Origin of the sequence: uncultured Victivallis sp. (genome assembly GCF_944391105.1) — a bacterium.
GTDB lineage: Bacteria > Verrucomicrobiota > Lentisphaeria > Victivallales > Victivallaceae > Victivallis.
In genome coordinates, this window is sequence record NZ_CALXSK010000027.1 from 1 (window position 1) to 50,221 (window position 50,221).

The following is a 50,221-nucleotide window of genomic DNA, read 5'->3' on the forward strand; positions in this document are numbered from 1 at the left end:
GCAATCCCCATACACCGCGTCCCAGTTCAAGAAAGCTGATTACGCGGCAAGCACGTAATCAATCCTGATTCCTTTGAGAAATATGAGTTTTAGGTACTTGCCAACACAAAGAAAAAGAAGTTCCCCCAAAAGTATCTCGGAGCCAGTACTTTTGATATAGTCGTTCGTTAAATGCAAAAAATTTATAAAAGGGACCAGAGAGAATATATTCTTTTGCACTGTCAGCAGTATATTCTCCTAGCTCCAAAATTTGATTGCATAAATACTGATATTTCATTTCGGAGCATTCAGGCTCTGTTTCTTTCAGGTAACGTGTAACACGCCTACTTGCATTCAAATGGTTACGAGCTACAACAAAGAAAAAAGTATCTCGTCCATCACATTTATCCTCTTCATAAGGATTTCCCCAGCGAACCACAATATAAACTTTCATTTTTCACCCATAATTTTAGTTAAATGGAAAGGCATGTAAGCCTTTACCATCCTTATTGATATGAAGTTTTATTTTTCGTGTAGGCTTTCCTTTTGAGGCTCCTATTACAACTCCACAGTCAAAAATGAAACCATCAATTATCGATTGCGAGATCCGCAGCGGAGAAGCCTCCAAGGCCAAGACTCATGACCGGATGGTTGCGTATTTCAAAACGCATGGAGTGGATTTTTCCGCCTGCTTCGCCTCAAGTGATTATTCAGCATTGGGCGTTATGAGTGCCTGCCGGGAATGCGGTCTGGAAGTGCCTGATGACATCAGCATCATTGGATCAGGCAACATCTCCAGCGTATCTCATTCTCAGCCTCCACTTACCTCCATTGCCGATGACCTGCCGGGTATCGCCCGCACTTTTTGCGAAGGACTCGTTGAGCTTTTCAACGGAGGTCATTTCGGCATTCGGACGGTTTCCCCCTACCTGGTTGAGCGCCAGTCTGTCCGTGTTTTGCAGGAAGAGGCGGGAAAAAACCGTCAGAGCAGGTCGACTTTCCGGTCTTTGTAGTAGAATTCCCGGTCACGGTCGCTGATCGGGCGCAGTACGCGGCACGGGTTGCCGACCGCCACGACTCCGGCCGGGATGTCCTTCGTCACGATGCTGCCCGCGCCGATCACGCTGTCGTCGCCGATCGTGATGCCCGGCAGAATGACCGCGCCCGCGCCGATCCAGACGTTGTTCCCGATCCGCACGGGGATGTTGAACTGTGCGACCTTGCGCCGCAGTTCCGGATCCACCGGGTGTCCCGCGGTCGCGATGGTCACGTTCGGCCCGATCATCACGCTGTCGCCGATGTAGATGTCCGTATCGTCCACGAGCGTCAGATTGAAGTTCGCGTAGACGTTGCTGCCCAGATGGGTGTTCCGCCCCCAGTTTGCGTGGAGCGGCGGCTCGATGTAGCAGTTTTCTCCGACTTCCGCGAGCAGAACTTTCAGGAGTTCACGCCGCTTCGGTTGCTCGGTCGGCCGGGTCTGGTTGTAGTCGTAGAGCAGATCAAGACATTTGAGCTGCTCATTGGCGATCTCTTCGTCGGTGCAGAAGTAAAGTCTGCCGTCCTTCATCCGTTCTCTCGTGTCCATCATGAATCCATTCTCCATTTCTGTTGGTTTCAAACGATTTCGCTGTCGTAGGGAATCGACTCCAGAAAGAGTTTTCCGTAATGCTTCGAGATGACCCGCCGGTCGAGCACCACGACGATTCCGCGGTCGTCGCGGCTGCGGATCAGCCGCCCGACCCCCTGCCGGAATTTCAGAACCGCCTCCGGCAGCGTGTAATTTGCAAAAGAGTTGCAACCTGCACGCTCAAGTTTCTCCATGCGCGCGGCGATGAGCGGGTGGCTCGGGACCGCGAACGGCAGCTTCGTCACGATCACGTTCGAGAGCGATTCGCCCGGTACGTCGACTCCCGTCCAGAAGCTGTCCGTGCCGAAGAGCACCGAGTCGATGTCCTCCCGGAACTCGCGCAGCAGCCCTGAACGGGTCATGTTCTCTCCCTGAACCAGCAGCCGCCACCCTTTCGAACGGAAATATTCGCGCAGATCATCCGCCGTCCGCCGCATCGAAGAGTAGCTGGTAAAGAGCACAAATGCTTTTCCCTGCGTGAGTTCGACGAATCGCGGAATCTCTTTTTCCAGAGCGCTCTGATACTCCTCGTCCTTCGGGTCCGGCATGGCGCGCGGAATGTAGACCCTCGCCTGATCCGAACCGAACGGCGAATCGAGCAGCAGCGTCTGCCCGTTGCAGAACCCCGTACGGCTGATATAGTAGTTGAACGAGTTCCGTACCGTCAGCGTCGCACTGCACAGAATAACCGGAAAATCCTGGTTGAAAAGAAGATCCGAAAGCAGTTCCGCAACGTTCAGCGGCGTCGCATGCAGTGTCGTACTGCCGCCTCGCTCGCTCTCGGCATAGTAGACTGCGTCCGGCAGAAGTTTCCGCGTGAACTGGTCGATCCCGTTGATGAATTCCCGACAGCGGGTCAGCTGCGCCTCAACTTCCGTTCGGAAATTCGCATCTTCCTGATCTTCAAGGAACAATGCCAGAAGACGATGCAACTCCTCGAGTTTGGGACTGAGCCGGTTCGGAAAGCGGCCCGGTTCGTGGATCGCCAGAGCCGTCTCGTTCCGGTCGCGCAGAAGATTTTCGTATGGCGTGAAAAATCCGTAGGCTTCGTCGCGGCTCTCCGCTACGATTCCGCGCAGTGTCGGATCGGTTCCTTTGCGCATGAGCAGTCCACGCGCACTCTCCTGGTTGTAAAGCCGGTTCAGCGTCGAAACGATTCCGACGCGGGAGAGATGCAGCCCGAGATGATCGGCCGCGTTGTCCTCAAGTGTGTGTGCCTCGTCGAGCAGCACGACGCCGTAATTCGGCAGCAGCGAACCCGCGGCTCCGGCCGCGAGCCGCATCGCCAGATCCGTGAAGAAGAGCGCGTGGTTCGCCACTACGATGTCGGCCGTCTCCCACGCCTGGCGCGCGCGGTAGTAAAAGCAGTTCCGGTAGAATTCGCACTTCGGCCCGAGGCAGCTCATCCCGTCGCAGCAGGCGAGCGCCCAGGTCTCAGGCTCGATCCGGAAGTCGAGCGAGTCGCGTTCACCGTCGGTTGTTCGCTCCATCCAGCGGCCGAGCCGCTCCACATCGAGTGCGAGCGCGGGCGCGGGCAGCAGCGCATCGCGCTGTTCCCCGGAGAGAAGAGCGAATCTTCTGCGGCATAGATAGTTGTGACGTCCTTTCGCGAGCGCCGCCCGGAAGTCGATCCCGGTCAGTTTCTTCAGCAGCGGAATATCCTTGTCGATGAGCTGCTCCTGAAGATGGATCGTCTCGGTCGAAACGATCGCCGGCAGTCCCGAAAGTCGCGAACGGTAGATCAGCGGCACGAGATAGGCGAAACTTTTGCCGACACCGGTCGGCGCTTCGATGCAGAGATTCTCCCCCTTGCGTAACGCCTCGGCGATCGCTCCGGCCATTTCAAGCTGCTGCGGCCGGAATTCGTAGGGGCGTCCGCCGTGTTCGGCGGCGGCTTTGAGCGGACCTCCCGGCGCGAAGAACGCCTCGCATTCCGGACGGATGTCAAGCTCCTCCGGTTCGGGGTCCGGTTCGTATTCGACGGCGAACTCTTCCGGGTCGAAGTCTGGAACGTTTTCATCCGGAAAAGGTTCCGGATCCTCCCGCGGCGGGAGGTCAAAGTCGATCGGCATAATCATCGTCGCTACCGCTGCTCCAGATAGTCATCGATCATCTCGGGCAGGTTCTGCAGATATTGATCGGAGATGTTGAACCGTTCCGCGATTTCAGCCGTCATACGGGCCGCATGAGCGGCTTCCCCGCTCGCGAGGTCGGCGGCGCTGCGGGACATCTCGATCGCGATTTTCGGAATCCGGCAGAGGAACTTCGCGCGCGGCTTGTGCGGCAGCAGCAGCCGGACATTCTCGGTGTTCTCGAGCGTGAAGGAGATCGAAAGCAGCTCCTCGGCGTATCCGAGCTCCGCGTAGAGCCGCCCGAGGAAGCGATATGCCTCGGCGATCTTGCGCACGAGCAGCGTGAAATCCAGCTCATGCTCCGGCACGGGCAGATAGGCGATGTAGTGGAACATGCCGCTCTTGAACAGCTGCCACATGCGCCTTCCACGCCGGGAGAGTGCCCGCAGCGAGGTGTTCGTGACATACGCCTTCCGGATCTCGTCCGAATCGAGAAACTCCGGCGTCGGAAGCGACGGCAGCGCCGCGTCGACCGCCCGGCGCAACGCGCTTAAACTGAACGCCTCGGAGTGATAGCGCGGTGGAGTCACCGTCAGATTCACGAGCAGCGACGGCACATTCCGCGGCGGGTTCTGCCGCCGTTTGAAGAAGACTGTGGCGTTTGCAAGCGCGGCTTTGAATTCGCTGGCGTTGTCCGTTTCGGTTGCGAGGCGGCTTTCGTAGAGGATGCCGCGCAGCATGCGGCCGAGCTCCTCACGCTGATTCCGGAGCGCTCGCTGGATCAGCATCTGCATCTCGATTGCGCGGTAGGCCGGCCGGCTCGAAGCATCCGGCGTGCGGATGTAGAATACGCCGGTCTGAAGTTCTCCCTCGATTCCGCTTGTGCAGACGTGCGGCAGACTCCGGAACGGGCGCACCACAAAAATCGCATAGCGCTTCCCGTCGACGACGGGCCGCTCGATCGTGAATTCGATCGGCGGCTCGACATAACGGTTCACGAACTGCCCGACCGTGGTCGGATCGAACGAATGCACCTGTTCGCGCGAGAGTCCCGTGTAGAGCGAAGGATGCCCGGAAGAGTCCTCGCCGACGCCGATGACGATGCAGCCGCCTTTCGTATTCGCGAGAGCGAGGCAGTGGCGCACGATCTTCCCTTTCGCCTGGCGGGTCATCTTCGTCCAGCAGAGGGCGGCCTTGTAGTCGAGCACATCGGATTCGACGCCGCGGTGAACCAGTTCGGCGAAATCGTTCGGGAGTTTTCCGGGCAGCTTCTCCATGATGCGGAAACTACTCCGCGTCGTCGAGATAGATGAAGTGCATGCAGTTTTCGCAGCTCGTGACGGCGCCTTTCTGCATGTTGGTCATCGCCTGGCGCGTCACGCGCAGGTGGCAGCTTCCGCAGATCTCGTTTTCAACCTTCACGAGCGGGGGGACTCCATCCTTGCCGGCGAGCAGCCGATTGTAGCGTGCGAGCGTCTCGTTGTCGACGCCGCAGACGTCCGCCGGGCGTTCCGCCTTCAGCTGTGCGATCTCCTTCTTGAGGTCGCCCGCGAAGGCGACGAGTTCGTCGAATTCAGCGCGGATCGCATTGACTGCCGCCTCATTGTTCTGCTTGAGTTTGCGGTACGCCTTTTTCGCCTCTTCAAATTCATCCATGAGTTCGAGAACCCGGCTTTCGAGATCTCCGATCTTCTTTTCGTTGAGCGCGATCGTTCCGAGCATGGCCTGGTATTCTGTGTTCTTTTTGACCATGGAGGACTGCTGCTGAAGTTTCTTGTTTTCGGCGTTGAGTTTCTCGATCTCGGATTCGACGTGCCTGCGGTCGAGTTCGATCTTCTTCGCGGCATTTGCGGCGGCGGCGACTTCGGCCACGGCCGCATCGCGCTTGTCCTTGAGAGTTCCCATCTCCTTCGGGAGCAGCGCGAGACGCGTTTCAAGTTCCCGGATACGCAGATCGACCGTCTGCAGTTTCAAAAGAGCTTCCGCCCATCTTGCCGCCATCGGCTGCCTCCTTTTCTTCGTTTCTTCCGTATCGGTTGTCCGTTAAAACAGTGTTTGCTGATCGCCTCCGCCGCGGAGCGGTGAAAGGCCGAGCTTCTTCCAGGCCTTCGGCGTCGCGACGCGTCCCTTCGGCGTGCGCACGAGGAATCCGCGCTGGATGAGGAACGGTTCGTACACCTCCTCGATCGAATCCTCCTCCTCGCCGACCGAAACCGCGATGTTCTTGAGCCCGACCGGTCCGCCGCGGAAATTTCCGATGATCGTTTCGAGAATCCGGATATCCATTTCATCGAGTCCGTCGTTGTCGATCTGCAACAGCCCGAGCGCATCCGCCGCGACCTTGCCGGTGATGACCGAGTCGGCCCGGATCTGCGCGTAGTCGCGTGCGCGGCGCAGAAGATTGTTCGCAATGCGCGGTGTGCCGCGGCAGCGCCCGGCGATTTCGCGCGCGCCCTCTTCGTCGATCTCGATTCCGAGGATCCCTGCGGAGCGCTTCAGAATTTTCGTCAAACTGTCGGCGTCGTAGTAGTCGAGCCGGATGTTCAGCCCGAAACGCGACCGCAGCGGCGAGGAGATCATCCCCTGGCGGGTCGTTGCGCCGACCAGCGTGAAATGCGGCACCGAGAGCCGCACCGACCGGGCGCCGGCCCCCTGTTCGAGCATGATGTCGATGAAGAAGTCCTCCATCGCACTGTACAGATACTCCTCGACCGTGGTGTTCAGTCGATGGATCTCGTCGATGAAGAGGATGTCGCCGGGTTCGAGCGCGGTCAGGAGTCCCGCGAGGTCGCCGGGTTTTTCGATCGCGGGACCGCTGGAGCTTTTGAGGTTTGTTCCGCGTTCGTTCGCGATGATGTAGGCCAGCGTGGTTTTGCCGAGTCCGGGCGGTCCGCAGAGCAGGATGTGGTCGAGCGCCTCGTTCCGTGCCTTCGCGGCCGCGACGAAAAGTTCGAGCTGGTCCTTGACTTTCTCCTGCCCGGGGAAATCCGCGAATTTCGGCGGGCGCAGCGTGACCTCCTTCGCCGGATCGCGCCGGTTCAGAGTCGATGTGATGAATCGTTCCGTCATAATCTCATAAAATTGTATCGCCGCATGACTTGTTTTCCGGCGGAAGAGGTGTTAAATTTAATATCGTATCGTCATATAGAAAAAATAGCGCAACAACAGGAAAATTTCCAGTTCCGCAAACGAAAAAGAAAGGAATTCCAGCAGATGTACGATCTCAAGAAGGCGCTCCTCGCCGCCAATACCGTCCGGATGCTTTCGGCGGAGGCGATCCAGAAGGCAAAGTCGGGTCACCCCGGCATGCCGCTCGGCTGTGCGGATTACGCGATGACGCTCTGGTACAAGTACATGCGCCACAATCCGAAGAATCCTGCGTGGATCGGACGCGACCGTTTCGTGCTCTCGGCCGGGCACGGCTCGATGCTGGAGTATTCGCTGCTTCACCTCTTCGGGTACGGTCTTTCGATGGAGGAGGTGAAGAACTTCCGCCAGTGGGGGAGCAAAACGCCGGGCCATCCTGAGTTCGGCCACACTGCGGGCGTCGACATCACGACCGGGCCGCTCGGCACCGGATTCGCTTCGGCGGTCGGCATGGCGATCGCAAAGCGCTATTTCGCGGCGAAGACCGGACTCGACCGCGCCGGCCTGGCCGACAATAAGATTTACGTCATTGCGGGCGACGGCTGCATGATGGAGGGCGTCGCAAGCGAAGCCGCCTCGCTCGCCGGGCATCTGAAGCTCGATGAACTCGTCGTTTTCTACGATGCCAACAACATCACGATCGAGGGGCAGACTTCTCTCGCGTTCTCTGAAAACGTCGCGGCGCGGTTCATGGCCTACAACTGGCGGGTCATCACACTTGAGAACGCGAACGACCTCGCGCTCTGCGACGCGGCTCTCGGCGAGGCGCAGAAATCCGACGGCCGTCCGACGCTCATCGTCGGCCACACGCAGATCGGTTACGGCGCGCCGAACAAACAGGGCAAATCCAGCGCTCACGGCGAACCGCTCGGCGTCGACGAGGTCGAAGCCTTGCGGCGCAATCTCGGCATGCCCGAAGGTGAATTCACGGTTCTTCCGGAGGTGAAGGAGTTTCTCGGCAGCCGGGTGGAGGAGCTTGTTGCCGAGGCGGCCGAGTGGGACAAGAAGTTCCAGGCATTCCTCGAAGCCGATCCGGAGCGGGCGAAACGGATCGACGCCTACTTGAACCGCACGGTTCCGGCTGACCTCAAAGAACAGCTTATGGCGGCGGCTCCGGTCGACAAGCCGGTCGCCACCCGCGCCTCGTCCGGCATCGTGCTCCAGAAGGCGGCGGAACTTGTTCCGGCGCTCTTCGGAGGCGCGGCCGACCTCGCGCCCTCGACCAAGACGAACATCAAGGACGGCGGCGATTTCACGGCGGAGAATCCGGCGGGACGCAACCTCCACTTCGGCGTGCGTGAGTTCGCGATGGGGTGCGCCGGAAACGGCATGGCGCTCTACGGAACGGCGATTCCGTACACCTCGACCTTCTTCGTGTTCAGCGACTTCATGAAGCCGGCGATTCGTCTGGCCGCGCTGATGAAGCTGCATGAGATCTATGTCTTCACGCACGACAGCTTCTATGTCGGCGAGGACGGGCCGACGCACGAACCGATCGAGCAGATCGCGATGCTGCGGACGATCCCCGGCTTGACCGTCATCCGTCCTGCCGAGGCGCATGAAGTCGCGCAGGCGTGGGCGGCGGCGCTCGAGGCGGACGGACCGGTTGCACTGCTGCTGACCCGCCAGGATCTCCGTCCCTACGACGCGGAGATGGCGAAGAAGGTGGATGTCTCGAAGGGGGCGTTCGTGCTGGAGGATGACGAGGATTTCGACATCATCCTCGTGGCGACCGGTTCCGAGGTCAATCTTGCGCTTGACTCCGCGAAACTGCTTCGCGCGAAGGGGGTCGGCGTCCGGGTGGTGTCGATGCCGAGCCAGGAACTTTTCCTGAAACAGGATATCGACTATCAGGAGGAGGTTCTTCCGTCGTGGTGCATGTGCTGCGTCTCGATCGAGGCGGGTTCGACGTTCGGCTGGGAGCGGTTCATCGGCCGCGACGGGCTTGCAATCGGACTCGATCACTTCGGCGCCTCCGCCCCGTACAAGGTGCTGGCGGAGAAGTTCGGCTTCACGCCGGAAGGAGTTCTCGACCGGATCGGAGAGCACTTCGTCTGCGCCGAGGAGGACGATGACGATTGTGGCTGCGGCTGCGGTTGCGGCGACGAATGCGGTTGCGGAGATGATTGCGACTGCGGCAAATAAGTGCCGCCCGGAATCCATTCATGACGCAAAAGAGGGGGCGCCAGTGTTCGGAGCTCCCTCTTTTTTGTCGTTTCCGAACTTCGGCCCGCGCGCAGGCGGGAACGGGCGGAGCCCGGATGGGTTCGCGGGATGGCGCCGGGCGTCAGGAGCTTCCGGTCCGCTTTGATGTTCGCGGGGCGTTTTCCTTGTCCGGGGGAATTGACAAAAGCGGGAACGCAATTATATTATAAGGATTGAAACTATCCGTTGCAACAACCGGGGGACGCTGTGGCCGAAACCGTTCAGAATCGTTTGCTCCGGGCCCGCTGGGCGCTGGAGTTTCTGTTTGCCGAACCGGGACGGGATGGAGGCGGCCCGGAATTTGCCGCCGACTCTCTGCCAGGGTTTCTTCATGCCCTTTTCTCTCCCGGGCAGCGGGTTGCTTACGCGAATCTGATTTATCGGAAATTCGGAGATTTTCCGCTGGAGTCACGGCTCGCTTCGCTGCTTTTCGACTTCTTCATCGAGAACCGGATTCTGCCGAAGGAGCTCGAGGCGGGCAGCTGGAGCGACGGTTGCCGTTTCCTGCTTGATGCGGCGCGTGACCTGTGGCGCGGCATTGCGATCGTGGCGCGCGAACTCGCGAAACAGCCGGGAAAGGTGTTCCCGAACGCACGCGACTATTTCGCCGCGCTCCGGGCTCCGGAAGGGGAGGCCGATTCGCAGCGGGCGGCGCTGGCGAAAGCGATTCTCGCGGCGGATCGTTTCCGGCAGTCGCGGATGTTCCGCTACTGGAACGGAAACTTCTACGAAACGAAATTCGACTCGATCAAGCCGCTCGACCGTTTTTTCGGTTTCCCGAGTGTTCGATCGCAGTTTCTCGATCATTTTCACAAGTTTGCCGAGGGGAAGAGCAACCTGCCGCTGCTTGTGAACAGCCTGCCCGGTCACGGCAAGACCAGCATGATTCTCTCCTACGCCTATGCGGAGCCGGAACTGGTCATCATCCTGCCGGATCCGGTGACGCTCGAGTGCGGCTGGAACGAATTGGTTGCGCCGCTGGCGGCGCGGCCGGACCACCGTTTCGTACTTTTCTTCGACGACATCGATCCGCGGGAGACGAACTGGTTTCACTTCCGCACGAACGTCGGCGGGGCGTTTTCGCTGCCGGAGAACGTTATGCCGGTGCTCTCGGCGAACTACGAGTTCCCGGCGAACATCCTCTCGCGCGGGCGGCGGATCTCTTTCCCGCTCTTCGACGAGCTTCGCTGCTGTGAGATGGTGGAGGATTTTCTGGCGACGTTCGGGGTGAAGCACTATCACCGCAATCTGATTTCGCAGATCGCGGCGGACTACACCGAGGAGTTCGGGCAGAAGAAGTTCACGGAGCTTTCGCCGCGCAGCCTGGTCCGCTATCTCTCCATTTACGAGCACGATCGCAACAAGCGGCGCACGATTGTCGAACTCGCCTCCGGGCCGATGGTCACGCGGCCGGATGCACAGCTTTTCTACGAATTCAACATCGAACTGATGCGCTCCCTCTACGGGGAGGAGCATATCAAACGGCTGCTCAAGGAGCGGCTGGACGATCTGGGTCGTGGATGATTTTCCAACCAACCAACATGAGGTTTTGAACATGAACGAATGGATTGAACGCAACATCGAATACACGCTCGTGGACGCCCCGAGCCAATTCTCCATCGACTTCGCCGGGATGAAGTTCCAGAAATCCGATCTGGAAGCGCTCCGGCCGAAATTCGAACGCGCCGCCCGCGAAATGGGCCGCATCGAAGCCGGCGAGATCAAGAACCCCGATGAACACCGCAAAGTGACCCACTTCACGGATCGTAAGAAATATCCCGCCAGCGAACTCTTCGCTTCGGTCGAGGCGTTCGCCGAGGAGGTTCGTTCCGGCAGAATCAAAGGGGAAACCGGCAGAAAATTCGAGGCTGTCGTGGTCAACGGCATCGGCGGTTCGGCGCTCGGTCCGCAGCTCATGCAGTTCGCGATCAACGGCCCCTACTGGAATGAGAAAAGCGACGCGAAACGGAACGGTTATCTGAAGATCTACTTCCTCGACAATACGGATTCGGCCGAGTTCGCCGATCTCGTCGAGGTGATGGATCCGGAAGTGACGCTGCACCTCGTCATCAGCAAGTCCGGCGGCACGCAGGAGACGAAGAACAACATGATCGCGATGGAGGCGCTCTACGCCGCGAAGAAGCTCTCCTTCCCGAAGCACGCCGCGGCGATCACGATGAAGGACAGCGAACTTGACCGCCATGCGCGCGGAAACAACTGGCTCGCGGTCTTCGAGATGGCCGAGTCGATCGGCGGACGCACGAGCGAGACGAGCATCGTCGGGCACGTTCCGGCGGCGCTGACCGGCGTGAAGTTCAGCCGGTTCCTTGAGGGCGCCTGCCGCATGGACGAGTGGACCCGCACCGCTGATCCGGAGAAGAATCCAGCGATGATGCTCGCGGCGATGTGGTATATCGCGGGCAAGGGCAGGGGGGATCGGAACATGGTGATCGTTCCCTACTCCGACCGGCTGATCCTGCTGTCCCGTTACATGCAGCAGCTCGTGATGGAGAGCCTCGGCAAGGAGCTCGATCTCGACGGCAAGGTGGTGCACCAGGGGCTCAACGTCTTCGGCAACAAGGGCGGCACGGATGCGCATGCGTTCATCCAGCAGCTCAACAACGGCCGCGACGACTTCTTCGCGACTTTTATCGAGGTGCTCAAGGACGCTGAAAAACTCCCGATCACCGAGTCGACCGACATGGGGACCTATCTGCACGGCTTCCTCGAAGGGCTTTCGGCCGCCCTGCGCGGGAAGGGGCGGCAGGTCATCACGATCCGCGTCCCGCAGGTGACCGAGTACGAGCTCGGCATGCTGATCGCGCTTTACGAGCGTGCGGTTGCAATCTACGCGGAATTCATCAACATCAACGCGTTCCATCAGCCCGGCGTGCAGAACTACAAGCTCGCGGCGAAGGGGGTGCTCGCTCTGCGCGAAAAACTCCATGCGAAACTCGCCGAGCTCGGCGGCGTGACCGGCAGTGCGGTCGAAATCGCCGAAAAGGCCGGCTGCCCGGATGAAGCGGTCGAGATCGGCGGACTGCTCGACAAGGCCGCGGTGAATTGCCCGAAGGTTTCGCGCGAATTCTGCGCGAAGTCGAACCAGTGGATCTACACCGTCAAGTAATCCGGCGGCAACTTATGCGAAACGCGACGGGGGGGACTCCGCCGCGTTTCTTGTGTTACCGCATTTCCCGGCGGCAGCGGCAGTGGACAAGGTGATCGTTCACAAAGCCGACCGCCTGCAGATGCGCGTAGCAGATCGTCGTCCCGAAGAAGCGGAAGCCTCGTCGCTTCATATCTTTGCTGATCGCATCCGAGAGCGGCGTCGAGGCGGGAACCTCCGCCAGCGATTCCCAGTGATTCACGACCGGTCTGCCGTCCGGCAGGAACCGCTTCAAATAGGCGCAGAATGAACCGAATTCGCGCTGCACTTCGAGAAAGCATCCGGCGTTGGAGATCGCCGCCCGGATCTTTGCGCGGTTGCGGATGATTCCGGGATCCTGAAGCAGCCGGTCGACGTCGTCTTCGGTGAATGCGGCAACCTTTTCCGGATCGAATCCGGCGAACGCTTTCCGATAGTTCTCCCGGCGGCGCAGGATCGTAATCCAGCTCAGTCCCGCCTGGGCGGATTCGAGGGTCAGGAATTCGAACATCGTCCGGTCGTCGGTCACTTCGCGCCCCCACTCCTCATCGTGATACCGTTCGTAAAGCGGGTCGCCGACGCACCAGCCGCACCGATCCGCATCCTCTTTCCACTTCATGATTTCTCCTCCGTTTTCCGGTTCCGGAGGAAAGATAGCCCGGAAAGCGACGGAAGTCAAAGATTCCCCTGTTTTTTCAGGAAAATTCTTTTTGGTGCTGTGGCAATCCTCCCGGAGAACGGGTATAGTAGAACCGCAACAGAAATTCCAATCGAAGAGGGACTCCGCATGAAGAAGGAACCGGAAGTTTTCAAGGGCCGCTGGATCACCACTGCGCAATTCAGCGACCTCGCTCCGCAGAATGTTTTCCATCGCCAGCTCGACCGTTCGTCGCTGCCTGTGATCGAGCCGGAGCTGCAGAACCGGCACATTCTGTTCCGGAAGAAGTTCAAACTCAAAGAGTTCAGCTCCGCCGTAATCCATATCTCCGCCGATGACTATTATAAACTCTATGTGAACGGTGCATTCGTCACGCAGGGGCCGGCGGCGGGGTACTCGTTTCACTACTTCTACAACCGGATCGACCTCTCCCGTTTTCTGCAGCCCGGCGAGAACACGATTGCCGTGCACACCTACTATCAGGGGCTCATCAACCGGGTCTGGGTCAGCGGCGACCGGCAGCACGGGCTGCTGCTCGATCTCATGGTCGACGGGGAGACGGTGCTCGCATCGGATGAAAGTTTCCGCTGCCGCGTGCATTCGGGCTTTTCCGGAGTCGGGACGGTCGGATATGAGACGCAGTTCATGGAGCGCTACGATGCCGCTTCGCCGGAGGTCGGGTTCGAACGGCCGGAGTTCGACGATTCGTCATGGGAATTCGCGAAAACGCGGAAGCACGCCGATTACCAACTCTATCTTCAGCCGTCGCAGCAGCTTGAATTCGAGGAGATCACTCCGGTGGAGGTGAAGAATACCCAGGGCGGGTATCTCGTGGACTTCGGCGGAATGTTCGTCGGGAACCTGACCTTCCGCGCAGCCGGAAAGCGGGGAGACGAGATCGAAATGCGTTTTGCCCAGGAGCTCAATGAGGACGGCTCCGCCCGGTACGAACTGCGTGCCAACTGCCGCTACGTGGAGTATTTCAAACTCTCCGGCGGGAAGGATACGCTCAATCAGTTCGACTACAAGAGCTTCCGCTACGTGGAACTGCTTCCTCCGCCCGGCTGCGAGATCGAATTGGATTCATTCCGGCTCGTGGCGCGGCACTATCCATTCTCGCTGCGGGCCGTCTGCAACCGCAGCGATGAAAAATCGCTCGCGGTCTGGAAACTGTGCGTCGATTCGCTGCACTACGGCGTTCAGGAGGTGATTCAGGACTGCATGGAGCGGGAGAAGGGATACTATCTCGGCGACGGCTGTTACAGTCTGCTCGCGTATTGCCTGCTCACGCGCGATTACACGCTTATGGAGAAGTTTTTCGACGATTTTCTCCGCACCTCGTTCGTGAACCGCGGATTGATGACCTGCGCGGCGTGTTCCTTCATGCAGGAGATCGCCGAATATCCGTTCATCATGCTCACATTGCTGCAGGAATACTGCTGTCTGACCGGAAACCGGGAATATGTGCGCGAACGGTACGCGGCTTTCGCGGACATTCTCGACTTCTACCGCGAGGAGTACGCCGATGCGGACGGATTGTTGAATCATCTCGACAAGTGGTGCGTGGTCGAGTGGCCCGCAAACGTGCGCGACGGCTACGATGTCGATCTGACCGAGGGGCGGCCGTGCGACACCCGTCATAATGTGATCAACGCCTACTACATCGGGGCGATCAAGAGCCTGAACCGGGTCGCGGAGTGGATCGGCGAGAAACCTTACGCCGACCCCGCGCCTCTGGAGGCGGCGTTTGTCAAGGCGTTCTACGATCCGGAGAAACAGCTGTTCCGCGACAGCGATGTTTCGACGCATATCAGCTTGCCGGGCAACGTGTTCGCGGCGTTCTACGAGTTGTTCCCGGACCGGGCGGGCGTCGAGAAAACCATTGCGATGATCCGGGAGAAGCGGCTTTCGCAGAGTCTCTTCTTTGAGACTTTCCCGCTCCTGGCGTTTCTGACCCGGGAGGGGGAGGAGGAACTCGTCCACGAGCTTCTGACCGACGAAAACGCCTGGCTGCGCATCATCAGCGAGGGAGGCACGCGCACTTTCGAGGGGTGGTACAAGGATTTGAAATGGAATACCTCGCTGTTCCACCTGACGCTGACGCTCGGAGCGCTGTTCCTGACCGACTGGGACATCCGCGGAATCCTGCGTTTTTCCGGCAGAGGGGCTGCGCCGGCCCGGGCACTCGCCTAATCGAGGTCGAAGATGGAGAAATCCTTTTTCGTCTCCAGCTTCAGCCGGAGGGTGCATTCGAACATGTAGTACATGTTCTCGGGGATTCTTGCGCCGACAAAAAGCAGTTGTGTCATCTGTCTGCCGCCGGAGGGACGGCAGCGGAGCGACAGCGCGTTCCAGGAGGGGACCTGCCGCCAGGCGTCCCACAGCCTCTGCTTTCCGTTGTGGACTTTGTTTGCTGCGTTGATTTTGACGGAATCCACGTTCCGGAGCTCGATCTGCCAGGTATCTTCCGGCGTCTGGACGAAGGGCAGGCCGGAGCGGTTCCGTATTTTCAGAATCCCCTTGTCCAGATCGACGACTGCGATGGGGAAGCGGGGGAGAAGATCGATCGTCTCGACCGCTCCCCGATAGTAGCGGTACACGAACAGACAGGTCAGGCCATCGGCGACGCAGCCGAAAAGCACTGCTCCCAGCCACCCCTGTTCGCGGTAAAACCAGATGCCGAACAGAATCGACAAGGCCAGAGTTCCCGCGATTCCCCCCGCCAGCCGGATTATTTTTTCCTGCTTTTTCAGCGGGAGCAGATAGTGGCGGTTGTTTCGACGGGATTTTTTACCCAGGTGTAGTAACCGAGTCCATATTTCAGCATCCGGAACTTCCCCGGAGAGACAACATGGTTCAGTTGAATGTTTTCTTTCATGCCGGATTCCTTTGGTTCATTGCTCGTCGTGCGGGGAAATCGACGATTTCGCGGATGATTTTTTCGACAAGTTTTCCGTGTCGCCGGCTCGGATTTCCGGTTGGAAGATCACTCGGTCATTTCGAAGAAATCGAAGTCGGCATAATTGTTGTGACAGAGTCCGTCCACGCATGCGATCCCCGCGAACGTGCCGGTGATTTTCTTCTGTTCGGGGGAATACTCCACACGGCAGCCCGATCAGCTGAAACTGGCTTTCTTCCGTGAGGACATGCGTGTAAAGCTCCCAGTTCTTCAGATCCTTGGAGTGATAGACCGGGATGCCGGGATACCATTCGAATGAGGATACGGCAAGAAAATAATCTCCGTCGCGACGGCAGATGCAGGGATCGGCGTGGAAGCCGGTGAGAGTCGGATTTTGCATCATGAAAACACCCCTGAGCATAAGGTTTTCTGGTTCTCCTCTTTAATATGGCGTAGCCGTCACGTGTTTTCAAATCCGAAAGAATCATTTTACGGTTTCCCGCATCTTGCCGGCAGGTCGCAGCCTGTATGCGGTACGGAATTTTCGAATCGAGATCATGGAAGAGCGCGAAAAGATTTTCGTCAGGCGTGTCCCTCCGCAGCCGCTTTCAATGGCCGGTTTGACGAATCCGGCGATTACATCATCGCCGTCGGCGTTTTGCGGGAATGTTGATTCCCTGTCGGGCGATCTTCAGCGGCGGCTTGTCGGAGAAGAACCTGCTGTTCTCCAGCTTCGGGGAGATCTTCCGAAAAATTTCCGGAATTCCGTGGAGAAGTTCAAGGCGTTTCCGTAGCCGACCAGTCCGGCGATTTCCTTCACGGAAAATGAGTTTTGTTCCAGCAGACGTGCCGCCTGACGCATCCGCAGTCCGATCAGATACTGGTGCGGAGTTTTCCCGAGATGTTGTTTGAACAGGCGGGTCAGCGTGGAAACACTGATTCCGGAAGAATCAGCGAGAGATTTCATCTCCATGGATTTTCCGTAATCCTGTCTGAGTTTTTCCAAAACATTTTGCAGGATGGCGGGCAGGGCCGGTTTCTGAGCCGGACAACTCAGATATTGGAGCAGTTCGAAACAGAGACCCGAAATTTCCCGGCAGACCGGAAGCCGAAATGATTCCGGAAGAAGAACATTCATTCGCTCAAACCACCGTTCCGCGACCGCTGCATCCCCGGCTGAAAAAACCGGGCTTCGAGTTCCTTCCCCCTCCCGCAGAATCGACTCCAGAACCGGTCCGGAAATCAGAAGCGCAGATCGCTCGCAGCTGCGGGGGGTCAACAGTTCATATTTCGTTTCCGGAGCAAGAAAAAAAAGATCTCCGGGTTTGGCCAGGTAACATCGGCCTCCGCTCCGGATGGCTGTTTCTCCGGAATGAATCAGACCGATGTTCAAAAAGGGCGGATACTCTCTGCGGTGATAATCCCCGACCCATGAGCGTGTTCTGCAATACAGCGTACAGCGGAGCAGCATCTTCTCCATCTCCTCCGAAGATTGCCGCCAGCGTAAAATGTCGTGGCGTTCTCTCTGGTAATAACGTGTCCGCCCGCTGCTGTAATAACACTTCGGATTCAGATCTGAAAAAAGCGTCTGAAGGGAATCGAATTTCAACATGATGATTTACCAAATGTCATTCCGCATTTTCAAATATAATATACCGTGATTTCACTTTTTTTCAAATATTTCAGTGATATAGTATTCGGAAGTCACAGGTTTGATTTTTCTGAAACAAGTTGGGAGGAATCTATGTTCGACGAAAAAAAATCACGCGATCTTGCCAGACAACTGCTGCGCAAATTTGAACATCCGAAAGCCGGAACATGGGAACGCGTGGAGCTGGATATCAAGCGCAATCGCATGGGATGGGGAACGATCCTTCTGAAAGATCGCGCCGGAAGGCCGCTGAAAAATTGCGAAATCAGGATCCGCCAGACGGGACACGATTTTAAATTCGGATGCAATGCCTTCAAACTGAAAGACTTTTCCGACAACGAGAAGAATGCGGCATACGAAGAGTTCTTCCGCAGGGTTTTCAATGAGGCGGTTGTCCCGCTTTTCTGGGATTCGACAGAACCGGAGCGGGGGGAATTCCGCTATTCCGCGGACAGTCCTGTGATGGAACGTCGACCGCCCGCAGATCTCGTGATCGACTGGTGCGAGGAGAACCGGATTGCGCCGAAGGGACATTGGATCTTCTGCGACAACTTTGTCCCTTCGTGGCTTCCGAAGGATTCCCGCGAGGTCATGTTCCTGCTGGAAAAACGGATCATGGAACTTGGCCGCCGCTATGGAACAAGAATCCGGAAATGGGATGTGGTCAACGAATCATTCACCTATCATCCGCGAAAATGTCCGACCATCGGCGATGCGACCGTCCCGCCGGATTACGTGTATCAAACCTTTCAAATGGCGGAAAAATATTTTCCCGTCATGGACGAATTCATCTACAACGACGGAACCGATATCTCTTTCCGGTCCTTTGCTCATGACAGTTCGCCCATGTTTCTTCTCGCTGACCGCCTCCTGAGGCGCGGCGCCAAACTGGACGGGCTCGGCCTGCAGTTCCATTTGTACGGGGATGTGGAGAGTGCGGTGAGAATGGAAACCGGAAGTTTCTTTGATCCGGCCCATCTCCTGCAGGTGATGGATCAGCTCGGGCAGTTGAATCTTCCGCTCCACATTTCGGAAATTTCCTTGCCGTGCTACCCGGAGTTTCCCCGGGAGATTGCCCGGGAGATACAGGGGGAACTTCTGAGAAACTTCTACCGGGTCTGGTTCAGCCAGAAAAATTGCCAGTCCATCGTTTACTGGAATCTATGCGACGGAACTGCCTATGGTGATGAAAGCCGATTCAATGCCGGCCTCATCGGCCCGGATTTCACTGAAAAACCCTCTTACCGGATTTTGGATTCGCTCATCAATCACGAATGGCACACGGAAACCACTGTCGCCACGGATGAGAACGGGGAAGCCGTCTGGAACGGTTTTTACGGCGAATACGATCTGAAGTTTCTCGGAACATGCGAGCATGTCTCGCTGACTCCGCGCGGAGAGAATGAGTATCCGTTTGCCCTTTCGGAATAACGCTTTTTCGCAACGACGTTTCGCGGAGAATCCGGTGTGCGGGGGGGGAACCACGAGAGTGGAGCCCCCCGCACAATTCTTTCCCGGGTTGAGCTCTCGGACGTTTTCTGTTTTTTCTCCGCTCTTCTGAGGGGAAAAGAATCAACCGGCAGGCGCGGGAGGCCGATGCAGACAACACCGCGTTGCGGATATTCCATCCCGGTCATCAAACAACAAGGACCGGATATTTTCCCTTCTCCCCGGGGGAATCGGAAAACATCCGGTCCTCTTTGTTCTGATTGAAACGGTTGAAGTTACGCGACGCACCTTCATGAATGATTATTTCAGGATCAGTTGATTGAATTCCGCCGGATTTTTGGAGCTGGCAATGTTTCCGCCCCAGAGCAGATATCCTTCCCGTCCTGTTCCGTTGTTGTTGTTGACCAGAATGGAGAAACTGAATTTCATTCCCGCACGGAAAGAGGCAATGTCAAATTCCTCCTTCGGAATATCGATGATATAGAGCTTCTCTCCCGGGGAAACGTCCTGTAACTTCACCCGGGCTTTTGACATTCCCGCCGGAGGCGAATGACGATAAACCGTGAAGCCGTCCCGGGATTTGGCTGCCGCATACTCCAGATAATCTCCTCCCTCTTTCTGAAAGGCGACTTGCACAGAATCTCCGTTCCAGGTCGCTCCGGCCGGGTAGTCGCAGAAAAACACCTTGTCTCTGACCAGAACCTGAATTTGCAGAAGGTCAGCCGTATAACCGACTTTGAACCGGGCATCAATGTTCTTCGGCGCGGCAAAAGTTCCCACTGTGCGCCAGTCGGCCATGGGAATCCAGTCGGCGCCTTCGGAGTTCCGGTTATTCTGCTCAAGTGGAGCGGCGAAGATTTCACATTGATCCGAGCGCCGGAATGACCAGGCGATCGGCGTTGCATTGCCGCAGCGATCCTCAAGCCGCACCAGCGCAAACCGGTTCAACGGCATTTCCCGCGAAAGGGAAACCGCAAAGGAAAATGGAATCCTGCCGTACGGGGGAACGACGATTTTCCCGTCGGAGAATTTGACCGCCGCCATGTTCTCCGGCAACCGCAGCACCGGATCGATGGTCAGCTCCCGGTTTGACATATTGTTGATCAGAATGGAAATCGGGAACACCGTATCGGGACGGACGGTGAAGCCGTCGCAATTGTATGCTTTGCCCTGAAGCTCGTCGGCCGGTTGAAAGACAATCGGCAAAGCCTTCCGCGGCGTCCCGGAGAAATTTTTCGCGATCCGGTAGAGTTTCAATGCGCGTGTATCGGTGAGCAGATATTGTTGTATATTCTTTTCCCGGATATGGACATATGCCACTCCATCCCGCATCGGAACCTTGCCGTCGACAACCGTCAGCGGCCGGCCGTCAATCCCGGAAACGCCTTCAATTTCAAGACCGGCAGGCAGGGTGACGAAATCCGGTTTTTCCCCGACCAGACCATTGCAGAGCACGGCGACAGCCTTTCCGTCCGCGGCAAATACCCGGCTGCGGAGAACCCCTTCTATTTTCAAATCCCCGATATATTCCCTGTGCGCCAACTGATGTACAAGGTTTGCATAGGCGCCCATGGAGCGCAGAGGGGTATGGTTCGCATCCATGTGACCGAAGTTGTTCTTCCCCTCGTTATAGTAATCAAAGACATAGAGGAAGTGACGCGCGATACCCAACGCTCGAAATTCAACAAAGGAGAAGACAATATCCGCAGCTGAGCGTCGGGCTTCGGCGATCGTGGGGCGTCCCGTCGAATCCTTTTTCCGCCAGGGGGAGCCGCCTTCGGTCATCCACAGCGGAATTCCCAGACGGGAGCTTCCGGAGGAAGCCTCTATTTCCCGGAGTCTGGCGACCTGGCTCTCCCGCATCTGGATCATCCGATCTTCATCTTCGGCATAACTGGAGTAACTGTGAAAACTGATTGCGTCCACATCATCCAGTGTCCCGTTGGCGATGATGAGACGATACAACGCCTCGGAAGGATTTCCGGCAAAGGCGCCTCCGATCACCTGAACGTCGGAACGGGCCCGGGCGAGTCGATAGGAGATCGCCTTGGTGAATGCACTCTGATATTCGCCGGGAAAATCATTGCCGAAGGGACCGTTCGGCTCGTTCCACACCTCCAGTGCTTTAACCGTGTCACTCCAATAGGTCGTGAAAACAAGAAAGCTGTCCGCTGCATCCTGGAGATTCCAGGGATAGAATGAAACTCCCCAGCGACGCGGATTTTTCCAGTCGATGGAAATTTTCGTCTTTTCGCTGCCGTATCGATTCCAGCCGGGGGTGTCGTGAAAGGTGTCGAGCGTTTTAATCCCCACTTCCGCAGCCATTCGGCGGTATGTGTCAAACAGGTAGCCTTTCTTCCCGGGTTTCAGAAAAAATTCCCCTGCACCCGGATTGAGGGCGTGCCAGGAGAGCCGGTCGCGATTCCAGCCGACGCCGATGTATTTCAGAATCTTCAAATAAGAATAGATCTTCCCGGGATCGCTCTTGTCGCCCCAGCTGAAGCCGGAGTCGATGGCGAAATATTCGTCTGGTTCCCCGCTGAACGGCGCCGACACCACCACGCCGGCGGTAATCGCCAGGGCCGGGAATCGAAGATCATAAGTCCCGGTTTTCCGGGGAGGGGGGAGAGAAAGAACATCGTTCTCCCGGTCATAGTCCGCCGTTCCGGATATGACTTCCTTCCCCTCGTAATCGCAATAGACGTAATTCAGATCGGACTTGGAATCGGAGCCGAGTTTTTTGGAAAGGCGCAACGCAATGTTTCCTTTCCATTCCGGCGGAACAAACATATTTTCGATCGTGACAGGCTTGAATCCGATTTGGCGCGGGGCATTTTCCCGGTCAGTCAGATAAATGTCGAAAAACTCCGACGAAAATGTATCTTTCCCCGCACAATCCGCCGTGTGCAGGGCAAAGGAAATTCGAGCAAGTGCGGAACTCATTTTCCCGTCATTCGGACCTCCCCAGTGACTGCCGGGCGAGCCGGTGACGGGAACTCGCAGCTCCTGTATTTCCTCCGGATTCCCGGAAAGACGCAGAAAAAACTGGTGAGCCTGACCGTTGACTTCCCCGAAGCGGACGGCGAGCCTGGTGGCCGGGCTTTTCACCTTGAACCGCAACTCCTGATAAAATTCGCTTTGCGGAACCTTGCGCCCGACCGTGATGTAATTGCCGTTCCTGGCCCGGGAGAAATCTCCCGTCACCTTCAAAACCCCATGATCCACATATTCCATGGAGCCGACCGGCAGTCCGGAACTGGACAAATTCCAGCCGGAGAGGCCCTCGCGTACCGGCACCGGTGTGAGGTCCTCTCCCGCTTTGATTTTGCAGGGAAAACAAATGGTCAAAATGATTGCCGCCGTCAGTCCGGCGTACACGCAGAATGGTTTCATGTTATTTTTCAGTTTTGGTGATGAATGTTTCAGTAAGCATACACATTATTCTTTTAAAGCGGATTCCCGTCGGGATCTGCAATTGCCGTGAATTTGACTGTGCCGCCTTCCAGATCATTCTGACTGCGGGATTCGACGTGGCCGTCCGCCATTGCCTGGTTGCATCTTTCGCTGTGGCTGAGGGAGGCGTGAATTCCGCTGGCGCCGCCGATTGTATTTTCCGGATCATACCAGTATGCGGATCTGCCCTTGTTTGCTCCCGTCGTGGCAACGGTATCGGAAACAACGGGCAGTGCGCTCGGGTTGCGCAACGCCTTGACGGAGAAAACACCTTTGCCTGCTTCCGCCTCACTTTTGGTGCTGAGGGCAATGGCGCCGAAATCGGGCTTGAAATCAAATCCCTGGTCGGTCAGCGGCATGATGATGCCGTACATGCCGAAAAAATTGCTTTTATCGACGAGAAAAGGCTTCTTCTCACTCGGACAGGATGCCACCTTGGATGAGAGGTACTTCAGAGGAACGTAGGAGTTGGAGGTTTTCACATCCCCGAGAATATCCGTCCAGGTCCATATGCTGGTCTTGGCCAGCATCATTCCATTGTAGTCGTCGGAATATTGCTGCTGTGCAAAGATGACCTGCTTGAGATTGCTCAGACAGTTCGACGATTTTGCTCTGTCCCGCGCCTTGTTCAAGGCCGGCAGCAGCATTCCGGCCAGAATGGCGATAATCGCAATAACGACAAGAAGTTCAATTAACGTGAAATTTGCCCTTTTCATACTGTTTTCTCCTGCATGATTATTTTTTTTCCGGCAGAATCAACTCCGGAGTGATGCGAACCTCCTGATAACTGGCGCCGGGATTGGCCAGCCGCCATTTCAAGCCGTCTACCGCACGCGAAGCAATTTCGGCAATGTGCAGGTCAACAACCGGAAGCGGCGGGAACAAATCCTTGATCAGAAACGTATTGTCACAGGAAATCACCTCCAGCTCCCCGGGGACTCTTTTCAGGCCGGCAAAGTTCAGTAAATGACAGACCTTATACGCAACCTGGTCGCAAAATGCGAAAATTCCGGCGTGATTTCCGAATCGTTTCAACGCTTCAACCAGCGATTCGAAGAACACCTGGGGATCTTTGTCGTCATTGCCGTAGGAGAGTTCCACGAGTTCCACCCCTGCATCGCGCATCCGGTGGCGGAACCCTTCCAGTCTGGGGTGACTCTCCGCATGATAGGCCATGCGATGCTCCCAGATCAGCAGCATCTGTTTGAAACCCTGGTCGATGAGATAATTCGCCGCCAGTTTCCCGGCCAGCATTTCATTCGGCTTGTAGCTGTCCCATGGTCCCAGATCGATCTCCTCGTGCATGATGGTTACCTGGGGAATTCCATCCAGAATCGAGGCGAACCATGGCCGGAAGCAATAGTGGTAGATCACTCCGGTGAATCCTTCCGCCAGCACGGGATTGTCATAAAGATCCTCGCAGGCACAGACTTCGAAAGTCATTTTGAGTTCGGAAAGGCGCTTCATGACGCTGTTCATGATCTGCTGAGCCACCGGGTCTCCGGCATTGGCGGCCTCGTGCAGCACCATGATTTTTCCGCTGTTGTCTCCACCTCCCCGGCGTTTCCTGTAGCTGCGGGCCTTGAAATCCATTTTCTCCGCAATTCTCTGAACCTGTTCGCGCAATTCCTGCGAGATCAGGGGCGAGTTCCGTAATGCCAGCGAAACCGACTGGGTTGTAATTCCGAGCATTTGCGCGATGTCGGCCATGCTCCGGGGTCCTTTTTCTGTCTTCGTCATACTGCATTCCGCCTGTCAAGTTGTATTTCCTTATATAATTATAGCAAATTTAAAACAAAATGTCAAGAGGCTTTTTTAAAATATATTCATTTATTTTACTTTATTTTATAATTTAATTTTAAAATAAGGGGCGTGTGTGCGGGGAGGGGGCGGATTTTGCAGAAATGGCGATTCCTACTGCGTCGGCTTCTCGCCTCCGGGCTGATTCGATTGACCGGCCTGTTTCAGCAGACGGAAATGTCCCGGGGATATGCCGTATTGCTTCTTGAATGCGGCAATGAAGAAAGTGGAACTCAAATATCCGCACTGCGTGGTGATTTCCTCAATGGAATATTGCTTCTCCGCCAGCAGTTTGCCGGCGTATTCCAGCCGCAGCCGCCGCAGATAGGAGATAAAGCTTTCGCCGCAGTGCTCCTGGAAAAGCATGGAAAGATAACCGGGACTCAAGTTCAACGCGGCGGCCACATGCGCCCGGTTGATCGGAGACGTGAAGTTGTCGTGGACGTAGGCGTGAGCCAGAAGCCAGGTGTAATCCTTCTTGGTGACATGTTTGGAGCTGTCGTTTTCGACCTCCTCGAGCACCTGCCGGAGCAGGGCGTCCATCAGAGGGATCTCGATTCCGTGCGACGAAGGATGTTCCGCGCAATGGTTCAAAAGATTGCAGAGCTGTTTGGCGGTATTTCCCGCCGGAGATGCGGTATGATAAAAGTACGGCGTGCAGATGTCCCGCTGGATGGTCGGTTCTTCAAGATTGATGTAAGTTACCCGGAGATGGGTTTTGGAGAAGACGATCGAAGACATTTCGTGTGGCGAATCCCACAGCGGCAGCTTCGCCGTCATCGGAGGGGAATAGTGCATGCTTCCGGGTTCCAGATAAGCGTCCATGATTTTTCCGCTGGCCGGGTAACGCATGTGCTTTTTCCCGGAGAGGACGATGTCGATGCGCGCAAATTCGGATTGCGACGCCTGATTCAGAATCGGTGCCGTTCGGGAAAACACAACTTCCCTTACTCCGAAGTGCACAATATGGCGCAACAGGGAAACAAACGATGTTTGCGACAGTGGAACGATCGACTCTTTCCAGCAACTCATACTGCCCTCCCGCATTTCAACGCGTGCTGCACAAACCGCTCCCCCGACATGACACCCCCCGGAGGAAAACCGGAACATCGACTCCGATTGACGCCAAGTCGGGAATCTGCGCATGATTCCAATAGAAGAGACGGCTGAAAATCTCCGCCGGATTCTCCTGTATTCGTATTATACCTCCATTTTTTCAAAAATACAGCGGAGGAAAAAAATTTTTTTTGCAAAAGGAGATGAAATATTACATTTGAATAGTTATGTTACAATTTTGATATTGCTTTTTTGCAGAATATTGAGTAAAATATACTCCAGGAACCTGACAAAAACAAAGAGGAAACCTATGACGACAGCGTTTACACAATGGGTCTCGCCCATGATCGGAGTTGATTCGGGGAATTGCCTGATCGGTCCCTATCGGCCGTTTTCACCCGTGCGTCCGGGACCGGATTGTGATATGCCGCATCGGGCGGCAGTCGGATTTGCAACGACGGGTTATCAAACCGGTCGTCCGGTCATCGGGTTTTCCCAAACTCACGTGGCGGGGACCGGCGGGTTGAGCCATTATGGAAATATCCGGATCATGCCGTTCTGCGGCCGTCCTCACTTCAACGATGCCCGTCCGTTTTTCCAGGTTCCGTGGGAGCGGCGCGAAGATGCGCTTTTGCAGGACGAAACGTGCGGAGCCGGTTTCTACCGGGCCTGGCAGAACCATTTTAAAATCGGAATCGAAATCAGCAGCACACCGCATGTCGCCGCTTACCGCTTCTCCTTCCAGAAAGACGAAGCGGCGTGGCTGCTGGTCGACGGCGGCTCCTGCATCGAAGGTCTGCGCTCCCCCTGCGGCGAAATCTGCCCGTTCGAACGCTGGGAGCAGGAGCCGGATTCCATCGGCGGCTACATGGAGATCTGCGGAGAGCGGAGTGTGCGGGGACGGGCCGATCTGCGCGGCGGCTGGGGAAACGCCATGCCGTACAGCATCTATTTCCAAATGGAGTTCGATCAGAAAATGGAGATCCGGTATCTGGCCAACGCGGAGGGGATGGTTCCGGCCGGGATTCCGTCCCTCGTGGCCGGTCGGCACTGCATCGGCTGTTTCGGATTCGGGAACATCAGCGAGCTCAACGTCCGGATCGGGATCTCGTTCTCCTCGATCGCCAACGCCGAAGGAGCGCTGCGCCGGGAAAGCGACGGACGCTCTTTCGAAAATCTGGTTGCGGATTCCGCCGCGGAATGGGAAAAGCTCCTCGGACGCTTTCGTGTCTCCGGGGGGACGGAAACTCAGAAGACGCTTTTCTACACCATGCTTTACCGGTTGTACTGCATGCCCACGGATCTCGGGATCGATTATGACAATCCGTTCTGGAAATCAGGCCGGCGTTTCTTCACCGATTATTACAGTCTCTGGGACAGCATCCGGTGCGCCGACAGCTTTTTCCTGCTGTTTGACCCGGAAACCGCGTCCGATCTGCTGAACAATCTGATCGACATTGCACATCACAGCGGCGATTGGCTGCCGGACGCTTTCATCGCCGGTCGCTTTGCCTACATGCAAAGCGGCTGTTCCGCGAACGTTCTGTTTGCGGAGGCCGCCGGAAAGGGGGTTCCCGGGGTTGATTTCGCGGAGGCGTTTCGGATTCTGCGGCACAACAACGAAGCGGAATCCCCCAATCCGATGATTGCCGGAAGAGAACGGGAAGATTGGAATCGTCTCGGATTCATCTCCACCCGGATGAAGAAGGGAAGCGTCTCGCGTCACATCGAATACGCGTTTTACGACTGGTCCGTGGCGGAGCTGGCCGAACGGCTCGGCGACCGGGAGTGCGCGGAACACTATCGGAAGGAGGCGGAAAAGCTCTGGAATCTCTGGGATGAGCAGACCGGACTTTTCATGCCGCGCGACGAACACGGGAATTTCATCCGGAATTTCGACCCGTGGGATTTCGGCAGCGATGCGCACAACCATTTCGCCTGCTACGAGGCTCCGCCGGCGATCTGGAGTCTGAATGCGCTGTCCGGCTTCCCCGAACTGATCGAACGCTGCGGCGGCGAAGCGGCGTTTGAGGCGTGGCTGGATCGGCTGTTCGAGCGAAAGCTCTGGTATTTGAAGGACTCCATGACCCATGTCCCTCATCTCTATACGCTGATCGGGAAACCGGAAAAAAGCGCGGAGAGGGTCGCGAAAATTCTCGGGGAAAATTACCGCGTCTCCTCCGACGGACTGCGCGACGATGAGGACTTCGGCTGCCAGAGCAGCTGGTATTTGTGGAACGTTCTGGGTTTGTATCCCTTTATCGGCCACGATTTTTATACGGTTGTCCCACCGATTTTCGACGGTTATGAAATCAGTCTGGGCAAGGGGGTGCTCCGGGCGACGGTCGATCGTTCGCGCGGCGGGAAATACATTGCCCGGCTGGAATGCAACGGCCGGAGTCTGGAACGTGCATGGATCTTTCACCGGGAGATAGCCGAAGGGGCTGATTTGCATTTCGTCCTCTCCGACACTCCGGTGGGCTTCAGCCATGGAAAAACTCCTTTTGATCAGTCAAACGAACAGAATTACAGCAAACGATAGAGACGAAAAAATGTTGGTTCGCGAATTGATATTGCCTCACAACACCACCGAGTGTCATGCGTCGACGATTATTGAAATGCCTTCCGGCGATTTTCTGGCCGCCTGGTTCGAGGGCACCAGGGAGGCGGCGCGGGATACGGCCATCTGGATCGCCCGACGTTCTCCCCGCGGCTGGGAAGAGCCGAGAGTTGCGATCAAGATGATTTACGAGGCGCACTGGAATCCGGTTCTGTACCTCCTTCCGGACAAGAGAATCGCACTTTATTTCAAGGTGGGTTGCTCGGTCGCGTGCTGGAAAACCTACGTCATGTACAGCTATGATGAAGGGGAGCATTGGAGCATTCCGGTCGAACTGGTCACCGGGGATCTTTCCGGCGGATGCGGGCCGGTCAAAAATCAGCCGCTGCTCCTGCGGAACGGCATTCTGATTGCGCCCGCGTCCACGGAGCAGGGGAACTGGATGCCGTTTGTGGACATCAGTTTCAGCAGCGGGGAGGAGTGGGAAAAACGCGTTCCCGTGCCGCTTCCGACTTCCGTCGTTCAGACGCAGAAGAATTCCAGACCGGTCACGCTCGGATTGATTCAGCCGGCTCTCTGGGAGTCCGAACCCGGGGAGGTTCACATGCTGCTTCGAAGCAACAACGGAAGGATTTTCCGCAGTGATTCCCACGATTCCGGTCTGAGCTGGAGCGTGGCCTACGCGACGGAGCTCCCGAACAACAACAGCGGAATCGACCTGAAGAAAATGCCGGACGGGCGGCTTATCCTCATTTGCAACATCAGCGACCAGAACTGGGGGCCCCGCAAGCAGATCGCCCTGCGTTACTCGGATGACAACGGAACGAGCTGGAGTGAGCCGTTCGTGCTGGAAGCCGCTCGGGAAGAGATGTTTTCCGCGAGACACAAAAGTGAGTTCTCCTATCCGACCGTTATCGTGACGTCCGAAGGAAAAATCGCAATGACTTATACATGGCACAGAGAAAATATCCGGTTTGTCATCGGCAGTTTTCTTGATTTTACAGGGTCCCAACATCAATGACGGAAAGGAGTTGCAGAAATGAACAATCGCTTCCAGGCAATCCATCATGCAGTGAAATGTCATAATTTTACACTCATTGAATTATTAGTCGTTATTGCGATCATTGCGATTCTTGCGGCCATGCTTCTCCCGGCTTTGAACAAAGCGGAGAACCGGGCCAAGGGCATCAACTGCGTCAGCAATCAGAAGCAGGTGGCTCAGGTTTTCACGATGTATGCCGGCGACTATCAGGACTGGCTGCCGATCGCGACGAATCTCAGCAAAGAGACGAACGATCTGTCACGCATCTATTTCTGGGGAGGACAATTAAGTAAGCTGGGGTATTTCGCACTGGAATACAACGACAAGAAACTGACGCGCGGTGTCATTAACTGTCCTGCCGCATTCAAGCCTCTGAATGGAGTGCATATGTATGGAGTTAACTGCTACAACTACACAAACAATGAAATTCCACGGGGAATGCAGGGGCTCAAAGGGGACTATGCCGTGAAACTTGCCAGTGTGGCAAAATACGGTACAAAGTATCCGATGCTCGGGGATGCCGCACGTGGGAAGGGGGATCCCACGTGGAATGAAGCCGCCTGGTTTTCGGCGGGAACCGGTACAAAACGGGTACGGGGAAACGATGGATCATTCTGCCTGTATGCGAGACACGACGGCAATGTCAGCCTGGCTTTTCCCGACGGGAGTGCAGGACTGAAAAATATTAATTGGGTTCTGGAAAAGAAAATTAATGACGTATTTGTCGATTGATGTCGGATGTCACCGGAACGTTTCTCCGCTCCTCTGCAAAGAGGCGTTTGAATGTCACTCAATAACAATATAAGGTTAATTGGTTATGAATAAAAAGTTTACACTTGTGGAACTCCTCGTTGTAATTGCGATCATCGCGGTTCTGGCCGGCATGCTGCTTCCGGCTCTGAACAAGGCCCGCGACGCCGGGAAAAAGGTCTCCTGCATCAACAACCAGAAGCAGCTCATGACCGGTCATATCATGTATGCGAAGGATAATTCCGGTTTCATCGTAATCAAAAACCGTGTGCCGGGCGGCTTCAAGACCTGGGTCGAAGTGATCTGCGGTACCCCGAACTCTCCGGCTTACGTCAATTTAGCGGTGGCCGGCTGTCCGGCAATTCCCAAGCAGCTGTCGGAACCGAGTTACTGGGAGGATGTCTATGGCATGGTTGAATTGACGCAGGACAAGGAGTACGACACCAAGAAAACGGAGAATCTCGGGGACTGTTACGCGGGGCTGGACGCCTGGTCGGAGTACATTTACACTCCGCAGATGCGCTCTCCTTCCCAGACGCCGATTCTCGGGGATTCCCTCAAGGACGCCATCTCCGGGGGAACGTATGCTTACTGGACTCCCTCCGTCTCGGGCGCGAGCGATGGGCGGCTCGGTCTTGTCCACAACAATTTCTGCAATGCCGGAATGGCGGACGGGCATGTGGAGTCGATGTCCAAGGGAATGCTGCGGGACAGCGCAATGGAAGTCCACGTCGTTCGGAATGCGTTCGGCGTGATCGAGGAGATGGAATGAACCATCCGGAATAAAGCCTTTTTTATTGCAAACAAATTACTTACATGGAGGATGCCGCAATGTCGTTTTCCCGTTCCTGTCTGTCCGCATCGCTGATCGCCGGTTTTGCCCTTGCTCTGCCGGGGCTGGCGGCGAAGCCGGAGCCGGTGGCCGGTTCCGCAGAAATCAAAGTCGCGCAGAAGGATTTTTCGCAGGAGTTCTGCGATGCGCAACTCGAAAAAATCCGCAAACAGATCCAGCGAGTCGAGGATCTTGCGAAGAAATTCGACGCCTTCTACGGCGAAAAACCGCAGAGCGCCTATGTTACCGTGCCGATCCAGATCCTGAAATTCCGGTTGCCGAAACTCGAACAGGATCTCGTTCAGGCCGATACGGATGACATGAAACAGTTCTATGCGGAACGGATCGCGATGGGAACTCAGGCGACCGATGATGCTCTGGATGATCTGCAGGCTCGTTATGACAAGCTGAAAGCGGGAGGCAAACTGCCCGACGCATGGCAATACCAATCCTCGAAAATCCAGCTTGTGAACGGCTGGCCGGTGGCGACCGTGAAAAACGAATCCGGAGAACAGAAGCGTCAGCCGCTGATCTTTACCGGATACGGGCATCGTTTTCAGGAGCTCACCCGCGACATCGCGCTTTTTCCGAAAACAGGCGTCAATTTCATTCAGGTGGAACTTGGGCCCTATTCCGTTTTCCCGGTCAAAGGGAAAAAACAGGAATTCGAACCGGATTTCACGGCTTACAACGAGCTGCTTGAGCCGCTTATGAAAAAAGCCTGGGAGAACAATGTGGCGATCTGTCTGCTGATCTCTCCGCATTACATCCCCGGCTGGTTGAGTCAGGAGTTTCCGGATCTCAGCTTTTCCAAGCACCGGACTCCCGTCGGTCACCCCATGTTCAAAAAAATGATGCAGGAGCACATCAGAGCCCTGATTCCCAAAGTGAAATCGAGTCCGTATGCGGGGGCGATCCACAGCATCTGCCTCGCCAACGAACCGGAACTCGATGGCCGCCCGCGCTCGTTCGACCGCGAACTCTTCATCAAATGGATGTGGGAAACCTATGGCGACATCGCAAAGTTCAATGCTCTTGCCAAACGCGACTACAAAAACTTCGACGAGCTTGCCGACGCGATTGACAAAGATGACGCCGCGACCTATCAGTTCTACAACTTCAACGCTCTGAGATTCGCCCGGTGGCACCGTTTCCTGGCGGAGGAGGTGAAGAAATACTGGCCGGAGATTCCGGTTCATGCCAAAGTCAACACGGGAGCGACGGCTTTCGGAGGCGGACGCCGGGGCACCGATCTGGAGATGTTCTCCGAATTCAGCGATTACAACGGAAATGACAACTATGTATGCACCAATAATATGCATACTTCAACGATCAACCTCGGACAATCGACGGTGATCCACGAACTGCAGGTCTCCGGGAAGCCGGTCTCAATCGTCAACTCGGAGAATCACATCATCTGGGACTTCGACAAGCGTCCTTACACATACGATCACATCTATCTGGCGTTGTTCCATCAATACGTCTCGGGCGTCAGCGGCATCGCCACGTGGATCTACTACGATTACGACTACGCCTGGGTCGTGAACAAGGAACGCGGCGAAAGTTCCAACATCTATCTGCGTCCCGGGAATCTGGTCGCCCATGCCGTCGCGGAACTCGACGGACAGCGGCTGGCGCCGTATCTGATGAAATTCATGCAGTCGCAGCCGGAACTGGCGGTGCTGTACTCTTACACGACCTCCACCATCAACGGGAACAGTCGCGGCTATCTGGAGGGACTGCTTTCCAAGCTGGGTTACAAGGGGCACCGGGTGCGGTTCGTCACGGAAAAGCAGCTTTCGGAAAACAATCTCGGCAAAACCAGAGTCATTCTGATCGGGAAACAGATCTCCGTGTCACAAAAGGCGCTGGCCGGACTGAAACGTTTTGCGGAACAGGGCGGGAAGATTCTGGTCGATGAAACCAGCCTCAAAAATGATGAGTTCGGCAATCCGGTCAAAATCGACTTCCCGGTGGAGAAGATCGCGACGGAACCGGTTCCCGCGGAGCTTTACGAACTCTGGAAGAAGGAGATCACGCCGCTGCCGGTGGAACTCTCCTGGCCGGAGAAGATGCATTTCGTTTGCCGCATTGTTCCGGATGGAGAAGGCGCGTATCTGATCTACCTGGTCAACCATCGATATGATCAGAAGGGAATACCGGTAAAACTGATCGGGGCGGGCAGCTGCCATGATCTGATTGAGGATGAACCGGCGGGAGATCAGCTGGTACTCAAACCGCTTCAACCGAAGCTGCTCCGTTTTGTGCCCGCTTCGAAGTAGGCGGGGAGCTGTTTCCGGAAGCCGACTGCCCGGCCAGGAACGGCAGGCGCGGCTTCCGGAACAGGGTTCGACACGATTTCCATAATCAAGCTGTTAGAGAAAATGAAGAAGGATTTTGCTGGGATTATCCCGCCGGTCGTCACCCCCCTTACCGCCGGCAGGGAACTTGACCGGGAGGGGCTGGAACGTCTGCTGGAACATATCATTTCCGGCGGAGTGCACGGATTGTTCATTCTCGGTACCACCGGAGAAGGCCCCGCTCTCGGGGAAAAACTTCAGCACGACATGATCCGGGAGTCGATGCGCATTGTCCGGAATCGTCTGCCGGTTCTGGTCGGAGTCTCCGCCGCGGCGTTTGCCGACTCCGCCGCTCTGGCGGAGTTCGCCCGGCGGAACGGCTGTACCGGAGTCGTAGCCGCTCCGCCGTGTTATTTCTGCCTCGGAGATGCGGAGTTGCTCGATTATTACCAGGCGCTCGCCCGGACGGTCAGGCTGCCGCTTTTTGTCTACAATATGCCGGGGATGACCAAGAGTTATCTCAAACCGGCGCTCGTCCGCCGGATCGCGGAGATTCCCGGCGTTCGCGGATACAAGGACAGTTCCGGCAACATGGTGGATTTCCATGAGGTGCTTCTGGCCTTGAAGGATCGCCCGGACTTCTCCATCTTCATCGGGCCGGAGGAGCTGCTCGGGGAAGCTGTGCTGATGGGGGCGGACGGCGGAGTCTCCGGAGGCGCCAATCTGAATCCCCGGCTGTTCGTCAGAATGTATCAGGCCGCCGGGGACGGGAATTTGACTGAAATGCGGGAATGCCAGCGGGAAATCTACGCCCAGCGGCGGCTGTACGGGCTCGGAAAATTCCAGTCAAGCATGATCAAGGGGCTGAAATCCGCTTTGCGTCAGTGCGGAATCTGCGAAGATTATCTGTCGGCTCCGTTCAACCATTTCGAACCGGATTGCGCCGGAGAAGTTGCCGCCATTCTGAAAAATCTGCATCTGTCTCCCGATGCCGGATCGGCGGATCCGTCATGATTCCGTGCTGAAACCTGCGGCACACTCCGCATTCCCGATCACAGGGAGCTCTTATGCAGAAAACGAAGAAAGGATGAGTAGTCAACATGGCAACGATCGATTTGGCCGGAACCTGGCAGCTGACCTGCGGCAAGGCGGATTTTTCCGCCGTTGATGCAGAACTTCCGGGCGATAATTACAGTGCGCTTCAGAAAGCGGGAGTGATTCCCGACCCGAACCTGCTCGACCAGGAAAACCTGGTTCAGTGGGTCCGGGACTATGACTGGACCTGGAGCCGGAGCATCCACATTGAACCCGGATTCCTGAAGCAGAAACGCATCTGGCTCACGCTGGAATCCGTCGATACGGTCGCCCGGATTCGCATCAACGGAAAGCTCGCCGCGGAAACCGAAAACATGTTTCTGCGCTTGCGGACGGATGTCCGGGAGCTGCTGACCGCCGGAGAAAACCGGATCGAAATCGAGATCTTCCGTCCCGAAGCGTACATCGAAGAACAGAAGAAAAAGCTCTCTTTGCCCATCGCGAATCTGCCCGAGGGAGACCCCCGCATCCCCGGTTACAACCTGATCCGCAAAATCCAGTGTCAGGGGGGCTGGGACTGGGGCATCCGTCTGCTGGTCAGCGGCGTCTACGGGGAAATGTCCCTGTCCGGGTCTGACGGAGAACGGCTGGAACATGTTTTCACGGAACAGCGCTTTTCCGGCAATCACTGCCGCCTGACGGTCACGGCGGAAGTCGACGCTCTTGAGAGCGGTTCCGCCTCGCTGGAGTTTTCCTTCAACGGCGAGAGAAAAACCGTTGCGGCAGATCTCTCCTCTGGAATCAACCGGGTTGCGGCGGATTTCGACGTCGCCGGGCCGAAGCTCTGGTATCCGGCCGGTTATGGAGAACAGCCGCTCTACCCTTTGACCGTGACTCTGAACGGGAACACCATTGCCAGACGGATTGCCTTGCGGACAGTTGAGACCATCAGCGAGGTGGATGAAAACGGCAGAAGTTTTCTTTTCCGGGTCAACGGGATCGATCTCTTCGCCAAAGGCGCGAACTGGATTCCGATGGATCCGCATCCGCAGGCCTGTACGCGCGAACGGTATGAAGAACTGCTCGACGCCGCGCTCGAAGCGAACATGAACATGTTGCGTGTCTGGGGGGGCGGACGTTACGAAGCGGACGACTTTTACGACCTGTGCGACGAAAAGGGGCTGCTGGTCTGGCAGGACTGCATGTTCTCCTGCGCCCGCTACCGGATTGACGACGCTTTTCTCCGTTCCGTAACCCGGGAGCTGGAGTATCAGGTCAAACGGCTGCGGGACCACGGCTGCATCGCGCTCTGGTGCGGTGACAATGAATGCGGAAACTTCGTGCCCGGCGCTCTCGCGGAAAAAAATCTGGAATTGCTGCGGTGGTACGACCGGTTCAATCAGGTCGTGAAATCCGCCGTCGGAAAGGCCGATCCGACCCGCTGTTTCTGGTCGACTTCTCCGGCGGACGGGCCGGATGCGCTCTTCGGAAATCTTCATGTCGATCAGGGGGACTTTCATTTCTGGGAAGTGTGGAGCGGCAGGAGGAATTACGAACATTACCGCTCGATCAAACCGCGTTTCTGTTCCGAATTCGGATTTGAGGCGTTTCCCTGCCGGGATACGGTTGCGTTTTACATGGCGGACAACCTTGACAACTGCAATGTGACTTCGGCAATCGCGGAGCACCATCAGCGCTTTCCGGAAGGCAATGTCATGATCGTCGAGATGATCGCCAGAAATTTTCCGGTTCCGGAGACGTTTGAAGATTACATTTATCTCAGTCAGGTTCTGCAGGCCGTCTCCATCAAGACCGCGGTGGAATACTGGCACTCTCTCAAGCCGCTCTGCATGGGCACGCTTTTCTGGCAGCTGAACGACAACTGGCCGGTCGCCTCATGTTCCAGCATCGACTATTTCGGCAGATGGAAGCAGCTTCACTATCAGGCCAGACGCTTCTTTTCCCCCGTCACGGGAAGTCTGATTCCCCAGGGGGACAAAATCGATTTCCACGCGGTCAGCGATCTCGCGGTTCCGCTCAAGGGGGAAGCCGTGATCTCGGTTCTGCGGTTTGACGGAACTTTGCGGAAACGGCACATCGTCCCGGTGGAACTGGCTCCGCAGGAAGCGAAGTTGTGTGCGGAATTTTTCCTCGCCGAACTGACGGATCAGCCGGAGGAGAGTTTTTTCCATCTGGAACTGTTTCTGCGGGCGGAGGAGCGGGAATACGTTTTCCGGAATGAATGTTTCCCCGCTCCGTTCAAGCGGTGTCGTTTGCTTGCGCCGGAGATTATCCGCGAGCTCGAAGTCGACGGGCTGGAGGGAAGGCTCCTGCTGAAAACAGACCGCCCGGCGTTTTTCGTTTTTGTGGAATTTTCAAATATCGCGGCACATTTTTCCGACAACAGCTTCACTCTGCTGCCGGGGGAACCCGTGAAACTTTCTTTCCGACTGCGGGAACCAGCATCGCGGGAAACGTTGAACAAGGCATTGCGCCTCCGGGAGTTGTCCGGCTGTCTCAGGAAACGGGCAAGGCCATGAGGGTCAGCCCCATACGTGTTCCGGAAAACTTCGCCATGGCCTGCGCGGCGCAACGGCTCGATTTCCCATAAAAAAATCCGATCCGCACTATCCTCTTGCGCTTCGGGACAGCGGTACGGAATCCCGTTCCGGCTGGTCTTGTTCCGGAGTCGACGTTTTCTGCGCCGGCCGGGCTGCCGCATCCTCGATTCATGACGGTCAGGGAGATCGGCGGGCTCTTCTCCCCGCGCGCGAACAGCGCAGGCGCCGCAGAGACGTCCCGAAGAGCACGGTGTCGGAAAATGACATTTTTTTCACGGAAAATGCCATTCCATTCCGGTCTTCGCCGTTGTATAATATATCCGGCAACAGGAATGGGAACTGCGATGAATGAACGGATGCGGCGACTGATCAATGATACACTGACGGAAGATCTGAATCCTTCTCCGGTCACGGTGGAATACGATCCTCTTGATCTGAAGCCGGCGGAACCGATGATGATTGCCCGCGCATTTTCGAATATCTGCAGGCGCAGCCCGTCAAACTCCCGCCGGAGCTGTTTGTCCGCGTTTACGGGCACACCCGGCATACGCCGCCGGTTGACGGCAAGTACGCGGAATCTCATTTGGTCACATAGGCGGTCACACGATTGATCATGAGGACGGATACAATATGCTCCGGGCGCGCGACTGCAATGTTCTTCGTCCGCTTGCGTCCCGGGCGGTCCGGCTGGCGTGGCTCAAACGGATTGCGGAAAATAAAATACCACGAAAAATGTCAGAAAACAGCAGAGGTGGAAAGATGAGAATCAGATGTTCACGGGTATTGATCACCGGCGGCGGCAGCGGCATCGGGAAAGCGGTCGCCCGACGTTTCCTTGCGGACGGACTCAAGGTGACGCTGCTCGGACGACATCAGGAGAAACTCGATGCCGCCCGGACGGAGCTGAACAATGAGAACGTTTTCACGCTCCAGGGCGATGTTTCGAAGGTGAAAGAGATTCCGGGATATCTGGAGGCGGCCGCGAACATGATGGGGGGATTGGACGGGCTGGTCAACAACGCCGGAATTCTGCTCCCGTCCGAACGCGGCTGGGAGCCATGGGACATTACGGAGCAGGAGTGGGATCAGATGATCGGAATCAATCTCAAGGGAGCGTTCTTCTTCATGCGCGATGCCGTCGACTTCATGCTGGCCTCCGGGGTGAAACGCGGCAATGTGCTGAACATCTCCTCCAATGCCTCCTGCATGGACATCACCGGGCCTTACGGCGTTTCGAAGTTCTCATTGCTGAAACTGACCCGGGCGTTGGCGAAACGCTTCGCTCCCAGCGGAATCATCATCAACGGCATCGCGCCCGGAGCTACGGCGACGCCGATCATCCGTCACTATTGCAGGGATGAAAATGCGCCGTATGCACGCCATGCCATCGGCCGTTTTATCAAGCCCGGCGAGATTGCGGAACTTGCGGCTTATCTGATGAGCGATTTCGGAGAGATCATTTGCGGTCATACCGTTGTCGCCGACGGCGGCGACCAGAGTGCGATCTTGTGACGCCGCCTGCTGCGGAATGTGGTATTTCCCCTTTCCGCGGGCGCGGGAGATGAGGGCGCGAAATCCCCATGATTGCGGCGCTTTTCAAAAAACAGTCTCAAGTCGTTGAAATCATTTCGGCAGACGGGAATGAACGATCTGCTCAAACAATCAGGAGAGAAGGCAAATGGTTCCAGTTTTCACGCTGAAGAACAAAGTGCGGATGCCGGCACTGGGAATGGGGACATTTCCACTGAACGGAATCGAATTGAGCGAGTTGGTTGTGCAGGCATTGCAGATGGGATACGAGTTGTTCGACACCAGCGCCGCGTACGGAAATGAGTCCTCGCTGGGGCAGGGGCTTCTCTTATCCCGGAAGCCGCGAAGTTCCTTTTTTCTGACCTCGAAAGTCTGCAACCGCGACCAGTACGAAAACCGCGTGGAGGAGGCTCTTGACCAGACTTTGAAACAGCTGCGGACGGACTATCTTGATTTGTATCTGATTCATTGGCCGGTTCCCGGTTTGTTCCAGAAAACCTGGCTGACACTGGTTGAGATGCAGAAGCAGGGGAAGGTTCGTGCGATTGGAGTTGCGAATTTTCATCCACATCACCTGGAAGAACTTGCCCGGATCTCGGACGTGGTTCCGGCGGTGGATCAGGTTGAGTTGCATCCGCTGCTCTCCCAGCAGCCGTTGCGGGAATATTGCCGGGAACGCGGGATACAGCTGGAGGCGTATTCGCCGGTTGCGAGAATGCATGAGAAATTGATTCTGCATCCGGGCTGGGAGGCGTTGAAAAAGCGGTATGGAAAGACGGTTCCGCAGCTGATTTTACGCTGGGATTTTCAACATGAGGTCATTGCGATTCCCAAGGCCTCTTCTCCGGCCCGTCTGCGGGAAAATCTGGATATTTTCGACTTTGAACTCTCCGAGGAGGACATGGCGGTGATCGACGGCATGAATTGCAATTTCCGGGTGCGTTATGATCCGGATCACTGCGACATGACGAAATTATGAGATGGAGGGGGCTCGCGGCAGGAAATCTACGGAAGGGGGGAATGGAAAACGTCACCGCTTCCGGGATCGCGCCCGGTTCAGCCGCGCAGGCGGAACGCCCGGTGCAGCTCCTTGTCGGCGTAAGGATCCGGCATGCCTTCGGCGAGTTCTTCCGGCATGTAACCGGAGGCGATGGCGAGCACCCGGACGATCTCTTCCGTCGTTTCGAATTCGATTCTCCAGGTGCGGAATGCGAGGAGATGGCGGTTCGGCTGCGGGAGAGGGATCAGCCGCTGGCGTTTTGCGTCGGGTCTGCGCGTTCCAAGTTGAACGCGTGCGGCGTTTTCCAGGTCGGGGCCGCCATGAGCGCGAATCCAGGCGGCCGCCACAGTTGCTTCCCGCGAGAAGGTGACGTTCCGGCGGGTCTGATCCGCTTCATCACGCCAGCCCGCGTGGACATCGGGGAACGCGTCCGCGGCCGGGACGTACGGTTTGACGTCGAGGATCGGAGTCCCGTCGAGCAGGTCGAAGTTGCGGATGTGGAGCTTGCGCCCCTCGACCCGGACCAGTTCCACCGCCGAGATCCCGATCGGGTTCGGGCGGTGCGGTGAACGGGTTGCAAAAACACCGCGTTTGCACGGACTGCCGTCCGGCGGTCGGACTTTCGGTTTCCATCCTCCGCCGTTCCGGTCGAAGGCGAAGATGAGCCAGATCCGGTCGAATCCGCCGAGGTCCTCAAGCGCCTGTTCGAAGCCGCGTCCCGGCAGGAGTTCGACCACTCCCTCGTTTTGCGCGAAAACCGCCTGACGCGGCGCCTCCTGCGGGTAGCTGCCGCCGCCGGATTTCACAAAGCCGATCGGTTCGAATGTGAAAGAGTCCATCGTTTCACTGTTCCCGGCGGAGTGCCGCGGTGATCGCGAGGATTTGCGGCAGAAGCTGCTTTTTGCGTGAGAGGACGCCGGGCAGAGAGAAGAGCTCCGGGCCGGCCGGCTCGTAGGGGAGACTGCGGATGATTTCCGGGTCGCCGATCGCGAGCAGTTCGGAGATTTCCCGGACGGCGTCGGTAACGAGCAGCCCGAAGAAATTGAGTTTTTCCTCCGCAATCCGGTGGCGGATCTCGGCGGCGAGTTCATCGCGCCGCTGGTGGAGCAGTTCGAGATTGGTCTCTTCCACCTGCGACAGCGCAAAGTGGAAGTTCCCGTCGGTGTATGTCTTGCAGTCTCCTCCGATGACCTCGGCGGCAGGTTTGACCGCGAGCGGGGAATCGATCTGCATCAACTCGGTCATGAGTTCCTCCCCGGAGACGCCGGAGAGTTTTTCAAGCCATTCGCACATGCGCCGGTCGAGCGGCGCCGTGGTTGGGGATTTCAGCAGCAGCGTATCCGAGACGATTCCGCCCAGCAGGATTCCCGCAAGTTCCGGAGTGAGGCTTTCGCCGCTGCTGCGGTACATCGAGGCGATCAGCGTACAGCTGCTGCCGACGGTGTCCGCCGTGAACCGGATCGGCGCAACGGTCGGCATCATACCGATGCGGTGATGATCCACGACCTCGATGATCGGAATCTCCTCGATTCCCGGGAGACTCTGGTCGGGTTCATTGTGATCGACGAGGATCATCCGGTAGGGCGGCTGCTCCGAAAGCTGTTTTTTGAGCACGACTCCGGCGAGCCCTCCGGCCGCATCGATTACCGGGACGATATCGGCGGCCGAGGCGAGAATGCTGCTTTTCTGGTCGCGCAGCCGGTCGTCCGGCGAGAGTGTGAGTTCGCCGGGCGGAAAGTGCGTGAATTCGACCGGGGTGCTGAACTTCAGCCGCCGGATGACCGTAGCCGAGTCGAGCCCGGTTTTCAGGATGGAGACATGATGGTTGCCCGCCTCCTTGAGGATCAGCGGGTCGACGGGGCGGTTTCCGGTCACGATCAGCAGCCGCAGTTCGCGGTGGAGAGCGCGCAGATGGATTTCCGGGCGGTCTCCGACGATGAGCGCGAGATCGCGGTTGTCCGCCGGAATATGTTCCTCGAAGCCCTCGATCCCCATCGCGGCAACGTAGACGTCGAAATCCTGTTCCGCCGCGGTGTCGACTCCGGTCAGGAGTTCGGCTTCGAGTACGCCGCGGATCAGGTCGATCGAACTGTGGATGCGCCGTCCGGCCAGATCGCTGCCGTCGGAACTGCCGATGTTCAGCAGCTGCGAAAGCAACGCGAGCGAACTGAGCATGCCGAGGAATTTCCCGTTATGGCCGACGACCGGCAGCCGCAGCATGCCGGATTCCCGAAGCTGGTTGACGGCGTCGAAGAGAGTTGTGCCCGCTTCGATGACGGTGCACGGTTTGAGGATGTCGCGGATTCTCAGATGAATGTCGTTGCAGCTCGCGGGCGGCTTGAGCCCGAATCGACGGAAGAGGTAGGCCGCCCGGTCCGGTAGAATCCCCGGACAGAGCGCCGTGACCGGGATGCGGTTCTGGCGGCGGCGCAGCTCCGCGAGCGCGCAGGCACCGGCGATGCTGTCGATGTCCGGATTCCGGTGTCCGGAGACAAAAATGTGTTTCGGTTCTTCGCTGGATTTCATTTCCCTTCTCCTGTGGTTCTAATATACGATCCGCCGCGCCGGAATGCAAATGAAAAAATTGTAAGTTCCGCGCTTGAATTTTGTTTCATGCGGGTTTACATTTTAGAAACCTTATAGAAAAAGGACGGGACAGATGAAACTGAAATTTCTGGGAACGGCGGCGGCGGAGGCGATTCCTGCGCTGTGGTGCGAGTGTGAGGTCTGCAAGAAGGCGAAAGCGCTGGGCGGAAAGGAGATCCGGCGGCGTTGCAGCTATCTGCTCGACGACGATACGTTGATTGATTTCGGTCCGGACGCCTACTGGCAGAGCGTCGAGTTCAATATCGACCTCCCGTCGATCAAACGGATCGTTTTTACGCATTCGCACTCGGATCACTTGAATCCGGTGGATCTGTTCTGGCGGTTTTCTCCATGTTTTTCATTCGTCTCGAAAACGTTGACGGTGATAGGACGCCCCCGGATCTTCGGGCGGATCATCGAACACGCCGGAGCGGCTGGCGTCAGTGATTTCGACACGCTGCATCTGAAGCGGGTCCCGGCGGTGCCCGGGGAGCGGCTTCTGGACGGCGATCTTGAACTTCTGCCGCTGGGGGCGAATCACGACCCGCATTCCGATCCGCTCGTCTACGTCTTCAAGCGGGGCGGAAAGAGCGTTCTGGTTGCGAACGACACGGGCTGGCTTTCCGAGGAGTCGTGGAAACTGCTCGAAGGGGTGAAACTCGATGCAGCCGTGATCGAATGCACCTGCGGAATCAAGGGGGCGCAATGCCGCGACGGACACATGGGCGCCGAGACGAGCGTCGCTTTCCGGAAGCGGCTTGTGGAGAGCGGTTCGCTCGCGCCGGATGCGCCGGTTGCGGTGAATCACTTTTCTCACAACGGCGGTGCGAACCACGACGACTTCGTGAAGTACTTCGCTCCGCACGGGATCGAGGTCGCCTGGGACGGCTTCACTCTTGAGGTTTGAAGGTTTTCCGGAGAAGTTCGATCCCGTCGAAACTGCGCGGCCCGAGCCGGTAGAGCAGATCGGGATCGAAATCCGTGAGAACCCGCCGGTTCCGGACCGCCGGAAGGGTGGACCAGCCCGGCGTCTGTTCGAGTGCGCGGAGTTGAGAGGAGGGCAGCCCGGGAGCGAGGATCACTTCCGGCTGCCAGAGCTGGATCTGTTCGAATGAACAGTTGAAGTAATTCCGGTCGACTTCCGCGGCGCAGTTGCGTCCGCCCGCGAGTTCGATCATGCGGGTGAGAAAGCTCTGTTTTCCGGCGGTGACGACCGGGGAGACGCCGATGACGACAAGGACGCGCGGGCGTTTGTCCGGCGGGATGGCGCGATTGGCATGTTCCCAGCCGGCGATGCGGGCGGCGCCCCTGGCGATCTCACGGCGTGCGGCGGACTCTTTCCCGAGCAGTTTCCCGAGTCGTTCGAGGGTGGAGAAATACTCCTCAAAGGTTCGGGCGGGAAACAGTTCGCATCGGATATGAAGTTCCCGGAGGCGTTCCGCGGCGGTGGAGTCGCGCAAGGTTTCCGTGACGACGAGGTTCGGGCGGGTGGCGAGCAGCGGTTCGAGCGCAGGGACGCCGAACCGGCCGACGACCGGAATTTTTCTCACGCTTGCCGGGGAGTCGCAGAACTCCGAACGCCCGACGAGCAGCTCTTCCGCCCCGATCTGAACAATGGTTTCGGTCAAATTCGGACTTAGAGAGACCACACGTTCGGCCGCCGTTGCGGCGAGCGCGGCAAGCATGACGCCAATCCAGAGCAGCAATCGTTTCATTTCCAGCCTCCTGGTTCAATATACCGTTTTCCTGAGAAAAAACAATCCGGAACAGGAGAAAAGCACCCGGTTTCCAGAATATTCGGGTGTCTCCGGGAATTTTTCCGGAGAAAAAGTGGATGGGGTTGGAGAAAAATTCTGTTTCCGTGTTATATTCCAGCGGAAGACGCAGAATGGGACGGTTCGGGCTGATCGCATTGCCCGGCGGCTGCGGGCGAAACACATTTCGGTTCGAAAGGAGCGACGAACGATGACGAGGGTGGTTTCTTTTCACGATCACGCGCTGCTGCCGGATTTTGGACTGTCCCTGTCCCGAAGCGTCTATGCCGGTATTCCAGAAGAGCCGGAGCATTCGCATGATTTCCTTGAACTTGTGGTGGTTACACACGGCAGCGGAATCCACAATTTCAATGGGGAGCAGTTCCGGCTTGCGGCGGGCAACATCTTTGTCATCATGCCGGGGGTGACCCACTCCTATCTCAACGAGGATGATCTTGAGCTGTACAGTTTTCTGTTTTTCGATGAATTTCTCGAACCGTTCCGCAGCGATCTTGAGCGGATCAGCGGCTATCATCTGCTGTTTTCGCTGGAGCCGGGCATGGAGATCGAGAAGCGCATGAGCGGAAATCTCTTCATCCCGCCGCCGATTCTGAATCAGGCGCATGAACTCTGCCGGACGATCCGGACGGAATTTCTGGAACAGCTGCCCGGCTGCCGGGTCGATATTCTCAGCGATTTCCTGAAGATTCTGATCCTGCTTTCCCGCAACTGCCGGGCCCGCAGCGAACACAGTATCCACTACCACTATGCGCAGGAGATCAGCAAGATCTTGTCCTTCATGGAGTTGAATTTTCGTCAGGAGATGTCGCTCGATTCACTGGCACGTTCATTGAACATGTCGCAGAGCAACTTCCGCCGGGTTTTTGCCGAGATGACGGGAATTTCACCGATCCGCTACCTCCTGAATCTCCGGCTGCGCAAGGCTGCGAAGCTGCTCCAGGAAAACCGGAGCGACTCGATTCAGAAAATTGCATTTCTCGTGGGATTTCAGGACAGCAATTACTTTTCCCACCAGTTCCGGAATTTTTTCGGACTTTCGCCGCTGCAGTACCGGAAGAAACCATAATTGGCAGATAACACCGAAAAAAGAGCATTTCCTTAAGGATTCGCCTCCCTTTTCCGCTATAATATTAATAGGTCCGGGAGTGGTGTCCGCGTCGGCGCCTGATTCGGAATCGGAACGGAAAGGGCGTTTTCATGATATTCGGGAATTCCAGCATACAGATCGATTTTACGGAAAATTTTTCCTTGCGTCAGATTGTTTTCGATGGGCATGAGTTGCTGTCGGAAACGCCGGCGGACGAGTTATTTTGGCTGAGTTTCATCGACCGGGAAGGGAGGGCGGTACGGCTCTCCAGCGCCGGTTTCGCATCCGCTCCGGCCGTCCGGGAGGAACGGGACGCATTGCGCATCGTCTTTTCCGGGCATCCGGCCATGGAGGATTTGCGCGCCATCGTGACGGTCCGGCTGCCGGAGGGCGGTTCCGAAGCGGATTGGCACATCGCACTGGAGGGGATTGTTCCGGATTTCACGCTTGAGTGGATCGATTTCCCCCGGATCCTCGTTCCGTACGATCTGAAGGAGCGGGGTGGCCGCGGACAGATATTCTGGCCCGGAGCGGAGGGCGTGGTCTTCGACGAGTTGCGGACGCGGGAAGAGTCCGGGTATTTCCGCGGGCGGATGCTCTCTTATCCATTGAACGGGGTATCCGGTTATTATCCGGGTACCTGCCCCATGCAGTTCATGGCGCACTGGAGTGGAGAGACCGGTTTGTATTTCGCCGCGCACGACGCCTCGCATCTGCCCAAGGGAGTGGAGCTGGTCAGAGAGGGTGAGGAGGCCGTCCGGCTCTTCTTTCAGATTTTCTGCGGAGAGAAGGGGAAGAACGATTTTTCGCTGCCGTTTTCACTGGTCACCGGCGGATTCCGGGGAGGATGGGAGCAGGCGGCGCTGCGGTATCGCGCCTGGATGGAGGCGAATGACGGTGCGCTGCCGCCGAAGCTCTCCGACAATCCCCATGTCCCGGAGTGGCTTCTGGAGTCGCCGGTCGTGCTGATCTATCCGGTGAAGGGACGCGGTTTCGATACCGGCAGCATCGAGGGAAACGAGTATTTTCCCTACTCGAATGCGCTTCCGGTCATCCGGAAATACGCCGAACGCTATCAGAGCCGGATCATGGCGCTTTTGATGCACTGGGAGGGAACGGCGCCGTGGGCGCCGCCTTACGTCTGGCCGCCGTTCGGAGGGGAGGAGATGTTTCGGCGGTTCGGGGAGGAACTGCATGCGGAGGGCAATCTGCTCGGGGTCTACTGTTCCGGAATCGGCTGGACGCAGACAAGTTCGATCGACCTCTCGTACCGTCGCGACAGGGAATTCCAGGAGAAGCATCTTGAACGGGTCATGGCAACCGGACCGCGCGGTGAGATGTACGCCTCCGTCTGCAACGGACCTCCGGGGGCGGGGCAGCGGATCGGATACGAGATGTGTCCCGCCTGCGACTTCACGACCGAAACCGTCTGCGGTGAAATCCGCAAAATCGCGGACAGTCCGGTCGATTACATCCAGTTTTTCGATCAGAATCAGGGGTGCAGCGCGCCGTTCTGCTACAACACGGCCCACGGACATCCGGGAGCACCCGGCAAGTGGTTGACCGATGCCATGATGCATCTCCTGAGTCGTTCGAGCGAAAGTGCTTCCGCCGGCGGGAGAAACGTCATTCTCGGGTGCGAAAACGCGGCAGCGGAACCTTACATCCGCTTTCTGCCGTTTAACGATCTGCGCAACCACCTGGCCTGGGCTTATGCGCGGCCTGTTCCGGCTTACGGCATGCTGTTTCACGAATACATCAACAATTTCACCGGCAACGGAGTCTGCCTTGCGGGATGGTTTGACCGGAAAAAGAGTCCGCAGTTTCTGGCGTATCGTCTGGCTTATTCGTTCATTTCGGGGGAAGTGCTCTCCGTTACGCTCAAGGACGGCGGCAGAATGCACTGGAGCTGGGTGTGCGGCTGGGAGGAGGAGGAACCCGACCAGGAGATTCTGATGAAGCTGATTGCGAATCTGAACGGAATGCGCCGCGGTGCGGCCCGGGATTTTCTGGTTTTCGGTCGCATGGAGCCGGGGATGCCGGTGCGCGGGGCGAGCTGGGAACTTCATTTCCCGGACGGTCGTGCGCCGTTGTCTCTGCCGTGGGTGGTGAGTTCGAGCTGGAGTTACCGGGAGCGCCGGGCGTTGATTCTGGCGAACTGCAATACGGAGTCGGAGAGGGTCGAAATCGAGTTCCCCGGCATACGCAGCGGAAAAGTCGTTTCGGCCGCGGGAGAGGAACGTCGTTTCCGGGAATGCGTTCTGGTTCAGGATGTTCCGCCGCTCGAACCGCTGATGATGGAATTTGACGGGGAGTGACCGACGTGGGGATGTTTCGTAAAACAGCGCTTCTTCTGGTTTGCGTCGCCGGGGTGCATGTCGCAGGCGGAGAGTGGCAGTTGCTTCAGAGCGGCTTCTCCGGAATACCCGGATTTTTTGCGCGGATCGGAGAGCCGGGCGTTCTCCGGGTGGATACGCGGACGGGCCGCGATCACTGGAACATCCTGTGGGTGAACGAGTCGAATCTTCTTACGGCTGGGAATCGCTATCGAATCTCCCTGCGCTACCGGATTCTCGCGAAGGAGGGGGATGGCGGTCTGGCGTTCATTGCGCGTCCATGCAACGTCGAGCATCACCGCGAAGATCTTCATGCGGAAAACGGCACGGCCGGAGAGTGGAGCAGGGTTCAGTTCGAGGTCAGGATTCCGGAGGATGCCGTCCCGTATACGTTGCAGATTCACGCCTGGGGAAAAATCGCTGCCGAGATCGACTCGCTGAAGATTTCACGCGCCGGCTCTCCCTTCCGGGTTGTGCGTCCGGAAGTTGCCGAAGCGGATAAAGTTCCGACCGGATCGGTGGAATTCGAAGTAAGGCGTCCGCATTTTCCCGCCGATCCGGTGGTGGTCGACGGCGCAGAATTCGGCTTCTCCGAGACGGCGGAGGACAATACCCCCGCATGGGAGCGGGCGATGGCGGCCTGTCGCAAACGGAATGCTTCCCGGTTGATTCTGCCGTCCGGAACGTTCCGGTTCCTTTCTCCGAATCCGTTGAAAATCGAGAGGTTCCATGATTTTGAAATCGACGGTAACGGTGCGCAGTTCATCTTCTATCGTGCGGAGAAATCGATGCACAGCTCTTTTATGGCGTTGAGTTTCAACCGGCGTTTCGCAATGAGGAATCTGCGGATCGACTGGGATTGGGAGCGCATGCCGCTCGCGAGCGTGGTCAGGGCGCGCCGGGTGGATCCGCTCCGGCACTGGGTCGAGCTTGAATTCACGCAATATGAGGATGTTCCGTTCCGGGACGTCATGCGGATCGCCGACGTGGAACAGCTCGACCCGGTCACGATGTCCGTCGGCTGTGAAAACAGCAAGGGGGCGCTGTTTGAGTTCATTCCCGGGGCTTATCCGCCCGCCGACATGGAGTGGACGGCTTCAAACCGGCTGCTGCTCCGCAGAAATACCGCACAACAGAGCCACTTCTTCGAAAACATCCATCCCGGAGAATTGTTCCGGATGCGTCATTTTTCCTACGATTCAGGGGCGTTCCATCTTGATGACAATCAAGAGATTGTGCTGGAGGATATCACCATTTTCGGCGCTCCCGGATTCGGTGTACTGCTGACCGGGCGCGATCAGAAATTCGTGGAGCTCCGGCGGGTGAAGGTGATTCCGCCGAAGGGGAGCGAAAGGTGCATCAGCAGCTGTGCCGACCCGGTTCACAGCAGCCAGTCGTCTGGATTCCTGAAACTGGAAGATTGCGAATTCGGATTCAGCGGTGACGACTGCGTGAACATCGCCGACACCAACGGTCTTGTGACCGTGACCGCCCCGGATCGGCTGCAGCTGAGCACGATTTCGCTCGGCACGTTCCGGGTCGGCGACCCGTTGGAGCTGAGGGAGTTGAATTTCGCTCCCACCGGTCACCGGGTGACGGTCCGTCGATTGCTGCCGGACGGGCGGAACGACGGCAGCGGATCGCTCGAGATCTCCGAGCCGTTGCCGCCGGAACTTACGGGGCGCCGCTTTGTGGTGTTCAACCGGGCGTACGGCAGTCGCAACATCATTATCCGCAACTGTTTCCTTCACAACAACCGTGCCCGCGGGGTGCTGCTGCACGCGGGGAGTGCGACCATTGAGAACAACCGGTTTTTCCACAATCAGGCCGGCGGGATGCAGATCGGAACCGGTTACATGGAAAATTTCTGGGGGGAGGGGTTCGGTGTCGACAACGTTGTGATTCGCAATAATGTGTTTGACTCGGTGAACGTCAATTCGACCCGGGCGAACGGAGTCGTCCGCGACGTCGAGATTCTCACCTACGCGTTGCCGGAGCCGGCTGTTCCGGTGGAATCGCTGACACAGAATATCCTGTTTGAAGGCAACACGTTCCTGAATCCGGTCGGAGCGGGTTTGTATGCCTCGGGCGTCAGAAATCTTTTTTTCCGCGACAATCGCATTATCAATCGGCAACATCGGGCGAAGGAATTTTTCGTTCGGGGCTCGATCGTTCTGGATCGGGTGGAGAAAGGAGTGGTTCGGAACAATATGTGGAATCTTCACAAGCTCAATGAGAATGCCGGTATCGCGATCAACGATTCGAATTGCCGGAAGATCGAAGTCGAAGGCAACCGGCAGATTTCCCTGCCGCTCCCGACCGCGCGTTGCCGGATGGAGGCGGTCTCTTCCCGAGAGATCCGGGTGATCGATGATACGGGACGGTCAGCCGTGCTCGCTGTGGAGTTGCCGGAAGCGGAATCTGTTGTCGGGGAACGATATGAGTCGATCCTCCCCTTTGCTCCGGATCAGCCGGGCTGGATGCGCGGCACGGTGTTGAGGCAGCTAGTCGCCGCCGAGTGTTCCGCCGCCGGAGCGCTGATCCCGGAGAGCGTCGTTCTGAAAGGTGCCGATGGAACGCTCATGGAACGGGGAAGGGATTATGAAATCGATCCCGTCTGGGGAACGGTCGGAAGGCTCCCCGGTGGAAGGATCCGCGAAAAGGATGCCGTGTCGATCGACTACCGCTTCCGGAATGCGCGGCTGGATGCGGTCGTCCGGCGAGAGGACGGGACACTGATGATTCGAACGGGGGTACCGGCCGCCTCCCTGCCGCAGCTGCCGCCGCTGCGCTATGGCGAACAATTGCTGGGGCGCATCTATTTTGCGCCGGGAACGGCCACGTTGAACGATGATGCGCTTTTTCCGATTCTCGAAACGACGATGCCGGGCGTCCCCCCGGTGGCAGAGGAGCTTCTGCCCCGGACTCTGGAAAAACTTCGTGCAGGCAAACCGCTGCGCATTCTTGTCTGGGGGGACAGCGTCACGGCCGGAACCTGGCTTCAGCCCGGAGAAAGGATCGGCGGCGGATTCGCAGCTGCGCTGAGAAAACGTTTCACGCGGGCGCAGATCGAATTGATTACCGTGGGATGGCCTGGGAGAAACAGCTCGATGTTTTTTTCTGAACCCGTTGGATCGCAATGGAATTACGCTACGAGAGTGCTCGATCCGAAACCCGATTTGATCGTGATGGAATTCGTCAACGACGCCGATTCGAGTCCGGAGTCGTGGCGCGAGAACTACAGCCGGGTCCTGGAGGATGCCCGGAAAATCGGCGCTGAACTGATCCTGATCGCTCCGCATTACATCTGCCCGGACCGGATGGGGTTGACCAGCGAGAAGAACTGCGACGATGATCCCCTGGCCTATGTGCGGTTTCTGCGGGATTTCGCGCAGCGGAACCGGATCGCGCTCGCGGATGTTTCCCGCCGTTACGGCCGGCTGTGGCGGTTCGGAATTCCCTATACGACTTGGCTGGTCAACGGAATCAACCATCCCGATGCGGAAGGGATGAGGCAGTTTCTGGATGCGTTAATGGAACTTTTTCCGCTCGAATAGGTTATCGTGTCACCAAACTTGGAAACAGAAAGGAAGACATCATGAGAAGAACACACTTGAACTGAGCCGCTAGCGCGGCAGGGAAAGCGAAACGAGAATATCCAAATGAAGAAAAATCGCTGGTGATTT

The 50,221-nt window shown here is 57.1% G+C and carries 38 protein-coding genes and 1 pseudogene; 19 read left to right on the top strand and 20 right to left on the bottom strand.

The window, feature by feature from the left end; all coding sequences use genetic code 11:
- Positions 1-58: 58 nt before the first annotated feature.
- Positions 59-433 (bottom strand): hypothetical protein, encoded by a 375-nt coding sequence (locus Q0K10_RS09390; protein ID WP_294506265.1) that lies wholly within the window; start codon positions 431-433, stop codon positions 59-61.
- Between the two features lie 124 nt (positions 434-557).
- Here Q0K10_RS09390 and Q0K10_RS09395 point away from each other — a divergent pair, with 124 nt between their 5' ends.
- Positions 558-992: a substrate-binding domain-containing protein gene (locus Q0K10_RS09395; RefSeq protein ID WP_294506267.1), complete on the top strand. Its 435-nt coding sequence runs from the start codon at positions 558-560 to the stop codon at positions 990-992.
- On the opposite strand, the gene Q0K10_RS15615 is transcribed toward Q0K10_RS09395, so the two are convergent.
- Genes Q0K10_RS15615 through ruvB form a run of 5 tightly spaced genes read right to left on the bottom strand, consistent with a single transcriptional unit; the run spans position 962 to position 6,747 of the window.
- Positions 962-1,564: a sugar O-acetyltransferase gene (locus Q0K10_RS15615; protein WP_366942990.1), complete on the bottom strand. Its 603-nt coding sequence runs from the start codon at positions 1,562-1,564 to the stop codon at positions 962-964. The two genes, Q0K10_RS09395 and Q0K10_RS15615, sit on opposite strands and share 31 nt — an antisense overlap.
- Positions 1,565-1,593: 29 nt before the next feature.
- Positions 1,594-3,684: a helicase C-terminal domain-containing protein gene (locus Q0K10_RS09410; protein ID WP_294506268.1), complete on the bottom strand. Its 2,091-nt coding sequence runs from the start codon at positions 3,682-3,684 to the stop codon at positions 1,594-1,596.
- Between the two features lie 5 nt (positions 3,685-3,689).
- Entirely contained in the window at positions 3,690-4,955 is a 1,266-nt protein-coding gene (locus tag Q0K10_RS09415; RefSeq protein ID WP_294506269.1) for a helix-turn-helix domain-containing protein, read from the bottom strand.
- Positions 4,956-4,965: 10 nt separating this feature from the next.
- Entirely contained in the window at positions 4,966-5,679 is a 714-nt protein-coding gene (locus Q0K10_RS09420; protein WP_294506271.1) for a hypothetical protein, read from the bottom strand.
- A gap of 42 nt (positions 5,680-5,721) precedes the next feature.
- Complete coding sequence (gene ruvB, locus Q0K10_RS09425) at positions 5,722-6,747, bottom strand: Holliday junction branch migration DNA helicase RuvB (protein ID WP_294506273.1); 1,026 nt, start codon at positions 6,745-6,747, stop codon at positions 5,722-5,724.
- A gap of 144 nt (positions 6,748-6,891) precedes the next feature.
- Between ruvB and tkt the strand changes: the two genes are divergently transcribed.
- The 3 genes from tkt (at position 6,892) to pgi (ending at position 12,157) form a co-directional block, all read left to right on the top strand.
- The gene (gene tkt / locus Q0K10_RS09430; RefSeq protein ID WP_294506284.1) at positions 6,892-8,970 is read left to right on the top strand and encodes a transketolase; all 2,079 of its coding nucleotides are present in this window, start codon (positions 6,892-6,894) and stop codon (positions 8,968-8,970) included.
- Between the two features lie 267 nt (positions 8,971-9,237).
- Entirely contained in the window at positions 9,238-10,554 is a 1,317-nt protein-coding gene (locus Q0K10_RS09435; RefSeq protein ID WP_294506286.1) for a hypothetical protein, read from the top strand.
- Positions 10,555-10,585: 31 nt separating this feature from the next.
- Positions 10,586-12,157, top strand: a complete 1,572-nt coding sequence (gene pgi / locus Q0K10_RS09440) for a hypothetical protein (RefSeq protein WP_294506288.1) — start codon at positions 10,586-10,588, stop codon at positions 12,155-12,157.
- Between the two features lie 55 nt (positions 12,158-12,212).
- Here pgi and Q0K10_RS09445 read toward each other — a convergent pair whose 3' ends face one another.
- Positions 12,213-12,794, bottom strand: coding sequence for a DNA-3-methyladenine glycosylase I (locus tag Q0K10_RS09445; RefSeq protein ID WP_294506289.1), 582 nt, complete (start codon positions 12,792-12,794; stop codon positions 12,213-12,215).
- Positions 12,795-12,962: 168 nt separating this feature from the next.
- On the opposite strand from Q0K10_RS09445, the gene Q0K10_RS09450 reads away from it, so the two are divergent.
- The gene (locus tag Q0K10_RS09450; RefSeq protein ID WP_294506291.1) at positions 12,963-15,026 is read left to right on the top strand and encodes a family 78 glycoside hydrolase catalytic domain; all 2,064 of its coding nucleotides are present in this window, start codon (positions 12,963-12,965) and stop codon (positions 15,024-15,026) included.
- On the opposite strand, the gene Q0K10_RS09455 is transcribed toward Q0K10_RS09450, so the two are convergent.
- The 5 genes and pseudogenes from Q0K10_RS09455 to Q0K10_RS09465 form a co-directional block, all read right to left on the bottom strand.
- A complete protein-coding gene (locus Q0K10_RS09455) occupies positions 15,023-15,529 on the bottom strand; it encodes a hypothetical protein (RefSeq protein ID WP_294506293.1) in 507 nt (168 codons plus the stop codon). The genes Q0K10_RS09450 and Q0K10_RS09455 overlap by 4 nt on opposite strands.
- A 53-nt stretch (positions 15,530-15,582) precedes the next feature.
- A complete protein-coding gene (locus tag Q0K10_RS09460; RefSeq protein ID WP_294506294.1) occupies positions 15,583-15,711 on the bottom strand; it encodes a hypothetical protein in 129 nt (42 codons plus the stop codon).
- A gap of 108 nt (positions 15,712-15,819) precedes the next feature.
- Entirely contained in the window at positions 15,820-15,936 is a 117-nt protein-coding gene (locus Q0K10_RS15620) for a hypothetical protein (RefSeq protein ID WP_366942989.1), read from the bottom strand.
- Between the two features lie 25 nt (positions 15,937-15,961).
- Positions 15,962-16,135 (bottom strand): annotated as a pseudogene (locus tag Q0K10_RS15625) (family 43 glycosylhydrolase); the annotation flags it as partial.
- Between the two features lie 288 nt (positions 16,136-16,423).
- On the bottom strand, positions 16,424-17,344 hold the full coding sequence (locus Q0K10_RS09465; RefSeq protein WP_294506297.1) for a helix-turn-helix domain-containing protein: 921 nt from the start codon (positions 17,342-17,344) through the stop codon (positions 16,424-16,426).
- A 132-nt stretch (positions 17,345-17,476) separates the two neighbouring features.
- On the opposite strand from Q0K10_RS09465, the gene Q0K10_RS09470 reads away from it, so the two are divergent.
- Entirely contained in the window at positions 17,477-18,814 is a 1,338-nt protein-coding gene (locus Q0K10_RS09470) for an endo-1,4-beta-xylanase (RefSeq protein WP_294506299.1), read from the top strand.
- A gap of 318 nt (positions 18,815-19,132) precedes the next feature.
- Here the strand turns inward: Q0K10_RS09470 and Q0K10_RS09475 are convergent, their stop codons facing one another.
- From Q0K10_RS09475 to Q0K10_RS09490, 4 genes are all read right to left on the bottom strand, one after another.
- On the bottom strand, positions 19,133-22,225 hold the full coding sequence (locus tag Q0K10_RS09475; protein ID WP_294506301.1) for a hypothetical protein: 3,093 nt from the start codon (positions 22,223-22,225) through the stop codon (positions 19,133-19,135).
- Positions 22,226-22,278: 53 nt separating this feature from the next.
- Positions 22,279-23,001: a type II secretion system protein gene (locus tag Q0K10_RS09480; protein ID WP_294506303.1), complete on the bottom strand. Its 723-nt coding sequence runs from the start codon at positions 22,999-23,001 to the stop codon at positions 22,279-22,281.
- 19 nt (positions 23,002-23,020) lie between these two features.
- Positions 23,021-24,025 carry a LacI family DNA-binding transcriptional regulator gene (locus Q0K10_RS09485; protein WP_294506305.1) on the bottom strand — a complete coding sequence of 335 codons (1,005 nt, stop codon included), beginning with the start codon at positions 24,023-24,025 and terminating at the stop codon, positions 23,021-23,023.
- Positions 24,026-24,199: 174 nt separating this feature from the next.
- Positions 24,200-25,117 (bottom strand): helix-turn-helix transcriptional regulator, encoded by a 918-nt coding sequence (locus tag Q0K10_RS09490; protein WP_294506307.1) that lies wholly within the window; start codon positions 25,115-25,117, stop codon positions 24,200-24,202.
- Between the two features lie 334 nt (positions 25,118-25,451).
- Between Q0K10_RS09490 and Q0K10_RS09495 the strand changes: the two genes are divergently transcribed.
- The 7 genes from Q0K10_RS09495 (at position 25,452) to Q0K10_RS09525 (ending at position 36,200) form a co-directional block, all read left to right on the top strand.
- Complete coding sequence (locus tag Q0K10_RS09495) at positions 25,452-27,683, top strand: GH92 family glycosyl hydrolase (RefSeq protein ID WP_294506310.1); 2,232 nt, start codon at positions 25,452-25,454, stop codon at positions 27,681-27,683.
- 10 nt (positions 27,684-27,693) lie between these two features.
- A complete protein-coding gene (locus Q0K10_RS09500) occupies positions 27,694-28,722 on the top strand; it encodes an exo-alpha-sialidase (protein WP_294506312.1) in 1,029 nt (342 codons plus the stop codon).
- An 18-nt stretch (positions 28,723-28,740) separates the two neighbouring features.
- The gene (locus tag Q0K10_RS09505) at positions 28,741-29,475 is read left to right on the top strand and encodes a prepilin-type N-terminal cleavage/methylation domain-containing protein (RefSeq protein WP_294506314.1); all 735 of its coding nucleotides are present in this window, start codon (positions 28,741-28,743) and stop codon (positions 29,473-29,475) included.
- 85 nt (positions 29,476-29,560) lie between these two features.
- A complete protein-coding gene (locus tag Q0K10_RS09510; protein WP_294506316.1) occupies positions 29,561-30,265 on the top strand; it encodes a type II secretion system protein in 705 nt (234 codons plus the stop codon).
- A gap of 59 nt (positions 30,266-30,324) precedes the next feature.
- Positions 30,325-32,607 (top strand): beta-galactosidase, encoded by a 2,283-nt coding sequence (locus Q0K10_RS09515; protein WP_294506318.1) that lies wholly within the window; start codon positions 30,325-30,327, stop codon positions 32,605-32,607.
- A 102-nt stretch (positions 32,608-32,709) separates the two neighbouring features.
- Positions 32,710-33,639, top strand: coding sequence for a dihydrodipicolinate synthase family protein (locus tag Q0K10_RS09520; RefSeq protein ID WP_294506320.1), 930 nt, complete (start codon positions 32,710-32,712; stop codon positions 33,637-33,639).
- Between the two features lie 86 nt (positions 33,640-33,725).
- On the top strand, positions 33,726-36,200 hold the full coding sequence (locus Q0K10_RS09525) for a glycoside hydrolase family 2 protein (RefSeq protein ID WP_294506322.1): 2,475 nt from the start codon (positions 33,726-33,728) through the stop codon (positions 36,198-36,200).
- Here Q0K10_RS09525 and Q0K10_RS09530 read toward each other — a convergent pair.
- Positions 36,178-36,768 carry a hypothetical protein gene (locus tag Q0K10_RS09530; protein WP_294506325.1) on the bottom strand — a complete coding sequence of 197 codons (591 nt, stop codon included), beginning with the start codon at positions 36,766-36,768 and terminating at the stop codon, positions 36,178-36,180. The genes Q0K10_RS09525 and Q0K10_RS09530 overlap by 23 nt on opposite strands.
- 212 nt (positions 36,769-36,980) lie before the next feature.
- Here Q0K10_RS09530 and Q0K10_RS09535 point away from each other — a divergent pair, with 212 nt between their 5' ends.
- Both Q0K10_RS09535 and Q0K10_RS09540 read left to right on the top strand, forming a co-directional pair.
- The gene (locus tag Q0K10_RS09535; protein WP_294506327.1) at positions 36,981-37,733 is read left to right on the top strand and encodes an SDR family oxidoreductase; all 753 of its coding nucleotides are present in this window, start codon (positions 36,981-36,983) and stop codon (positions 37,731-37,733) included.
- Between the two features lie 166 nt (positions 37,734-37,899).
- A complete protein-coding gene (locus Q0K10_RS09540) occupies positions 37,900-38,730 on the top strand; it encodes an aldo/keto reductase (RefSeq protein ID WP_294506329.1) in 831 nt (276 codons plus the stop codon).
- Positions 38,731-38,807: 77 nt separating this feature from the next.
- On the opposite strand, the gene tsaA is transcribed toward Q0K10_RS09540, so the two are convergent.
- Complete coding sequence (tsaA, locus tag Q0K10_RS09545; protein ID WP_294506331.1) at positions 38,808-39,590, bottom strand: tRNA (N6-threonylcarbamoyladenosine(37)-N6)-methyltransferase TrmO; 783 nt, start codon at positions 39,588-39,590, stop codon at positions 38,808-38,810.
- Positions 39,591-39,594: 4 nt separating this feature from the next.
- The gene (locus Q0K10_RS09550; protein WP_294506333.1) at positions 39,595-41,277 is read right to left on the bottom strand and encodes a putative manganese-dependent inorganic diphosphatase; all 1,683 of its coding nucleotides are present in this window, start codon (positions 41,275-41,277) and stop codon (positions 39,595-39,597) included.
- A 133-nt stretch (positions 41,278-41,410) separates the two neighbouring features.
- Here Q0K10_RS09550 and Q0K10_RS09555 point away from each other — a divergent pair, with 133 nt between their 5' ends.
- Positions 41,411-42,244 (top strand): MBL fold metallo-hydrolase, encoded by an 834-nt coding sequence (locus Q0K10_RS09555; protein WP_294506335.1) that lies wholly within the window; start codon positions 41,411-41,413, stop codon positions 42,242-42,244.
- Here the strand turns inward: Q0K10_RS09555 and Q0K10_RS09560 are convergent.
- Positions 42,228-43,052, bottom strand: a complete 825-nt coding sequence (locus Q0K10_RS09560) for an ABC transporter substrate-binding protein (protein WP_294506337.1) — start codon at positions 43,050-43,052, stop codon at positions 42,228-42,230. The two genes, Q0K10_RS09555 and Q0K10_RS09560, sit on opposite strands and share 17 nt — an antisense overlap.
- A gap of 250 nt (positions 43,053-43,302) precedes the next feature.
- On the opposite strand from Q0K10_RS09560, the gene Q0K10_RS09565 reads away from it, so the two are divergent.
- From Q0K10_RS09565 to Q0K10_RS09575, 3 genes are all read left to right on the top strand, one after another.
- The gene (locus Q0K10_RS09565; RefSeq protein WP_294506339.1) at positions 43,303-44,178 is read left to right on the top strand and encodes a helix-turn-helix domain-containing protein; all 876 of its coding nucleotides are present in this window, start codon (positions 43,303-43,305) and stop codon (positions 44,176-44,178) included.
- 182 nt (positions 44,179-44,360) lie between these two features.
- A complete protein-coding gene (locus Q0K10_RS09570) occupies positions 44,361-46,517 on the top strand; it encodes a DUF6259 domain-containing protein (RefSeq protein WP_294506341.1) in 2,157 nt (718 codons plus the stop codon).
- An 11-nt stretch (positions 46,518-46,528) separates the two neighbouring features.
- The gene (locus Q0K10_RS09575) at positions 46,529-50,092 is read left to right on the top strand and encodes a GDSL-type esterase/lipase family protein (RefSeq protein WP_294506343.1); all 3,564 of its coding nucleotides are present in this window, start codon (positions 46,529-46,531) and stop codon (positions 50,090-50,092) included.
- Positions 50,093-50,221 lie beyond the last annotated feature (129 nt).

Bases quoted from the DNA above. Each gene is read 5' to 3' on its own strand.
- Q0K10_RS09445 (WP_294506289.1), bottom strand. From the start codon at position 12,794: ATGAAGTGGAAAGAGGATGCGGATCGGTGCGGCTGGTGCGTCGGCGAC.
- Q0K10_RS09505 (WP_294506314.1), top strand. From the start codon at position 28,741: ATGAACAATCGCTTCCAGGCAATCCATCATGCAGTGAAATGTCATAAT.
- Q0K10_RS09540 (WP_294506329.1), top strand. From the start codon at position 37,900: ATGGTTCCAGTTTTCACGCTGAAGAACAAAGTGCGGATGCCGGCACTG.
- Q0K10_RS09450 (WP_294506291.1), top strand. From the start codon at position 12,963: ATGAAGAAGGAACCGGAAGTTTTCAAGGGCCGCTGGATCACCACTGCG.
- Q0K10_RS09480 (WP_294506303.1), bottom strand. From the start codon at position 23,001: ATGAAAAGGGCAAATTTCACGTTAATTGAACTTCTTGTCGTTATTGCG.
- Q0K10_RS09490 (WP_294506307.1), bottom strand. From the start codon at position 25,117: ATGAGTTGCTGGAAAGAGTCGATCGTTCCACTGTCGCAAACATCGTTT.
- Q0K10_RS09530 (WP_294506325.1), bottom strand. From the start codon at position 36,768: ATGCCGGGTGTGCCCGTAAACGCGGACAAACAGCTCCGGCGGGAGTTT.
- Q0K10_RS09495 (WP_294506310.1), top strand. From the start codon at position 25,452: ATGACGACAGCGTTTACACAATGGGTCTCGCCCATGATCGGAGTTGAT.
- Q0K10_RS09420 (WP_294506271.1), bottom strand. From the start codon at position 5,679: ATGGCGGCAAGATGGGCGGAAGCTCTTTTGAAACTGCAGACGGTCGAT.
- Q0K10_RS09575 (WP_294506343.1), top strand. From the start codon at position 46,529: ATGTTTCGTAAAACAGCGCTTCTTCTGGTTTGCGTCGCCGGGGTGCAT.
- Q0K10_RS09550 (WP_294506333.1), bottom strand. From the start codon at position 41,277: ATGAAATCCAGCGAAGAACCGAAACACATTTTTGTCTCCGGACACCGG.
- Q0K10_RS09525 (WP_294506322.1), top strand. From the start codon at position 33,726: ATGGCAACGATCGATTTGGCCGGAACCTGGCAGCTGACCTGCGGCAAG.
- Q0K10_RS15615 (WP_366942990.1), bottom strand. From the start codon at position 1,564: ATGGACACGAGAGAACGGATGAAGGACGGCAGACTTTACTTCTGCACC.
- Q0K10_RS09410 (WP_294506268.1), bottom strand. From the start codon at position 3,684: ATGATTATGCCGATCGACTTTGACCTCCCGCCGCGGGAGGATCCGGAA.
- tkt (WP_294506284.1), top strand. From the start codon at position 6,892: ATGTACGATCTCAAGAAGGCGCTCCTCGCCGCCAATACCGTCCGGATG.
- Q0K10_RS09520 (WP_294506320.1), top strand. From the start codon at position 32,710: ATGAAGAAGGATTTTGCTGGGATTATCCCGCCGGTCGTCACCCCCCTT.
- Q0K10_RS09565 (WP_294506339.1), top strand. From the start codon at position 43,303: ATGACGAGGGTGGTTTCTTTTCACGATCACGCGCTGCTGCCGGATTTT.
- Q0K10_RS09515 (WP_294506318.1), top strand. From the start codon at position 30,325: ATGTCGTTTTCCCGTTCCTGTCTGTCCGCATCGCTGATCGCCGGTTTT.
- Q0K10_RS09465 (WP_294506297.1), bottom strand. From the start codon at position 17,344: ATGTTGAAATTCGATTCCCTTCAGACGCTTTTTTCAGATCTGAATCCG.
- pgi (WP_294506288.1), top strand. From the start codon at position 10,586: ATGAACGAATGGATTGAACGCAACATCGAATACACGCTCGTGGACGCC.
- Q0K10_RS09560 (WP_294506337.1), bottom strand. From the start codon at position 43,052: ATGAAACGATTGCTGCTCTGGATTGGCGTCATGCTTGCCGCGCTCGCC.
- Q0K10_RS09395 (WP_294506267.1), top strand. From the start codon at position 558: ATGAAACCATCAATTATCGATTGCGAGATCCGCAGCGGAGAAGCCTCC.
- tsaA (WP_294506331.1), bottom strand. From the start codon at position 39,590: ATGGACTCTTTCACATTCGAACCGATCGGCTTTGTGAAATCCGGCGGC.
- ruvB (WP_294506273.1), bottom strand. From the start codon at position 6,747: ATGACGGAACGATTCATCACATCGACTCTGAACCGGCGCGATCCGGCG.
- Q0K10_RS09415 (WP_294506269.1), bottom strand. From the start codon at position 4,955: ATGGAGAAGCTGCCCGGAAAACTCCCGAACGATTTCGCCGAACTGGTT.
- Q0K10_RS09510 (WP_294506316.1), top strand. From the start codon at position 29,561: ATGAATAAAAAGTTTACACTTGTGGAACTCCTCGTTGTAATTGCGATC.
- Q0K10_RS09475 (WP_294506301.1), bottom strand. From the start codon at position 22,225: ATGAAACCATTCTGCGTGTACGCCGGACTGACGGCGGCAATCATTTTG.
- Q0K10_RS09535 (WP_294506327.1), top strand. From the start codon at position 36,981: ATGAGAATCAGATGTTCACGGGTATTGATCACCGGCGGCGGCAGCGGC.
- Q0K10_RS09500 (WP_294506312.1), top strand. From the start codon at position 27,694: ATGTTGGTTCGCGAATTGATATTGCCTCACAACACCACCGAGTGTCAT.
- Q0K10_RS09460 (WP_294506294.1), bottom strand. From the start codon at position 15,711: ATGAAAGAAAACATTCAACTGAACCATGTTGTCTCTCCGGGGAAGTTC.
- Q0K10_RS09555 (WP_294506335.1), top strand. From the start codon at position 41,411: ATGAAACTGAAATTTCTGGGAACGGCGGCGGCGGAGGCGATTCCTGCG.
- Q0K10_RS09485 (WP_294506305.1), bottom strand. From the start codon at position 24,025: ATGACGAAGACAGAAAAAGGACCCCGGAGCATGGCCGACATCGCGCAA.
- Q0K10_RS09470 (WP_294506299.1), top strand. From the start codon at position 17,477: ATGTTCGACGAAAAAAAATCACGCGATCTTGCCAGACAACTGCTGCGC.
- Q0K10_RS09390 (WP_294506265.1), bottom strand. From the start codon at position 433: ATGAAAGTTTATATTGTGGTTCGCTGGGGAAATCCTTATGAAGAGGAT.